Annotated in this window: 52 protein-coding genes and 1 riboswitch (1 of these 53 only partly in view); of the genes, 29 read left to right on the top strand and 23 right to left on the bottom strand. The window is 39.8% G+C overall.

Features of this window, described 5'->3' with window-relative positions; translation table 11 throughout:
• The 10 genes from ACUW85_RS00540 to xerC all read left to right on the top strand — a co-directional run.
• Positions 1-140, top strand: the 3' portion of a protein-coding gene (locus tag ACUW85_RS00540; RefSeq protein WP_048727384.1) for a dihydrofolate reductase. The gene continues 364 nt to the left of window position 1, outside the view; only the last 140 of its 504 coding nucleotides appear in the window; its start codon lies off the left edge, out of view; its stop codon occupies positions 138-140.
• Positions 141-157: 17 nt separating this feature from the next.
• Positions 158-811, top strand: coding sequence for a YpmS family protein (locus ACUW85_RS00535; RefSeq protein ID WP_048727382.1), 654 nt, complete (start codon positions 158-160; stop codon positions 809-811).
• A 24-nt stretch (positions 812-835) separates the two neighbouring features.
• A complete protein-coding gene (locus ACUW85_RS00530; protein ID WP_016897095.1) occupies positions 836-1069 on the top strand; it encodes a YozE family protein in 234 nt (77 codons plus the stop codon).
• A 58-nt stretch (positions 1070-1127) separates the two neighbouring features.
• Positions 1128-2699 (top strand): S41 family peptidase, encoded by a 1572-nt coding sequence (locus tag ACUW85_RS00525; protein ID WP_048727379.1) that lies wholly within the window; start codon positions 1128-1130, stop codon positions 2697-2699.
• Positions 2700-2793: 94 nt separating this feature from the next.
• The gene (gene lepB, locus ACUW85_RS00520; RefSeq protein ID WP_048727376.1) at positions 2794-3354 is read left to right on the top strand and encodes a signal peptidase I; all 561 of its coding nucleotides are present in this window, start codon (positions 2794-2796) and stop codon (positions 3352-3354) included.
• Between the two features lie 105 nt (positions 3355-3459).
• Complete coding sequence (gene ylqF, locus ACUW85_RS00515; RefSeq protein WP_026466079.1) at positions 3460-4335, top strand: ribosome biogenesis GTPase YlqF; 876 nt, start codon at positions 3460-3462, stop codon at positions 4333-4335.
• A complete protein-coding gene (locus ACUW85_RS00510; protein WP_149358450.1) occupies positions 4336-5145 on the top strand; it encodes a ribonuclease HII in 810 nt (269 codons plus the stop codon).
• Between the two features lie 67 nt (positions 5146-5212).
• Complete coding sequence (gene dprA, locus ACUW85_RS00505; RefSeq protein ID WP_259345322.1) at positions 5213-6133, top strand: DNA-processing protein DprA; 921 nt, start codon at positions 5213-5215, stop codon at positions 6131-6133.
• A 195-nt stretch (positions 6134-6328) separates the two neighbouring features.
• The gene (topA, locus tag ACUW85_RS00500; protein ID WP_149314589.1) at positions 6329-8407 is read left to right on the top strand and encodes a type I DNA topoisomerase; all 2079 of its coding nucleotides are present in this window, start codon (positions 6329-6331) and stop codon (positions 8405-8407) included.
• An 83-nt stretch (positions 8408-8490) separates the two neighbouring features.
• Complete coding sequence (gene xerC / locus ACUW85_RS00495; RefSeq protein ID WP_149314590.1) at positions 8491-9426, top strand: tyrosine recombinase XerC; 936 nt, start codon at positions 8491-8493, stop codon at positions 9424-9426.
• 53 nt (positions 9427-9479) lie between these two features.
• On the opposite strand, the gene plsY is transcribed toward xerC, so the two are convergent.
• The gene (gene plsY, locus ACUW85_RS00490) at positions 9480-10082 is read right to left on the bottom strand and encodes a glycerol-3-phosphate 1-O-acyltransferase PlsY (RefSeq protein ID WP_149314591.1); all 603 of its coding nucleotides are present in this window, start codon (positions 10080-10082) and stop codon (positions 9480-9482) included.
• 273 nt (positions 10083-10355) lie between these two features.
• On the opposite strand from plsY, the gene parE reads away from it, so the two are divergent.
• The 10 genes from parE (at position 10356) to ACUW85_RS00440 (ending at position 25661) form a co-directional block, all read left to right on the top strand.
• On the top strand, positions 10356-12446 hold the full coding sequence (gene parE, locus ACUW85_RS00485) for a DNA topoisomerase IV subunit B (protein WP_396027398.1): 2091 nt from the start codon (positions 10356-10358) through the stop codon (positions 12444-12446).
• Complete coding sequence (gene parC / locus ACUW85_RS00480; protein ID WP_048727356.1) at positions 12446-14908, top strand: DNA topoisomerase IV subunit A; 2463 nt, start codon at positions 12446-12448, stop codon at positions 14906-14908. Before parE ends, parC begins: the two co-directional genes overlap by 1 nt.
• A 206-nt stretch (positions 14909-15114) precedes the next feature.
• Positions 15115-16296 carry an acetyl-CoA C-acetyltransferase gene (locus ACUW85_RS00475; RefSeq protein WP_048727353.1) on the top strand — a complete coding sequence of 394 codons (1182 nt, stop codon included), beginning with the start codon at positions 15115-15117 and terminating at the stop codon, positions 16294-16296.
• A 120-nt stretch (positions 16297-16416) separates the two neighbouring features.
• Positions 16417-17268, top strand: a complete 852-nt coding sequence (locus ACUW85_RS00470) for an aldo/keto reductase (RefSeq protein ID WP_149358446.1) — start codon at positions 16417-16419, stop codon at positions 17266-17268.
• Positions 17269-17399: 131 nt separating this feature from the next.
• Positions 17400-18329, top strand: coding sequence for a manganese-dependent inorganic pyrophosphatase (locus ACUW85_RS00465; RefSeq protein WP_149358445.1), 930 nt, complete (start codon positions 17400-17402; stop codon positions 18327-18329).
• A 106-nt stretch (positions 18330-18435) separates the two neighbouring features.
• Positions 18436-19815 (top strand): Trk system potassium transporter TrkA, encoded by a 1380-nt coding sequence (gene trkA / locus ACUW85_RS00460; RefSeq protein WP_182022998.1) that lies wholly within the window; start codon positions 18436-18438, stop codon positions 19813-19815.
• Positions 19812-21263, top strand: coding sequence for a TrkH family potassium uptake protein (locus ACUW85_RS00455; protein ID WP_048727338.1), 1452 nt, complete (start codon positions 19812-19814; stop codon positions 21261-21263). The genes trkA and ACUW85_RS00455 overlap by 4 nt, the downstream gene beginning before the upstream one ends.
• A 238-nt stretch (positions 21264-21501) precedes the next feature.
• On the top strand, positions 21502-23028 hold the full coding sequence (gene glpK / locus ACUW85_RS00450; RefSeq protein WP_182022999.1) for a glycerol kinase GlpK: 1527 nt from the start codon (positions 21502-21504) through the stop codon (positions 23026-23028).
• A 21-nt stretch (positions 23029-23049) separates the two neighbouring features.
• On the top strand, positions 23050-24885 hold the full coding sequence (glpO, locus tag ACUW85_RS00445) for a type 1 glycerol-3-phosphate oxidase (protein WP_182023000.1): 1836 nt from the start codon (positions 23050-23052) through the stop codon (positions 24883-24885).
• A 71-nt stretch (positions 24886-24956) separates the two neighbouring features.
• A complete protein-coding gene (locus tag ACUW85_RS00440; protein WP_182023001.1) occupies positions 24957-25661 on the top strand; it encodes an MIP/aquaporin family protein in 705 nt (234 codons plus the stop codon).
• A 68-nt stretch (positions 25662-25729) separates the two neighbouring features.
• Here ACUW85_RS00440 and ACUW85_RS00435 read toward each other — a convergent pair whose 3' ends face one another.
• Complete coding sequence (locus ACUW85_RS00435; protein ID WP_182023002.1) at positions 25730-26290, bottom strand: GNAT family N-acetyltransferase; 561 nt, start codon at positions 26288-26290, stop codon at positions 25730-25732.
• A 497-nt stretch (positions 26291-26787) separates the two neighbouring features.
• Between ACUW85_RS00435 and ACUW85_RS00430 the strand changes: the two genes are divergently transcribed.
• The gene (locus ACUW85_RS00430) at positions 26788-27858 is read left to right on the top strand and encodes a tyrosine-type recombinase/integrase (protein ID WP_182023003.1); all 1071 of its coding nucleotides are present in this window, start codon (positions 26788-26790) and stop codon (positions 27856-27858) included.
• Between the two features lie 187 nt (positions 27859-28045).
• Here the strand turns inward: ACUW85_RS00430 and ACUW85_RS00425 are convergent, their stop codons facing one another.
• Positions 28046-28978, bottom strand: a complete 933-nt coding sequence (locus ACUW85_RS00425) for an ATP-grasp domain-containing protein (RefSeq protein ID WP_182023004.1) — start codon at positions 28976-28978, stop codon at positions 28046-28048.
• A complete protein-coding gene (locus tag ACUW85_RS00420) occupies positions 28975-30213 on the bottom strand; it encodes a dicarboxylate/amino acid:cation symporter (RefSeq protein WP_259345323.1) in 1239 nt (412 codons plus the stop codon). The genes ACUW85_RS00425 and ACUW85_RS00420 overlap by 4 nt, the downstream gene beginning before the upstream one ends.
• 306 nt (positions 30214-30519) lie before the next feature.
• Here ACUW85_RS00420 and ACUW85_RS00415 point away from each other — a divergent pair, with 306 nt between their 5' ends.
• The 6 genes from ACUW85_RS00415 (at position 30520) to ACUW85_RS00390 (ending at position 35747) form a co-directional block, all read left to right on the top strand.
• The gene (locus ACUW85_RS00415; protein ID WP_182023006.1) at positions 30520-31185 is read left to right on the top strand and encodes a SatD family protein; all 666 of its coding nucleotides are present in this window, start codon (positions 30520-30522) and stop codon (positions 31183-31185) included.
• On the top strand, positions 31169-31900 hold the full coding sequence (locus ACUW85_RS00410; RefSeq protein WP_059348880.1) for a DUF3307 domain-containing protein: 732 nt from the start codon (positions 31169-31171) through the stop codon (positions 31898-31900). Before ACUW85_RS00415 ends, ACUW85_RS00410 begins: the two co-directional genes overlap by 17 nt.
• 227 nt (positions 31901-32127) lie before the next feature.
• A complete protein-coding gene (locus ACUW85_RS00405) occupies positions 32128-33285 on the top strand; it encodes an acyl-CoA dehydrogenase family protein (RefSeq protein ID WP_182023007.1) in 1158 nt (385 codons plus the stop codon).
• Positions 33282-34076, top strand: a complete 795-nt coding sequence (locus ACUW85_RS00400) for an electron transfer flavoprotein subunit beta/FixA family protein (RefSeq protein WP_182023008.1) — start codon at positions 33282-33284, stop codon at positions 34074-34076. Before ACUW85_RS00405 ends, ACUW85_RS00400 begins: the two co-directional genes overlap by 4 nt.
• A gap of 12 nt (positions 34077-34088) precedes the next feature.
• Complete coding sequence (locus tag ACUW85_RS00395; protein ID WP_182023009.1) at positions 34089-35081, top strand: electron transfer flavoprotein subunit alpha/FixB family protein; 993 nt, start codon at positions 34089-34091, stop codon at positions 35079-35081.
• Between the two features lie 15 nt (positions 35082-35096).
• Entirely contained in the window at positions 35097-35747 is a 651-nt protein-coding gene (locus ACUW85_RS00390; RefSeq protein WP_065419854.1) for a Crp/Fnr family transcriptional regulator, read from the top strand.
• 142 nt (positions 35748-35889) lie between these two features.
• Here ACUW85_RS00390 and ACUW85_RS00385 read toward each other — a convergent pair whose 3' ends face one another.
• Complete coding sequence (locus ACUW85_RS00385; RefSeq protein ID WP_310649005.1) at positions 35890-36252, bottom strand: MFS transporter; 363 nt, start codon at positions 36250-36252, stop codon at positions 35890-35892.
• 95 nt (positions 36253-36347) lie between these two features.
• Entirely contained in the window at positions 36348-37700 is a 1353-nt protein-coding gene (locus tag ACUW85_RS00380) for a D-serine ammonia-lyase (protein ID WP_149358436.1), read from the bottom strand.
• Between the two features lie 325 nt (positions 37701-38025).
• On the opposite strand from ACUW85_RS00380, the gene ACUW85_RS00375 reads away from it, so the two are divergent.
• Positions 38026-38304, top strand: coding sequence for a chorismate mutase (locus tag ACUW85_RS00375; protein WP_026466052.1), 279 nt, complete (start codon positions 38026-38028; stop codon positions 38302-38304).
• An 81-nt stretch (positions 38305-38385) separates the two neighbouring features.
• On the opposite strand, the gene ACUW85_RS00370 is transcribed toward ACUW85_RS00375, so the two are convergent.
• From ACUW85_RS00370 to ACUW85_RS00335, 8 genes are all read right to left on the bottom strand, one after another.
• Entirely contained in the window at positions 38386-39558 is a 1173-nt protein-coding gene (locus tag ACUW85_RS00370; protein WP_149358435.1) for a M20 family metallopeptidase, read from the bottom strand.
• 18 nt (positions 39559-39576) lie between these two features.
• Entirely contained in the window at positions 39577-40992 is a 1416-nt protein-coding gene (locus tag ACUW85_RS00365) for a YfcC family protein (protein ID WP_149358434.1), read from the bottom strand.
• 95 nt (positions 40993-41087) lie between these two features.
• Positions 41088-41238, bottom strand: a riboswitch (Lysine riboswitch).
• A 120-nt stretch (positions 41239-41358) separates the two neighbouring features.
• The gene (locus ACUW85_RS00360) at positions 41359-42036 is read right to left on the bottom strand and encodes a YjjG family noncanonical pyrimidine nucleotidase (RefSeq protein WP_149358433.1); all 678 of its coding nucleotides are present in this window, start codon (positions 42034-42036) and stop codon (positions 41359-41361) included.
• 47 nt (positions 42037-42083) lie between these two features.
• Positions 42084-43013 (bottom strand): alpha/beta hydrolase, encoded by a 930-nt coding sequence (locus tag ACUW85_RS00355; protein WP_182023011.1) that lies wholly within the window; start codon positions 43011-43013, stop codon positions 42084-42086.
• 171 nt (positions 43014-43184) lie between these two features.
• A complete protein-coding gene (locus ACUW85_RS00350) occupies positions 43185-43781 on the bottom strand; it encodes a nitroreductase family protein (protein ID WP_182023012.1) in 597 nt (198 codons plus the stop codon).
• A gap of 179 nt (positions 43782-43960) precedes the next feature.
• A complete protein-coding gene (locus ACUW85_RS00345; RefSeq protein ID WP_149255634.1) occupies positions 43961-44713 on the bottom strand; it encodes an amino acid ABC transporter ATP-binding protein in 753 nt (250 codons plus the stop codon).
• Positions 44714-44728: 15 nt separating this feature from the next.
• Entirely contained in the window at positions 44729-45397 is a 669-nt protein-coding gene (locus tag ACUW85_RS00340; RefSeq protein ID WP_205692044.1) for an amino acid ABC transporter permease, read from the bottom strand.
• A gap of 81 nt (positions 45398-45478) precedes the next feature.
• Positions 45479-45859, bottom strand: coding sequence for an ABC transporter substrate-binding protein (locus ACUW85_RS00335; RefSeq protein WP_165696129.1), 381 nt, complete (start codon positions 45857-45859; stop codon positions 45479-45481).
• Positions 45860-45957: 98 nt separating this feature from the next.
• Between ACUW85_RS00335 and ACUW85_RS00330 the strand changes: the two genes are divergently transcribed.
• On the top strand, positions 45958-46719 hold the full coding sequence (locus ACUW85_RS00330; protein ID WP_182023013.1) for a CBS domain-containing protein: 762 nt from the start codon (positions 45958-45960) through the stop codon (positions 46717-46719).
• A 66-nt stretch (positions 46720-46785) separates the two neighbouring features.
• On the opposite strand, the gene ACUW85_RS00325 is transcribed toward ACUW85_RS00330, so the two are convergent.
• The 9 genes from ACUW85_RS00325 to ACUW85_RS00285 form a co-directional block, all read right to left on the bottom strand.
• A complete protein-coding gene (locus ACUW85_RS00325) occupies positions 46786-48525 on the bottom strand; it encodes an ABC transporter ATP-binding protein (RefSeq protein ID WP_182023014.1) in 1740 nt (579 codons plus the stop codon).
• A gap of 3 nt (positions 48526-48528) precedes the next feature.
• Positions 48529-50238 (bottom strand): ABC transporter ATP-binding protein, encoded by a 1710-nt coding sequence (locus ACUW85_RS00320; RefSeq protein WP_182023015.1) that lies wholly within the window; start codon positions 50236-50238, stop codon positions 48529-48531.
• 283 nt (positions 50239-50521) lie between these two features.
• Positions 50522-52435: a PTS fructose transporter subunit IIABC gene (locus ACUW85_RS00315; RefSeq protein ID WP_149314614.1), complete on the bottom strand. Its 1914-nt coding sequence runs from the start codon at positions 52433-52435 to the stop codon at positions 50522-50524.
• A 30-nt stretch (positions 52436-52465) separates the two neighbouring features.
• Positions 52466-53383: a 1-phosphofructokinase gene (pfkB, locus tag ACUW85_RS00310; protein ID WP_149314615.1), complete on the bottom strand. Its 918-nt coding sequence runs from the start codon at positions 53381-53383 to the stop codon at positions 52466-52468.
• The gene (locus ACUW85_RS00305; protein WP_149314616.1) at positions 53380-54150 is read right to left on the bottom strand and encodes a DeoR/GlpR family DNA-binding transcription regulator; all 771 of its coding nucleotides are present in this window, start codon (positions 54148-54150) and stop codon (positions 53380-53382) included. The genes pfkB and ACUW85_RS00305 overlap by 4 nt, the downstream gene beginning before the upstream one ends.
• 176 nt (positions 54151-54326) lie before the next feature.
• Positions 54327-54797 carry an NUDIX hydrolase gene (locus ACUW85_RS00300; RefSeq protein WP_034252652.1) on the bottom strand — a complete coding sequence of 157 codons (471 nt, stop codon included), beginning with the start codon at positions 54795-54797 and terminating at the stop codon, positions 54327-54329.
• A gap of 25 nt (positions 54798-54822) precedes the next feature.
• A complete protein-coding gene (locus tag ACUW85_RS00295; protein WP_048727250.1) occupies positions 54823-55713 on the bottom strand; it encodes an NAD(P)H-hydrate dehydratase in 891 nt (296 codons plus the stop codon).
• A 122-nt stretch (positions 55714-55835) separates the two neighbouring features.
• Entirely contained in the window at positions 55836-57179 is a 1344-nt protein-coding gene (gene gdhA / locus ACUW85_RS00290; protein ID WP_149255627.1) for an NADP-specific glutamate dehydrogenase, read from the bottom strand.
• A gap of 163 nt (positions 57180-57342) precedes the next feature.
• Positions 57343-57555, bottom strand: a complete 213-nt coding sequence (locus ACUW85_RS00285) for a hypothetical protein (protein ID WP_149314617.1) — start codon at positions 57553-57555, stop codon at positions 57343-57345.
• Positions 57556-57671 lie beyond the last annotated feature (116 nt).

Here is a 57671-nt window from a genome sequence, read left to right as displayed (position 1 = left end):
ACCATGAATTTGATGGGGATGTCCATTTTGACCCGAATCTAGATGACTTTGAAGCTTACGAGGTGATCGAAGGGGTGGTGGATGAGAAGAATGCCTACCCACACAAATTTGTATTCTACCGAAAAGAGGACGAGGACTAGAAGAAGGAGTAGGTTATTTGGCTAAACAAAATAACACTAAGACGAAGAGACCATTAAATCCTTGGAAGTGGGCTTTTTGGTTATTACTATTGGCAATTTTGGTACCTGTAATTGCTTTATACCTGTATATACAAACAGCTGATCAAGAAACTGCCAGCGTGGGTGAACCAGCAACGACAGAAGAAGTGAGTGATGAAACGATCATAGCAGAAGCCAACCTGTCGACTGTTTCCTTCAACCGACTAGTATCAGCAGTGATCGGTGGGGATGATGTGCCTTATCAGTTAACGGTGGATGAACAAGTGTCATTTGCTGGTACGATAGACGCTTTGGGGACTAAAGTGGCTTATACCATGCAAGGGCAGCCGTCAGTCATGGAAGATGGGAATATCGCCATTGATGTGACCAATATTGAATTAGCGGGCTTACAATTGCCAACTTCAACAGTATTGGCTATCTTCCAATTGACCTTACCTACAGATTTACCGCTACAAGTGTTATCCGGTGAAGAGCAAATTATTATCCGATTGGACCAAGTGTCTCAAGACATGGATTTCGCTATTCGAGCCAGCGACATTGACTTAGCTAACGATGAAATCAACATCTTACTGGATGTGCCATTGAACTATATCGAGGAACAAATCGAGACACAGACGGAAGGTAACCAGTAATATAGTCAACAATAAGAAAGAGTGATGATTACGCAGTCCTTTTATCATTATGTACAAATATTTAGAAATGCCGATTTACTAGATAGTGACCAGCAGGCGCAGTTTGCTGAGCTGGTCTTTTTAGATGGCGATTTTCCAAAATCAGCTAGCGATTTTGAAACAATTAGCAATTATATTGAATTAAACCAGCGCTATTCTGACTACGTATCGACATTTGATGAAGTTTGGCAATCCTACGCCGATAAATACCAAGTGTAGGAGGAAATATTGGGTAAATATTTGAAACCAACATGTCTATCAGAAAGTAGTGAATCATATGTCAGAAAATGAAGATTTAAAAAACAAAGAAAATAATAAAAATAGCAATGAAGAATCAGATAAAATAGCAGTTACTGAGGAAGAAGTCCATTCAAGTGGTCGAGACGGACATGAGCTGGGTAATGACCAAAAACCTAAAAAACGCGGGGTTTCTTGGCTAGTATATATCCTGACCATCCTTATCGTTGGTGGGGGAACTTTTGTTGGGACATCTTACGTCTTAACTGGCCGTTTACCTGGTCAAAGTGTTATTACAGGGTCCTCAGGTACGGCTCTAACCACCAGTGAAATCCAAAAAATCCAAGCTGCCTTCTCTACAATTGTGGGAGACTACGTAGAAGATGTGGACCGGGATGCGGTTGTTGACGGGGCTATTTCTGGGATGACGCAAATCCTTGAAGACCCATATTCTCAGTATTTAACCGATCAATCAGCTCAACAATTAGATGAGACCATCGAAGGGTCATTTGAAGGTATCGGGGCTGAGATCATGGAAAAAGACGACTACATTCAAATTGTCAGCCCAATTAAAGGGTCCCCTGCTGAGGAAGCCGGCTTAATGGCTAATGATATCATCACAGCTGTAAACGGTGAATCCATCCAAGGTTATACCGCCACAGAAGCAGTCGCTTTAATCCGCGGTGAAGCAGGCAGTGATGTTGTTTTAAAGATTCAACGTGGTGAAGATACTTTTGACGTAACAGTCACTAGAGATACCGTTCCAATTCAAACCGTTTATTATGAAATGTTAGAAGGGCAAGATAACACTGGTTATGTTCAAATTACTAGTTTTTCGACTCCAACATACGACGAATTGGTTGCAGCTATTGAAGATTTAAGATCACAAGGAGCTGAGAAATTTGTCCTAGACGTTCGCAGTAACCCAGGTGGTTTATTAACTTCTGCCCTACAAATCGCCAATATGTTCCTAAATGATGGGGATACCATTATGCAAGTCCAAGAAAAAGATGCGGATCCTTACGTATATGAAGCATCAGACGCTGATTACGGCGACTTCCAAGTTGATGAAGATGTGGTCTTATTAGTAGACGAAGGGTCTGCTTCAGCTTCAGAAATCCTAGCTGCAGCTCTACAAGAATCTGCAGGTGTACCAGTAGTTGGTAGCCAAACATTTGGTAAGGGGACCGTGCAAAATGTCTTCTCCCTTGAATCTGATTCAGAACTGAAAATTACTATTGCCAAATGGTTAACACCAAATGGTACTTGGATCAATGAAACAGGGGTAACGCCGGATGTTGAAGCTAGCTTACCGGATTATGCATCTCTAACCTTAATTGATACGAGCCAAACTTACCAAGAGGGCGATGTTTCAGAAGCGATTCAAAATATTGAAGCGATTCTAGTGGCTTTAGGATACCAAGATAGCCAAGTGGATGCTGTTTTTGCAGAGGATACAACTAGCGCTGTGCTAGCTTTCCAAGCGGACCAAGGACTCGCTGAAACAGGTGTGATTGATACGGAAACAGCAAGTGCCATGATTTCGGCTATCCAAGCATTAATCGCTTCTAATGACACCCAACTAGACAAAGCAGTAGAAGTTCTGGAATAATAAGGACAAAAGCGCTAAAATAGTAGGGTGCTATAGGTACAAATGACTATGCTAAAAGAATGGGTAATAGAACCCAGTGAAAAGGATTGACCTTATGAAAAAGTTTTTTGATGAAGTATTTTCAGTTGTGATTTCTGTTGTGATCGCGCTTGTTATCTTCTGGGTGGTTAAAACTTATTTTTTCTATCCCTTTAGAGTAGACGGCGATTCGATGGCTAACACAATGATAGATGGGGACCGGTTTGTCCTAAGTTTAACGGATGATATTGACCAGTCAGATATTGTCGTTTTCCCTGCACCAGATGGGTCTGGCGACGAGTATGTGAAACGGATTATTGGGGTTCCAGGTGACACGATTGAATACAAAGATGATGTTTTATATATCAACGACGAAGCAATCGATGAGCCTTATTTAGATTCTATTAAAGAAGACTACTTTGAACGATTCCCAGATGATTCTACTTTCACTAATGACTTCACGCTTGAAGAAATTACCGGTGAAACAACTGTCCCAGAAGGTATGTACTTCGTATTAGGAGACAACCGTGAAGTGTCTCATGACTCACGATACTTCGGCTTTATTGATGCTGATAGCGTGGAAGGAACTACCCACTTTAGATATTGGCCATTTTCCGACTTCGGTAGTGTACAATAAAGTAAATATAGAGTAAAAATAGATTTGAGATGTAAAAACAGTAGCAAATATGCATTAAAAAGTTGGCGCACTTAGCCAACTTTTTTACATGAAAGGAGCTTAACCATGGCACATATTCAATGGTATCCTGGCCATATGGCTAAGGCAAAAAAAGAGGTTCAAAGTCAACTGAGCGCTGTAGATATCGTCCTTGAAATTAGGGACGCTCGTATTCCAACAGCCAGCATGAACCCCATGTTAGATGAAATCATTAAAAATAAACGCCACATGATTGTTTTAAATAAACAAGATTTGGCCGACCCCCAACAAACCAAAGAGTGGGTCAAAGCTCTGAGCGGTGAAAACAAATTGGCCATTGCTTTGGATTCTAAAAAATTAGGGGACATGAAAATTTTCCGCCAAGCCCTAAAAGATTTCACCCAAGACATCCAAGACAAATGGCGCAACAAAGGTATTCTACACAAGTCGATCCGAGTAATGGTTATCGGGATTCCAAACGTTGGTAAATCAACCTTTATCAACCAGTTTACCAAGCAAAAGAAAGCCCAAGTAGGGAATAAACCAGGGGTTACTAAAGGCCAACAATGGATTAAAATAGATAAAGATTTTGAACTATTGGACACACCAGGTATTTTATGGCCGAAATTTGAAGACCAAGAAGTAGCTGACAAATTGGCCCTAACTGGTGGGATTAAAGACACCCATTTCTACAAGGATGATGTGGCTTTATTCGCCCTAGAATTCTTCCTACATCATTACCCGGATGCCATCAGCAACCACTACCCAATCAATGCCGAAGACGTCCATCCGCCTTATCCTGACCTACTGATGGCCTTAACCAAGCGTATGGGCATGTTAGAAGACTACGACCGCGCTTCAGACAAGATTATCCGTGACTATCGAGACGGTAAATTGGGCCGCATGACCCTAGACCGGATTGAAGAATACCAAATTTCAGAAAATATTGAGGTAAGTGATTAAATGACTGAGGAGAAAAAGACAGCCTTTGACCTCGCTGACTTAGGTAATTTAAAAATCGGCCAAATTCAAGCCTACTTGGCCTCAAGTGAGGTTGATCCAGTCTACGTACAGGCCTTACGAGAAGATAGCCGCAAAGGGGTGCAAAACGCTTTATTACGCTATGACAAGGCCATAGTTAAGCAACAAGCCATCTTAGACCAGATTGAACAGCTGAAAACACGAGAAAACGAATTGCATCAACAAGGCTACCAATTGATAGCTGGGGTAGATGAAGTTGGACGTGGTCCTTTAGCTGGCCCGGTTGTGACAAGTGCCGTTATTTTGCCTAGTGACATGCCTCCTGTCTACTTTAATGATTCCAAACAGTTATCCCATGCAAAACGCCAAGCCTTGGTGGCGGACATTGAAAAATATGCCATTGCTAAGACAATCGGGATCCAAACAGCCCAAGAAATTGATCAAACCAACATCTTAATTGCCACAAAGCAAGCCATGATGTCTGCTTTAGATCAATTGCATCCGGCACCTGATTATGTCTTAATCGATGCTGTTCATTTGAATGACTACAAGAAGACGCCTCAAGAAGCTATTATCAAGGGCGACGCGACGGTTTATGCCATTGCAGCAGCCTCCATTTATGCTAAGGAATACCGGGATAAATTGATGGCAGAATACGCAGACTTATATCCAGGTTACGGCTTTGAAGCCAATGCTGGGTACGGGACTAAACAACACTTAGATGGCCTAGAAAAATACGGTCCAAGTCCTATTCACCGCAAGACTTTTGCGCCAGTGAAAAATTATGTATAAAAATCAATCAATCTAAATGGTCAAATTCAACCACCTCCTACGTATATACATGTAAAGGGGTGGTTTTTTGTTATTTGAAATTGAAAATCCGTATATGGATATGATGCTCAAAAATGAGGAAGATGTTTTAGCTATGACAGAATCTATGCTGGTTTATGCCTTTGAATCTGGTGTATTTACCTACCGGGAATTGGCCGATATGATTCAAGCCCAAGTGACTACACTTGAAGAATTAGACAGGCATATCCAAGGGCTTCAAGATACACAGAAATTAAAGGCCTGGGGTCGATTTAAGCAAAAGTATTCACTTGCTTATTTTAGAAAATTGTACAAAAGGTACCATATTCATCCGGTGACCATCCTTAGTACGCAAACATATCCAAAGGCCTTACTGCAAACCTACCAACCTAATTTAGTTTTATTTTGTCAGGGTGATTTAGCTATTTTTCAAAAACCTGCTATGGCTGTTGTAGGATCAAGAAAGATGTCTGTCTACGGTAAAGCAGCTATTGACCAGCTAATCCCTGAATTAAGTGAAGCCGTGGTCATTGTCTCTGGTTTAGCCAAAGGGGTGGATGCCTATACCCACCAAGCAGCCATGTCTGGGGGCGAAACCATTGCGGTTATCGGGACGGGCTTGCTGACTTCATACCCAAGTGACCACCACAAGTTGCAGGCAGAAATTGCCCAAAATCATTTACTCGTTTCACCACTACCTAACCACGCTAAAATTCAACGCTGGCATTTCCCTTACCGAAATCTAGCTATTGCTGGACTCAGTCAAGCGACTATGGTTATTGAGGCGGCAGAAAAATCTGGTTCTTTAATTACGGCTAATTATGCCTTACAAGAAAATAGACTAGTTTTTGCAGTGCCAGGACCTATTTCGAACCCTTTATCTGTAGGAACCAACCAATTAATTTACTACGGTGCAACACCGGCATTACAGGCTTCAGAAATTTTGCGCGACTTATTTTTCAATGTATAGAAAAACTTAATTTTTGCCTGTGAATTTTCCAACAAACAACTTTCTTCTATATATAATGTGCATATATTGCTTGCTTATTTTATCTTTAGGTTATATATTCATTTGTAGCTATTAATTTTCATATTTGACAAAAGCTATTCTTCTAGCATAATATGTAAAGCGATTTAGAAATGGATATCAGAAAGGAGCTTGTCGTTGGCATATAAATATTTAGTAATCGTAGAATCTCCGACGAAAGCCAAAACTATAGATAAGTACTTAGGCAGAAATTATAGAGTTGTAGCCAGCAAAGGTCATCTACGTGATTTACCAAAATCGCGTATGGGAATTGATCTTGAAAATGACTATGAACCGGACTACATCAACATCCGTGGTAAAGGGCCTTTAATCAAAGAGTTACGTAAAGATGCAAAGAAAGCTGAAAAAGTCTTTCTTGCGAGTGACCCGGACCGTGAAGGGGAAGCAATTGCTTTCCATTTAGCCCACATTTTAGGCTTAAACCCTGAAGACCCAATCCGTGTAACCTATAATGAGGTAACCAAAGAAGCTGTTAAAGAGGCGATCGCAAACCCACGTCCGATTAATATGGATCTAGTAGACGCCCAACAAGCACGTCGTGTGTTAGACCGTTTAGTAGGTTACAATTTATCCCCGATGTTGTGGAAGAAAGTGAAGAAAGGTTTATCCGCTGGTCGGGTACAATCCGTTGCTTTACATATGATTATCAACCGGGAAAATGAAATCCGCGCCTTCAAACCTGAAGAGTACTGGACAGTTGAAGGGTCATTTATTAAAGACCGTAAGACCTTTAAAGCTAACGCTTCAAAATTCAAGGGTAAAAAACTTGATTTGAAAAATGAATCGGATGTTAAAGCGTTCATGGCGGAAATTAAAACCCAAGACTTCACAGTTGAAAACGTAACGGAAAAAGAACGTAAGCGGAACCCGCAAAAATCTTTTACCACGTCATCAATGCAACAAGAAGCGGCGAAAAAATTAAACTTCCGAACCCGTAAAACTATGATGGTGGCCCAACAACTATATGAAGGAATCAAACTAGGTAGCGGAGCGCCAGTAGGTTTGATTACTTATATGCGTACCGATTCAACCCGTATCTCTGATTCAGCTAAAGCCGGTGCAAAAGCATATATTACCAATACTTATGGTAAGGAATACTTAGGTTACCAAGCAGCAAGCAAGAAAGCCCAAGGGTCTCAAGATGCCCATGAAGCGATTCGTCCTTCATCAGCTGACCGAACACCGGATGCTGTTAAAGATTACTTATCTCGTGATCAATTCCGCTTATATTCATTGATTTGGTCTCGTTTTATGGCCAGTCAAATGGCACCAGCCATCTATGACACTGTATCTGCTGATTTGGTACAAAACCAAGCGACTTTTAGAGCAAATGGTTCTAAAATTAAGTTTGAAGGTTACCAAAAAGTTTATACAGAAGCCAACAACAAAGATAATATCTTACCGGAATTAGTTAACGGTGAAACAGTGAAGTCTAAAGACTTAGAACCAAGTCAACACTTCACCCAACCACCAGCTCGCTATACTGAGGCTTCTTTAATCAAGAAACTAGAAGAAGATGGCGTTGGCCGTCCGTCAACATACTCACCAACCATCGAAACACTGATCAAGCGCTACTACGTAAAATTAGAAGCCAAACGATTTGAACCAACTGAACTAGGTGAAATTGTTGATAAGATGATTGCTGAATTCTTCCCAGAAATCGTGGATACGTCATTTACAGCTGATCTTGAAAAAGAATTAGATGAAATCGAAACGGACCAAAAAGAATGGGTTGAAGTTATCGATGCCTTCTTTAAACCATTCCATAAAGAGCTGGAAAAAGCTGAAGTGGAAATGGAAAAAATTGAAATCAAAGATGAACCAGCTGGCTTTAAATGTCCTGTCGATGGCGGTGAAATGGTCATTAAAATGGGTCGTTTCGGGAAATTCTATGCCTGCGCCAACTTCCCAGACTGTCGCCACACCGAAGCTATTGTGAAAGAAATCGGTGTAACTTGTCCGAAATGTCATGAAGGTCAAGTAGTTGAACGTAAATCGAAGAAAAATCGTATCTTCTACGGTTGCTCTAGATACCCAGACTGTGACTTTACTGACTGGAACAAACCAGTCGCTCGTGCATGTCCAAAATGTGACCATTACTTGGTTGAAAAGAAAATCCGTGGTGGTAAACAAATCGTTTGTCCAAACGGTGACTATGAAGAAGACGTGCAAAAAGGTGAAGCAATAGAAGCTTAAGACTTCTAAAAATAGTGACAAAATTTGAAAACATCCTTTTCATTGTGGTATATTTTAGCCACTACTAGAGAGGGTGTTTTTTAATGCCAACAGATGACTTTAAAGGCTTATTCAGCGACTATTTAGCCCATGAAAGACAGTATTCACCGGAAACCATCAAGGCCTATATGTCTGATTTAGAGAACTTTCAAGCCTTTATGAAGGATGCGGGTATAGACCAATTAGACCAAGTGGCTTACAGGGATATCCGGATCTATTTAGGTAATTTGCAGCGAGACGGTCTGTCAAGGAAATCTATTTCCCGCCACCTATCCAGTTTGCGTTCTGCGTACAATTTGCTGCTTAACCGTGAATTAGTCAGTGAAAATCCCTTTAATTATGTGAAAACTGCTAAAACAGGCCTTAAATTGCCTGATTTTTTCTATGAATCAGAAATTCAGTCATTATTTGATTCGGTTCAAGGAAACGATCCGATTGCCCTTAGAAACCGCGCCTTATTAGAATTCTTATATGGAACAGGAGCCCGGGTTTCTGAAGTAAGAGACTTAGCCATCAATCAAGTCGACCTAACAGCAGATATGGTCCTCTTACGCGGGAAAGGCAACAAAGACCGTTATGTACCAATCGGGTCATTTTGCCACGATGCCTTAGTAGATTACCTGGAAAATGGCAGAAGCCAACTCATGGCTAAGGGCCATTTTGATGATACAGAACACGCGTTCGTATTCGTCAACTACAAGGGCGAACAGTTGACTAGCCAAGGGATTGCTTACATTTTAGACCAAATTGTCAAAAAGTCAGCCACTACTTTGTCCATCCATCCCCATAAATTGCGGCATTCATTTGCCACTCATTTACTCAACAATGGGGCGGATATAAGAACTGTTCAAGAACTACTAGGCCATGCTTCCTTATCCACGACACAAATCTACACCCATTTATCAAAAGAAAAATTACGGGATAACTACCTACAGTTTCACCCCCATGCCAAACAGAAAAAAGAGCATCCCAAAGATTAGCTTGTTGAAGTGCTAATCTGGGATCGCTCTTTATTTTATTGATTTTGATTCATTTATTTTTTCTTGGCTTTGTTTAAACCAAAGGGCACTTTTGACTCTGTCCCTTGACGAATCCGTTTAATGTTATCTTTATGACGGACAACAACCAGGATTAAGACTAAAACAGCCGCAATTGTTAAGCCCAAGTCTTGGTAGAATAAGCTTAAAATCGTTGCAAAAATCACCGCAAAGATAGAAGAGAAGCTTACCATACTCGTGATGAATAAGGATACAAAGAATGATGCGATTGAAAACAAGGCAAATACCGGATGATAGGCTAAAACTACACCAAATGAGGTTGCCACTGCTTTACCACCATTAAATTTAAGGAATAGTGGGAATGAGTGACCAACGATGGCCATACCGCCAAATAGTAAAGGGTGTAAGCCAGGATTCAACCAGATCGCCAGTAAGACGGGGATAGCCCCTTTTACCATATCACAGATGAAAACAAGAACGCCTCCAATGGTACCAAAAGCTCGGAAGGCATTTGTCGTACCGATATTTCCTGAGCCGAATTGGCGAATATCTTTTTTATAGATGAGTTTGCCAACAACTAAACCAAAGGGAATAGACCCCAATAGGTAAGCGACGATTAGTAATAGAATCGTTAACATGATTTAATTCCTTTCAATAAATCTATAGACTCCCTATATTATATCATTAATTCAAAGGAATACAGTTATATGAGACAAATTTAAATATTGCAAACTTAATTAGCTAGTTATGAAAATCAAAAATTTTCCCAAGAATATTTTCTTTCTTTCGAATATTTTTAGGCTATAATGGATGAGTTACCCGCAAATAAATGGGCCTATTGATATTGATTCTATTTGGCAAATCAGCGATTTTAATATATGATGAAAAAGATTGAAAGTGGGGTAAACGATTTGGCCAAACCAACAAACCAAAATAATAAATCAACTTATGATGAAAGTTCGATCCAGGTATTAGAAGGCCTGGAAGCAGTTAGAAAACGTCCTGGTATGTATATCGGGTCAACAGATGCACGTGGTTTACACCATTTAGTGTATGAGATTGTCGATAACTCAATTGACGAGGCCTTGAGTGGATATGCTGACCATATTACAGTAACAATTGCTAAAGACGGTTCAGCAATTGTTACCGATAATGGGCGTGGGATGCCGATTGGTAAACATACTAGCGGTAAGCCGACTGTTGAGGTCATCTTAACGGTCCTTCATGCGGGTGGTAAATTCGGTGGTTCAGGTTATAAAACTTCAGGGGGTCTACACGGTGTAGGTTCATCTGTAGTAAATGCCTTGTCCAGCAAATTTATTGCCACAGTTCACCGGGACGGCAAGGAATACCACCAGGAATTTACCAATGGTGGTAAACCAGGCAAACCCAAAACAAAAGCCTTTAAAACCAAAAACACCGGCACTAAAATCCAATTTTATCCGGATGCTGAGATCTTTGGCAATATTAAATTTGACCCGTCAACTATTCGGGAACACTTACGTGAATCAGCCTTTTTATTAAAAGACTTACGTATCGACTTTATTGATGAAATCAACGAGACTGAGGAAACCTTCCATTATGCAGAAGGGATCAAGGCTTTTGTCGATTACTTAAATGAAGACAAGGACGTTTTACATGATGTCGTCTTTTTCCAAGGGGTTGAAAACGGGATTGAAATCGAATTGGCCTTCCAATATAACGATGGTTATTCGGAAACAGTCTTATCATTCGTCAATAACGTAAGAACTGCAGACGGCGGGACCCATGAATCGGGGATGCGCACAGGTTTAACCAAGTCTTTCAATGAATACGCCCGTAAGGTGGACTTGTTGAAGACTAAAGAAAAGAACCTTGAAGGGTCTGACGTACGAGAAGGGTATACAGCTGTCTTATCGTTACGGGTTCCTGAAGAAATCTTGCAGTTTGAAGGGCAAACCAAGTCTAAATTAGGGACACCACAAGCTCGTTCAGCTTCTGATAAAATCGTATCTGAAAACTTAGCGGTTTACCTAATTGAAAACGGGGAAGCAGCACAAATGCTGGTCCGTAAAGCTTTAAAAGCACGTGAAGCGAGAGATGCTGCACGTAAAGCCCGTGAAGCGTCACGTGGCGCTAAGGGCAAACGTAAGGAAGTCCTATTATCTGGTAAATTAACCCCTGCACAGGGCCGTAACGCCAAAAAGAATGAACTTTTCCTAGTGGAGGGGGATTCTGCCGGTGGTTCTGCTAAACAAGGGCGGGACCGTAAATTCCAGGCTATCTTGCCATTACGTGGTAAGGTATTAAACACTGAAAAAGCCAGCATTCAAGATATTCTAAAAAATGAAGAGTTGAACACCATCATCTATACCATTGGTGCAGGTGTAGGGGCTGAATTTGAGGTTGAGGATGCCAACTACGATAAAGTCATCATCATGACCGATGCCGATACCGATGGGGCCCATATCCAGGTGCTACTGCTGACCTTCTTCTTCCGCTATATGAAACCTTTAGTAGAGGCGGGTAAAGTCTATCTTGCTATGCCACCATTGTATAAGGTGTCTAAGGGTAAGGGGAAAAATGAGGTCATTGAATATGCTTGGACGGATGACGAGTTAAAAACTGTGACTGATAAAGTCGGCAAAGGCTATATCTTGCAACGTTACAAAGGTTTGGGTGAGATGAATGCGGACCAATTATGGGAAACAACTATGGATCCTGAAACACGTACACTTGTCCGGGTAACAATTGACGATTTATCCCTAGCTGAAAAAAGGGTATCTGTTTTAATGGGGAACAAGGTTGAACCTAGACGGAAATGGATTGAAGACAATGTGGCCTTCACCATGGACGAAGATGATACCCTACTTGAAAATGCCTCAGATACTGATGCTGGCGATAAGGAAGAAGTTGTCGAAATTTTAGAAAACCAAAATCAAACCAGTGTCACTGCTAACGAAGCTGCGGATGACGTAACTGGTGGGCAAATTAATTTATTTGATGAAGATGGTGATTATTAATGGTTGAAATTCAAAAATTAACATTAGAAGAGGTAATGGGTGACCGTTTCGGACGCTATTCTAAATACATCATCCAAGACCGGGCGCTACCTGATATTCGCGATGGATTAAAACCAGTACAACGCCGGATTTTGTTCGCAATGTTTCAAGAGGGGAATACCTCTTCTTCAAACTTCCGTAAATCGGCCAAAACAGTCGGTAATGTAATTGGTAACTACCACCCCCACGGTGATTCATCAGTTTATGAAGCCATGGTCCGGATGTCTCAAGACTGGAAGAACCGTGAAGTTTTAGTAGAGATGCACGGGAATAACGGGTCTATGGACGGTGACTCTGCAGCTGCCATGCGGTATACAGAAGCCCGTTTATCGAAGATTGCCGATGAATTATTGCGTGATCTTGATAAAGACACGGTTGAAATGATCCTAAACTTTGATGACACGGCTGAAGAACCAACTGTTTTACCAGCAGGTTTCCCAAACCTATTGGTTAATGGGGCAACTGGTATTTCAGCGGGTTACGCGACTGAAATTCCGCCGCATAATCTAGGTGAAATTATTGATGCAACAACTTATCTAATCGACCATCCAAATGCCACAGTCAATAAGTTGATGGACTTTGTTCCTGGACCAGATTTCCCAACGGGGGCTATTATCCAAGGGCGAGAAGAGTTGAAGAAAGCTTATACTACTGGACGCGGGAAAGTCGTTGTTCGGTCTAAGCATCATATTGAAACAGACCGTGGTGGTAAAGAGAAAATCGTGATCACGGAAATTCCATATGAAGTGAATAAGGCTAACCTTGTGCGCCGGATGGATGAGTTACGGTTGAACCGGTCAATTGACGGGATTCAAGAAGTCCGCGATGAAACGGACCGTAACGGCCTACAAATCGTGATTGAATTGAAAAAGGATGCAAGTTCTGATGCTATCCTAAACTACTTCTACAAAAATTCTGATTTGCAAATTAACTATAACTTCAACATGGTGGCCATTAATGACCAACGTCCTGAATTAGTTGGGATTAGAGAAGCTTTAAACGCTTATATCGGCCACCGTTATGAAATTATTCGTCGTCGGACAACCTTTGATTTAAATAAGGCCCAACGTCGCTTACATATCGTAGATGGATTGGTCAAAGCCATGTCTATTCTAGACCAGGTGATTGCGACTATTAGAAATTCTAAAAACAAATCAGATTCTAAATACAATTTGATTGAAGCTTTTGATTTTTCGGAAGCCCAAGCAGAAGCCATCGTAAGCCTACAACTGTACCGTTTAACCAATACAGACGTTACTGCCTTAGAAAATGAACGCCTACAATTAAACGAGGATATTGCTTCATACCAAGCAGTCTTATCTGACGACAAAGTGCTATACGGTCGGATGAAGTCTGAACTCAAAGCGATTAAGAAAGCCTACGCTTCTGAACGTCGTACTGAGATTCAAGACGAAATCCAAGAAGTCATCGTGAAGAAACAATTATTAATTTCTGAAGAAGACGTTATCGTTGTAGTTACCCGCGGTGGTTATATCAAACGGTCTAGTCTGCGGTCATTTAAAGCTTCTGGTATTGAAGAAGTCGGTTTACGCGACGGAGACCATGTACAATTCCTTGAAAAAATGTCTACTTTGGATCAGTTAGTATTCATAACCAATAAAGGGAACTACATCTTCCAACCAGTTTATGAATTACAAGACATCCGTTGGAAAGACTTAGGGGAGCATGTTTCGCAAAGAATTGCCTTTGCTAGTGACGAATCAATTATCGGTGTCTTTAAATACGATGAAAATAGCAAAGATAACCTCTTGCTTGCATCAGCTGCGGGTATGATTAAACAAACGGCATTGTCAGAATTCAAAGAATTCCGCGGTTATAAAAACAAATCGTCATTAGCTATGAATTTATCTTCTGACACTGATCAAGTAATTGGTGTTTACCGCATTGACGGCGCAACTGACCAAAGCCAAGCCCAAGTCATCTTAGTGACGCATTTTGGTTTTACCTTAAGATACAGCATTGATGAAATTTCGATTATTGGTGCGCGTGCTAAAGGGGTTAAATCTATTAACCTGAAACAAGATGATTATGTGGTTGGATTGTCATACGCAGCCGTTCCAGATGATAACTTGCAATTGATGATGGTGACCCAACGAGGGCATATGAAACGCTTGAAATGGGCTGAAATTAACGTTCTTGGGCGAGCTAAACGTGGTTTAGTGGCCTTAAAAGAATTGAAAACAAACCCACATCGTTTTGTTGCTGCCTTTGAAGTCATTGACACTAAACAGGTATTTGAAGTGCTTACAAGCCAATCTCATCGTGAAAACTTTAGAACAGGTGACGTGGCAATTGCCAACCGTTACTCAAACGGGTCAATGCTTGTAGACGAGAAAGATCATGGTCAAATTAGCTTAGTAACGCCGTTAATTGACTTCACGTCTTTTAATCCTGAAAAATAAATTTTCAATTAAGAATCCGAACGTCTGCCAAATTTTTATTGTTTTGGTAGGCGTTTTGTTATAGGCTAAGTTTAGAGAAAAACGATAATTACTTATCTTAGTATTGATAACTAGATATTAACAGCATTCTTCGCTATAATTAAAGAGATGAACATTTATTCGCGGATTTAAATCAAGAAAATGAATGAATGATAAAGGAGAGTTTTATGGAAGAAGTAGTCATTGTTGCAGCGAAACGTTCTGCAATCGGAAAATTTGGTGGCCAATTTAAAAGCATTTCAGCAGTTGATTTAGGGGTAGAAGTATTAAAAGAAACACTCGCTTCAATTGATTTAGACCCAAAAAAAGTTGAACAAGTGATCTTGGGGAATGTATTAAGTGCTGGACTTGGCCAAAACGTTGCGCGCCAAGTCGCCCTAAAATCAGGTTTGTCTAACGAATCTACTGCCGTAACCATTAACCAAGTTTGTGGTTCAGGATTGCGTACTGTCATGATGGGCGCACAAGCTATCATGCTTGGCGACGCTGATATTGTGGTCGCAGGTGGTACGGAAAATATGACTCGTGCACCATATGTGGTTGATTCCGCTCGTTGGGGTCAGCGTATGGGCAATGGTCAAATGATTGACACTATGCAACACGATGGTCTAACTGATGCCTTCTCAAACGATGCGATGGGGATTACAGCAGAAAATATTGCGGACCAATACGGGATTTCCCGTGAAGCCCAAGATGAATTTGCAGCCGCTAGCCAAATCAAGGCTGTAGCAGCGAAAGAGGCTGATCGTTTTGCAGAAGAAATTGTCCCAGTGACCATCCCACAAAAAAATGGGGTGCAAGTAGTGACTGAAGATGAAGGGCCACGTTCGGGTATTACACCAAAACGTTTGGGTAAATTGCAACCAGCCTTTAAAGAAGATGGGACAGTTACAGCAGGTAACTCATCAGGTATCAATGATGGGGCAGCAATGCTTGTCTTAATGTCTAAGCGTAAGGCCGATGAACTAGGACTTAAACCCATGGTATCCATTGCATCTTACGCAACGGGTGGGGTAGATCCTTCAATTATGGGGACAGGTCCAATCCCAACAACGATCAAGGCCTTAGAAATGGCCAATATTACAGCAGGAGACCTAGATTTAATTGAGGCAAATGAAGCGTTTGCATCCCAAGCTTTATGTGTAACCACAAGCTTAGAATTGCCAGCTGACAAAGTTAACGTGAATGGTGGGGCAATTGCCCTTGGTCATCCAATCGGTGCTTCAGGCGCCCGTATTTTGGTTACCTTGATCCATGAAATGCTAAAACGTCAGTCAGTTTATGGTTTAGCGACCCTATGTGTGGGCGGCGGACAAGGGGTATCCGTCATAGTAAAACAGGCAGTTTAACAAGTAGGGTGCACTTGCGCTTTTTTCAATATTTAAAGTCCTGCACAAGCAAATGATTTGGTCTCAAATGGGTTCATGGTAAACTAAGATTATAACTTAGAATTTGAAGGGAGCTATTCGATGACAATACCAACTTATACAGCGCATGATGGGACCAAAGTCCCACAAATCGGTTTTGGTACATACAAACTTAAAGGATATGATGGGGTAGAATCTATCCAGTCAGCCATAGAAGCAGGTTACCGTTACCTAGATTCAGCCTACAACTATGAAAATGAAGCAACAGTAGGTGAAGCTATTCGTCGATCTGGAATTCCAAGAGACGAGATTCAAGTGGCTTCAAAATTACCTGGTCGTTACCACAAATACGATGATGCCTTAGTGACTATTCAAGAATCATTAATGCGAGCAAACTTAGACTACTATGATTTTTACTTGATTCACTGGCCAAATCCAAAAGAAGACCACTATGTTGAAGCTTGGCAAGCACTGATTGAAGCCCAAAGACGTGGCTACATCAAAAATCTAGGTGTCAGCAACTTCTTACCAGAACATATTGACCGCATTGAGCGTGAAACTGGCGTCTTACCAGTGGTAAACCAAGTAGAAATGCACCCTTACTTCCAACAAAAAACGCAACGCGCTTACCATGAGGAGAAGGGCATAATTACTCAATCTTGGTCACCTTTTGTTCGCGCAAATGAAAAAATTGATAAATCAGTTTTAGAGAATGAAGACATCAAAGCAGTAGGTGCTAAATATGGTAAGTCTGCTGGTCAAACAATTTTACGTTGGCAAACGCAATTAGGGGCTATGCCAATCCCTAAATCAAGCAAGAAAGCGCGTCAAATTGAAAACTTAGACTTCTTTGACTTCAAACTGGATGAAGAAGACTTGGCCGTATTTGACCGTTTAGATAAGCCAGATGGCCGCGCAGCCAACCAAGATCCAGCGGTGTACCAAGAATTTTAGGCAAATATATCTTGAAATAAAGTTAAAAATCAACTTAAAAGGAATCTTTCGGATTTTTCGAAAAGTTCCTTTTTTCGATTTAATCTATGTTAAAATGTGAATATCATTGAATTTAAAAAGGAGCAATAAACGTGAATAAAATTTTAGTTTTTGGACACCAAAATCCAGATACAGATGCCATTACATCTGCTATCTCATATGCCTACTTATTAAACCAACAAGGACTTGAAGCGGAAGCAGTGGCCTTAGGACAAGTTAACGAAGAAACTGCTTATGCCTTGAATGAATTTGGTCAAGAGGCACCACGTGTAATTGAATCTATTGGAACGCAAACAGATACAGTTGCTTTAGTAGACCACAACGAGTCGCAACAATCAGTCGCTGACTTAGCAGAAGTTGAAGTGCATTCGGTTGTTGACCACCACAAAATCGGTGATTTCACAAGTGCCGCACCATTAACTTTCATTGCAAAACCATACGGTTGTTCTCAAACAATTATTTTCGAATTGTTCCAAGAAAAAGGCATCGAAATCCCTAAAGAAATCGCTGGTTTAATGCTATCAGCTATCATCTCTGATACTTTATTATTCAAATCACCAACAACAACTGAAAAAGATCAAGAAGTTGGTTTAGCTTTAGCAGAGATCGCTGGCGTAGATGTTGAAGCTTACGGTTTAGCTTTATTGAAATCAGGTACAAACGTAGACGCTAAATCTGCAAGTGAAATTGCTGATGGCGACGCTAAATCATTTGAAATGGACGGCAAACCAGTACGTATTGGTCAAATCAATGTCGTAGATGTTGACGATGTCTTGAAACGTAAAGACGAAGTGATTGCAGCAATGAAAGACTTAGTAGCTGAAAACGAATATACCGCATTCTTATTAGTGGTAACAAACATTTTAACAAGTGATTCAGAAGGTCTGTTAGTGGGTTCTGAAGACTTTATGCAACATGCTGAACAAGCCTTTGGCGGTCAAGTGAATGACAACCACATTGCTTTACCAGGCGTTGTATCACGTAAAAAACAAGTTGTACCACCATTAGAAGCAACATTTTAAGTAAGATTTTTTTAGGTAAAATCGCGAAGTGCCTTCCAAACAAGTTGTTTAGGGGGCATTTTGTGCATTTTTACTATAACTTTTATTGCAAGTTTTAGGAGGATATATGGATATTGTCGTTGTAGGAGGGGGAAAACTCGGAGAGGACATCCTTCATGGGTTAATTAAAGAAGGTCACAACCTGACCTTAATTGATAACGATTCGCGGGTCATTGATGATTTAATTGATGAGGTAGATATCAAGGGGGTAGTGGGTAACGGTGTTGACGTTGAAGTGCACCGTGAAGCCAATGTTCAAAACGCCCAAGTCTTTATTGCGGCTTCTCCTCATGATGAGGTCAATATTATTTCTGCCATGATTGCCAAAACTTTGGGGGCAGAGTTTTTAATTGTCCGCGTGCGTAACCAGTCCTTTACAGCGCAACAAGGTTTTATCCAATCTAATCTTGGCATTGATTACCTGATTAACCAGGATAGGGTTGCAGCTAAAGACATTATTCAAGTCATCGATTACCCGTCAGCCACCTTTGTGGAGCCTTTTTACCATAACCGTATGCACCTTATTAAAGTGCGGATTATGGAGAAGTCACGGATCGTCAACCAGTATATTCGAGACATTCGTCGTAATATTCCAGAAGTGATTGTGGTGGCAGTTGAACGTAACGGGGAGACCCTTATTCCAGACGGAAATTCAATCTTGTTATCAGGGGACTTTGTGGAGATTTTCGCCAAACGTGAAGCTTTACAGGACTTTTTCGTTGCTGCTGGCCATAAGAAAGTAAAACGATATAGATCCGCCTTAATCGTTGGGGGAAGCCGGATTAACCACTATCTGATTCCACTCCTACATGCTAGGGGGATTCATACCCGTTTGATCGAGCTAGATAAGAACCGGGCTTCTGAATTGGCCAACCAATTTACTAATACAGAAGTCATCTATGATGATGGAACTGACCAGTATGTCTTAAATGAACAACGAGTAGAAAATTTTGACCTCTTGCTGACTTTAACCAACTCAGACGAAGAGAACTTGATGGTGTCTTTATACGGGAAAAATGCCGGCGTTCGCAAAACCATTACCAAGGTGAACCGACCAGGCTTAATCCGCTTGATTGATGATAGTAAACTAGACGTGATTTTATCTCCTAGAAAGGCTATTGTAGACGCGGTAACCCGTCATGTTAGCTCAATTGCCTCTAGTCAAACCGACAAATTACAAAACTATGCCCGTTTATCAGACAATAAAACAGCCGTCCTAGAATTTGTCTTGAGCCCAGATTGTAAAATTCTTGCCACACCGATCAAAGATATGACTTTTAGACCAGGTTTGATGATTGGTTTAATCGTCCGCAACAAGGAAATGATCATTCCAAGTGGGGACGACGCCTTTATTCCTGGTGACCATGTCCTAGTTATCGATACCGAAGATCAAATTCGGAACTTTAATGACATCGTGGTGAAGAAGAATAGGAGAGATGGCGAATGAATTGGTCCTACATCCAATATTTAATTGGCCGGCTACTCATGGTCTTGTCGCTACTGATGCTGCCATCATTATTAGTAGCCGTTATCTACCAAAACGAAGTCAAGGTTATTTTAGCCTTTGTCGTCTCCATGATAATTACCTTTATTGCCGGTAAAGTCATGTCCTTTAGACAACCAGAGAAAGACGTATTCTTTGCCCGAGAAGGTTTCGTCTTAGTCTCCTTATCCTGGTTTTTGATTTCCATTTTTGGGGCCTTACCATTCTATTTGTCAGGCGCTGTCAATTCCTACGTCGACGCCTTATTTGAAGCGGTATCCGGTTTTACTACCACTGGTGCCAGCGTCCTAGTCGACACACTTGATGTATTGCCCGAATCCTTGATGTTCTGGCGGTCCTTTACCTTACTGGTAGGGGGTATGGGGATGTTGATTTTCCTCCTTTATGTCGTCCCAAATATGGGGGCAAAAGGAGTATATGTCATGCGAGCGGAGTTACCAGGACCATCGACAGGTAAGCTTGAATCTAGGGTCTCTTCATCGATCTATATCTTGTACTTTATTTATCTATTTCTAACAGTCGTATTCGCGGTCTTACTTTGGGTCGCCGGTGTACCATGGTTTGAATCTATGCTACTCTCTATGGGAACGGCCGGGACAGGGGGCTTTAATATCTACCCCGCCTCCATCGCCCATTACAATTCAAGGGTGGTTGAGACGATTTTGATGATCGCCATGTTTACATTTGGTTTAAATTTCAACTTCTTCTACCTTGCTTACGAAAGACGCTGGAGGGAAATCTTTAAAGACGAAGAGTTGAAATGGTATATCTATATCATTTTAGGGGCCTTAGCCATTATTTCTTTGGCCTTAATCCCTTATTACGACAACTTCTTCCGTATGATACACGATGTGCTCTTTAATATCGTGTCCATCATGTCAACTACTGCTTATACCACAGTAGATATCTTGGAATGGCCGATAGCTGCCCATACCACCATTCTATTGTTGATGTTTGTCGGCGCTATGTCAGGGTCTACAGCGTCCGGTCTAAAAGTTATCCGGATAGGAATTTATTTGCGGTCTATTAAACATGAAATCCAGCATTTACTTGCACCAAATAGGGTGATTCCTATGACCTATAACGGCAAACGTATTGAGAAAAATGTCCACTACGGGATTGTTTACTATCTTATGACCTATCTAGCCGTATTCGTTTTAATCCTAGTAGTTCTGTCATTTGATGCACAGAACTTTTCATCCGCATTCTCAGCGACCATCGCCACTATTTCAAATATCGGTGGGTCCCTTGATTTACTAGGGCCGTCACAAGATTATGGGTCCCTGTCTAATTTTTCAAAAGTCGTCATGTCAGTAGGGATGATTATCGGCCGTCTAGAAATTTATCCAGTGATCATTTTATTATCCAGATCAACTTGGCGAAAAGTCTAACGACCACTTGTATATACAATTTTGTTTTAACCTGATTGAAAAAAGGGGATTACACTATGTAAGCGCATCCCTTTTTTCATAGGTTTATCAACACTTTTGGTATTTGGCGCCAATATTTTGCAATGCACATTTGTATTTTTATTGACCAATTTCTAGTATTTTTTATTTACGTAGCGTATACTCACTTTGTAATGGAAGCGCTTATTTAGCAATTTTTTATTAAGTAGGAGGAATTATAATGAGTGAACAAGAAAAATATATCATGGCGATCGACCAAGGAACAACTTCATCGCGGGCAGTGATATACAACCATAAAGCTGAACCTATTGCTTCTAGTCAGAAGGAGTTTGAGCAAGTTTTCCCTAAATCTGGTTGGGTAGAACACAATGCGATTGAAATTTGGAACTCAGTACAGGCAGTAATCGCTGGTGCATTTATTGATGGTGGTTTACGCCCTGACCAAATCGCTGGTATTGGGATTACCAACCAACGTGAAACTACAGTTGTTTGGGAAAAAGATACTGGTAGACCAATTTATAACGCAATTGTTTGGCAGTCACGTCAATCTGCTTCAATCAGTGATAACTTGATTGACCAAGGTTTAAAAGAAAAAATACAGCAACATACTGGTTTAGTAGTTGATGCTTATTTCTCTGCTACTAAGATTCGCTGGATTTTAGACCACGTTGAAGGTGCCCAAGAGCGTGCTGAAAAAGGTGAATTGCTATTTGGTACGATCGATACTTGGTTGCTTTGGAAATTAACTAATGGAGAAGTTCATGCTACTGACTACTCAAATGCTTCTCGTACAATGTTGATGAACATTGAGAAACTTGAGTGGGACGATGAAATGTTAGCCATGTTAAATATTCCAAAAGCCATTATGCCAGAAATTCGCTCAAACTCAGAGGTTTACGGTCATACTGTTGGCTTCCACTTCTATGGCTACGAAGTACCAATTTCTGGTATGGTAGGGGACCAACAAGGTGCTTTATTCGGTCAATTAGCTACAGAAGAAGGTACTGTAAAATCAACTTACGGTACTGGTGCCTTTATCGTAATGAATGCTGGAAGTGAGTTAAAATTATCTGAAAATAACCTATTAACGACAGTTGGTTTCGTGATTGGTGACAAGGTTACTTACGCCTTAGAAGGGTCTGTATTTGTTGCTGGTTCAGCTATCCAATGGATTCGAGATGGTTTAGAATTAATTGAAAACGCTGCTGAAACTGAAGCTTTAGCTAACCAATCAATAAATGAAGATGAAGTTTACTTAGTACCAGCCTTTACTGGTTTAGGTGCGCCATACTGGGACTCTGACGCTCGTGGTGCAGCATTTGGTATCACACGCGGGACAACAAAAGCTGACTTCGCCAAAGCAACTTTACAATCAATTGCATACCAAGTTCGCGACATTACTGATACAATGAATAAGGATACTGGTATCGATATTCCATTACTAAAAGTTGATGGTGGCGCAGCAATGAATGGTTACTTGATGCAGTTCCAATCAGACATTACTGGTATTGAGATTGCTCGTGCTGCTAATCTTGAGACAACAGCCTTAGGTGCTGCTTATCTAGCTGGTTTAGCTGTTGGTTACTGGAAAGACATTGATGAATTGAAATCATTTACCCAACCAGGACAAACTTTCGAACCTAAGATGAATGACTCACATAAAGAAGACCTATATGCGGGTTGGACTAACGCAGTCCGTGCAACACGTGCTTACTCACAATACTTTAAAGAAGAAGCAAACGACTAATACATAGGAGGTATAGTTTAAATGCCTAAATTATCATTTAAGTATAGAAAAGAAACAGTCGAACAATTAAAAGAAAACCAATATGATTTATTCATTATTGGAGGCGGTATCACAGGTGCAGGTGTAGCGATTCAAGCAGCTGCATCTGGCCTAAAAACGGCCTTAGTGGATATGCAAGACTTCTCTGAAGGGACTTCAAGCCGTTCAACTAAATTAGTACACGGTGGTATCCGTTACTTGAAAAACTTCGACCTAGAAGTGGTTTCAGATACAGTAACTGAGCGTGCAACTGTTCATAATATTGCACCACATATCCCACAACCAGATCCAATGTTAATGCCTTTATATGACGAACCAAAAGTAACTTTCAATCCATTACGCTTGCAAATCGCTATGGATATCTATGACTCACTAGCTGGTGTAAAAGATTCTCAATACGCCAACGAAATGTTGTCTAAAGATGAAGTTTTAAGTCGTCAACCAGGCTTAATGGCTGAAGGTTTAATCGGTGGTGGTAAATACCTAGATTTCAACAACAATGACTCACGCTTAGTTATTGAAAATATCAAACAAGCAAACGATGATGGTGCAGATTTATTAAGCCACGCAAAAGTTGTTGGTTTCGAATATGAAAATAACAAAATTGTGGCTGTTAAAGTTGAAGATTTACTTTCAGGAGAAACATTTACTGTTAAATCTCATGTAGTAATTAATACAACTGGTCCTTGGTCAGATACAATTCGCCAATTAGACGGTGCTGATGAGAAGCCTGCACAGATGCGTCCAACCAAAGGTGTGCATTTCGTCGTAGATAAATCAAAATTAACAGTGTCGCAACCAATTTACTTTGACACAGGCGAACAAGATGGCCGTATGGTCTTTGTTTTACCTCGTGAAAATAAAACTTACTTCGGTACTACTGATACGGACTACTCTGGTGACTTTGAACACCCAACAGTGACTCAAGAAGACGTTGATTACCTATTACGTGTTGTCAACCACCGCTTCCCGAATGCCAACTTGTCTATCAATGATATCGAAACTTCATGGGCAGGTTTACGACCTTTAATTGATTCAAATAACGCCTCTGACTACAATGGTGGTGACGCAGGTCGACTATCAGAACGTACATTTGATGAATTAGTGTCTTTATTCGATGGCTACAGCAAAGATAAAGTTGAACGTAGCGTGGTTGAAGATAAGTTACAAGATTTAGGCTCTAATACTTCTGAACGTGGCGATGGTGGCCCATCAAGCGTATCTCGTGGTTCAGACTTATCTGTTTCTGATTCAGGTTTATTTACCCTAGCTGGTGGTAAACTTACTGACTACCGGAAAATGGCTAAAGGTGCAATGGAAAGAATTATCCCTACTGTTATTGACATTACGGGTAAATCTTACGAATTAGTACAATCATCAACTTACCCTGTATCTGGTGGCCAGTTCGATCCTAATAGCTATGAAACGGCTATGGAAAAATTTGCAAATGTAGGTGTAGCTCGTGGTTTAACTTATGGACAATCACTTAAATTAGCTAAATTGTATGGTTCAAATATGAACCGTGTGATTTCATACCTACCAGTAGCCAAAGAATATGCAGCTAAATATGACTATCCAGTTGATATTGCTGTTAGCTTAATTTATGCCTTAGAGGAAGAAGGGGTATACACACCATTAGACTTCTTCGCTCGTCGTACAACCTTTATGCTGTTCCAACATGACAAGATGCTTGCAGTTAAAGATGCGGTTAGCCATACGATTGTCGATTACTTTGGTTTAGATCAAGCCACTGAGGATCAACAGAAAACAGCACTAGATGAAGAAATTGCTAAGGCTGAATTACAGTACTTAAAATAATTTATATTTTAGTATAAATATTCTATAAATAATATGTTATTATTATTTATAAAAACACAGGAGGATTTAATATGGATGGATTTATTGGTGAATTAATTGGTACTTTTTTACTGGTCTTATTAGGGTGTGGGGTTAATGCTGGTGTAAACTTAAGTAAATCAAATGCCAAAGAAGGTGGATGGATTGTTATTACTATGGGTTGGGCTTTAGCTGTAACTATTGGTGTATATGCCTCTGGTTTCTTGTCAGACGCCCACTTAAACCCAGCGGTTACTATAGCTTTCGCTGTAAACGGTTCATTTGCTTGGGCTGAAGTCGTGCCTTATATCGCTGGTCAAATGATTGGGGCGATTTTAGGAGCTGTGACAGTTTGGTTAGCTTACCACGAGCAATTTGAAGCAACTAACGAAGAAGGTTCAATCTTAGGTACTTTCGCTACTGGTCCGCAAGTTGAAAGTCCTGTATGGAACCTAATGACTGAAATCATCGGCACTGCAGTATTAGTGATCGGTGTTATGGCCTTAGGTGCAAACCAAATTTCAGACGGTTTAAACCCGATGATTGTTGGTATCATAGTAGGGGCGGTAGGTCTATCACTAGGTGGTCCTACAGGATACGCCATCAACCCAGCTCGTGACTTAGGTCCTCGTATTGCCCATGCCATCTTACCAATTTCAGGTAAGGGGAGTTCAAACTGGGGCTACGCTTGGGTTCCAATTGTAGGTCCTATCATTGGTGCAATCATTGCAGCCTTAGTATATAACTTGGTATTATAATAAAATTTCAAGTATAGAAAAAATCCAGAACAAACGTTCTGGATTTTTTGTTTGGTTATTTTTACATTTTAATCAAGAGGGCGAATGTCTTTTTCCAGGTAGACAACATCTAGCCATTGGTCGAATTTGTAACCCATGTTCTTACAGACACCGAATTGTTCAAAGCCATGTTTCTTGTGGAATTTTAACGATGATTCGTTGGTTCCTGTGACTTGTGACACGAGTTTGTAGATATCAGGGTAATTGTCGATGACTTCTTGTTCTAGCGCTTGATATAAGCGACTACCAATGCCTTTAGCCTTAACATGAGCATCTAGATAAATAGAAATCTCTTTAGAAGGTCGGTAGCCTTCATAGGCATCAGCGTCAGAGGTGTAAGCAAAACCGATGACTTGGCCATCATAATCAGCCACTAGAAAGGGATTGATCCCAATACGTTCAGTAATTTGTTGTTCCTTTAAGTAAACATCAGTTAGGGCGATTCTAAAAGAAATAGTAGTATTTTGAATGTAATAATTGTAGATAGCAGTTAACTGAGCTGCATCAGCAAGTTCAGCAGGACGGATGATTACTTGGTCAGTTTCTATAGTATCTATAGTCGTTTCAGTATAAGATAAAGGGTCTGTCATAAAAAATTCTTCCTAACTTTTTTAGTTTAATACCATCATATCACTAGAGATTAAAAGAGGCTAATACAAAATATTGTCAACGAATGATAGGTAGAGGGCATCATAAATTGGACATAGAGATTAGGTATTTAAAATGCATATCGCTTTAAATAATATATGTTATGTAAACTAATAGACATAGACAGATATATATAAAGATACTCATGACTATACAGACGGTTTCTAATGCATTTTGGCTTAGTTTATATGTATTAATGCTCATAGACTGTTTTAGATTTATCATAAGCTATCTTACAAAGTATGATTTTATTGTTTTGCTATTCACTTCAATTACTATACTTTATAGCGCTAACTTTCTACAATTATTTGATTCATCGACTTATTATTATAAATATCAGCAAATCCAGTCAGCTTCTTCATTTATTTCATACTATCAATCTATGATTTAGAACGTATGTTTGGTATAATTATTTTTAGTATTTGAAGGAGTTTTATATATGGACAATTACTTTGATAAGGAATCTTTCTACGAACTATACGCCGACTATCTATCACAGAAGCAATCCAGCACTAAGGAAAGCTATTTGAAGAACATCAAACCATTCTTTATTTATCTGGAAAAACAAGCTATTATACATCCAACTTATCATGACATTGAACGCTATTTTGACGATTTAATCAATCATCCAAGTAAGACCTACATCTTAATCAATGATATAGATTATGATGAGGTCTCTGAGGAGCAACGTCGTGCACTGGACCAGTTTCGCTACAAAGATCGGACCATTAAGTCATACCGCAACATGCTCAACCAGTTCTTTAAATGGTTAGAACGGGAAAATCTATATGAAAATATCGTTGCTAAAGCCAATAATAATATCCCTGTACCACACGGACACGCTAAGGATGCACTGGATATTGAGGACGTTGAAAAGTTGCTAGATTACCTTAAATCAACAACTGATACACTAATTGGTAAACGTAATTATGCACTTATATTACTTGCTGTCACTACTGGGTTAAGGACCATTGAACTCAGTAGAGCCAATTTTGAAGACGTGCAACGCCGCGGTTTGAACACTGTAATCTATGTACAAGGTAAAGGTCGCCGTGAAAAAGATGAATTCGTCATAATTCCCCGTAAAACCAAGGAAGTTGTGCGAGATTATACACGCTTCCGTGAAGACCAAGGTATCATGATTAACACCGACTTAGCGCCTTTATTTGCTTCACACGGTAATCGCAATAAAAGTGGTCGTATGTCAGCTCGGTCAATTTCTAGAGTGATCGCGAGTGCTTATGAAGCTGTTGGGATTCATTCATCTAAAATTACGCCACATTCACTGAGGCATACCGCTGCAACCTTAAGTTTAATTAACGGCGGTAACTTACGGGAAACGCAAAAAATGCTACGACATTCTAGTGTTCGAACGACCGAAATCTACGCCCAAGATTTAAATGAAGACTTGAATACTTCTAGTCAGTTGATTGAAGATCTTATTGACCAATCAAGAATTCTCAAAGATTTAGAAGATAAAGGCAAAGATAACAATTTGCACAATCCCTAATTAGTAATCACAAAAGCCCCCTCTCTTAATCATAAAGGTGGGGGCTATTACTGAAAAAATTGAATATATGATGGAATTGCTCTTTATGAAAAGCTAGGGTATTTGTTTGCTATTTTAAATCCCCTCCTATGTCCGCTAAGGGTAATTAGCGGACATAGAAAATAAATTCATTTGCTATACTCTTTGTTTATATTTTCGCTAATAAGTCACCGAGATATTTAGCTAGTGCTAACATGCCAAATTCTTGTGCAACTTCTTCTGCGTCTGCATTGTAATTTGTATTGGTGTTAACGTCGTAAGCCCACTTCTGTCCGTCTGCCGTTACAATAAATTCTACTGCTGCTACCTGAATGTTTTCAGCTTTTAAGAAGTTTTCAATCTTATGAATTTCTTCTTTGCTTAATACCCCGTCAACGATTTGGAATTTATCTGGTGTAGATTGGACCTGCCCTTCAATTGGAATTTGGCAGTTATCTGCTGGGCACAATTCAAAACCGTCTGAAGAATCGATGCTGACAACATAATGAAATTTACCACCAATAAATTCTGACCGGTACACCCTACCATTTACTGGCTTAACGTAGGCTTGAAGTAAGCTAATTCCATCGACTGAATCTTCAAAGAAATCACTATTAACATAGTCTTCTAGCTCTTCAATTCGGTCAAATAGGTTTACCCCAAGCCCTTTACCTGCCCGGTTGTGTTTAATAATAAATGGGAAAGTATCGAGTTTTTTAGCTGCTTGGATAATTTCTTCCTTACCAACTGCAGCAATTGTTTTAGGCGTTTGGATACCTGCTTTTTGTAAGGCTAAATACTGCTTAATCTTGCTGACTTCAAGTTCAATTGCGCGACTACCGTTCACTACAAGGGCCTGATGGCTTTCTAACCATGGTAAAACTTGGCTAGTTAATTCAGGTGCATAGCGGTGGTCTCTTGTGTGTGACGAAGCAGAAATCCGGTTATAGAAAATGCCTGCTGGTGGTGTATCTTGAATGTCTACTAGCCCTGTGTCTAGAAACCAAGTGTCATAAGGAATAGACAGTTGGTCTAGTCGTTCAATTAAATGTTTTGTCCAATCATCGTTTTCGTGGATGATATATACTTTCTTGTCGGTCAAATTGTTGCGCCTTCTTTCTTTTTAATTTTAGTGAATACTGGCAATTTTGCGCCTTCTGTTTTGGCAATAATAGTCGCTGCTAAAGCATTTCCAACCACATTTAAGGCTGTTCTACCTGCATTTGCGAAGAAATCAATGGATACCAGTAAAGCAACTGCTTCAGATGGTAAGCCTAATTGGTTTGCGGTGGCAAGAAGCACGACAATGGCCCCTGATGGTACTGTAGCGATTGTTTTGGTAATAAAAGTAAGAAATACTACTAAAACGACAAAATCAGAAATTGTTAATGAAGCATCAAATATGTTCATTATAAAGGAAATAGACAAAGATACATAGATAGCTGCACCACCTAGATTTAGTGTGTAGCCTAGGCACGTTACGCCAGATGAGATCACTTTTGGGACTTTATTTTCTTCTAAACGTTCGATAAGTGAAGGTAATACAACACTTGAACCGCCTGTAATAAAGGCGATAAAGCTCAAGTCAGAAATGGATTTAAACAATGAAATATAGGATACGCCAAAACTGTACGCAATGATGGGATAGATTACTAAGGCGACTGTTAGGTATGCGACGTATAGCCAGAATAGGAAACTGAATACAGAAGAAATACCTGAAACTCCATAAGTTGCAACGTCATAGGCTAGGAATCCGAAAACCCCGATTGGAGCAAATTGAATGGCATAGTCAACCATTTTGAAGATGGCCGTTTTCCAAGAATTAAAGAAAGAGATAACTGGCTTTGCATCATCACCAATTGCGATTAGGCCTATACCGAGGAAAATAGCAAAGAAAATGATTGGCAATAAGCTACCATCAGCTAAAGTTTGAAAGATATTGCTTGGAATAATACTCAAGATGAAATCTTGTAAGTTAATCCCAGTCGCAATACCATCAAGTGATTCGGTAGAGATTTCACCAAGTGCTACATCACCCCCAACATTCACTAGTCTACCAAATACCAAGGTCAAGCCGATCAAAAAGGTGGTTACGAGGAAAAAGTAGCCAATTGCCTTAAAGATGACCTTCCCTAGTTGATTCCCACCACCGATTTCTACCACTGATAAGACAATTAATGGAAAAACGAGTGGCACGACGAGCATTTGGATGAGGTTCATAAAGAGATCTCCCAGCATACCAAAATGACTACTGATGCCTGGGAAAAAGTACCCAACGACGATACCTAAAATGGCAACTATGAGTATCTGTACCAATAAATTAGGTTTTTTAAACATACATATTCCTCCAATCATTTATCAAGACCTACTTTAGTTTGTTAGCAATAGGTCTCTAATAGCTTGTCTCGTAGTATAGCACCCAGGATTTTATAGTAAATAATCGAATATCGGTCATTATTGGTCTAAAATTGAAACACATTAATTACCGAACAGATGTGATGTAGTGCATACATTGTGAAGTATGGCGGAAATAAAGACAATTTTTATAAATTTCCTAAATAACGGATATTTTAATCGTTCAGTTTCCGTAATATTGGCAATTAAATATAATTTCCGTTATAATGGATATCAAGGAGGTGCCTCATGTCTAAAAACTATATAGCGATTATCGGTGACTTAATTGATTCAAAAAAATCAGCTAACCGAGAAAACTTACAAGAAAACTTATTAGAAAGTTTTGCTACAATTAACCAAAACTACGGTGACATCATCGCGTCAAAATTAACGATAACCTTAGGTGATGAATTTCAAGTGTTGATTAAACCTCATCACCAAGTGTTTCAAATGATAGATGACATCCAACGACTCATTCCCCACCCCATTCGCTTTGGGATTGGTTACGGGTCAATAGCCACAGAGATTGATCCTGAAGTCAGTATAGGCGCAGATGGCCCTGCATACTGGCACGCTAGAAGCGCCATTGAATCAGTCAAGCAACACGATTACAGCGGTAATTTACGTCAAGTCTTTACTGGTCTAGAGGGAAAAGATGACACCATCAATACCCTGCTCTTACTGACGGATACTATCCGGTCAAGTTGGACTAAAACCCAGCTATATGTCTTCAATGGACTTTTAGAGACGGGGATTTACCAGCAATCATTTAATCAAAAAGCACTTGCTAAAAAATTAGAATTATCACCCTCAGCTTTAAGTAAACGACTAAATTCAGCCAATATTAAAATCTATCTAGCTGGAAAAGAACAGCTGGCACGTTTCATTCAGGAGGTCGATGATACTGATTCATAATGCCATCACACTCGTATTATTAATTGCCCACTTTCTAGGTGATTACCATTTTCAAAGTGAGAAACTGTCAGAAGCCAAGAGAAAGAGTCACGCCGCTCTTGCTAAACACCTAGCTATCCATGGATTACTTTTGTTTATATCATGGTTACTCACTTGGCAGTCGAATATGATTCTCTTATTTTCAGCTGTATGGCTAGGACATATCATCATTGATTTACTGAAGGTGACCCTACAGCGGAAGTGGATATTCCAGGCAGAACAGATTCCTTATATTTATCTGATTGACCAATTGCTACATATTTCATTGATTGTCGTCTTAAGTCAGGTTGTTTTCCCGGCATCCGGTGACGTCTCCGTATCCATACCTACATTGGTCTTGAAATGGACCTTACTGACGGTATTAATAACCAAACCCGCGAACGTTACCTTTAAAGTGCTTTTCAATCAATATCAAAATTACACCGACGATACAGTTGACCAAACTGAAATAGTCACTGTTCCTGGTGCAGGCGCTATGATTGGGAATTTAGAACGAATTTTATCAGCTATATTCCTGTCATTAAATGCCCTATCTTCCATCGGCTTAATCTATACTGCGAAGTCTATTGCCCGCTTTAAACTGATTGAGGAGAACCAAGGATTCGCCGAATACTATTTAATCGGTACCTTATTTTCCATTCTATTTGTCGTCGTATCATACTTTTTTATATTTTAAGAGACATCTTACTTAGCGATTTAGGCGATTGTTAAGTAAGATGTTTTTTGTGACGCTCTTCACTTAAACTTATAAGATATATTTGGAGTCCTACAAATATATGTAAGCACTTTAATTTTAATCTTTTTTCGTCAAAAGTTTGATATTAGTCAAGGAAAACGACAATCTGACTAGCGTATACTTGGGTGGTGAAATAGTACACAATATACTGAAAGTGGTGAAAATACATGGATTTTAAATTCACTGATGAACAAGAACTACTCCGTAAGATGATTCAAAAGTTTGCGGAAAAAGAAATTGCCCCAAGATACGAAGAAATTGAAAAGGAAGGATACCAACAAGACCTAACGAATAAGATGGCGGATGTTGGTATTGTTGGGATTGCTGTCCCTGAGGCTTATGGTGGCGCTGGCTACGACTTTGTAACCCAGACTATGGTGATTGCTGAACTGGCAAAAGTTAACCCCGGTGTTGCCTTTACCCTTGAAGCCCACTGGAAAGCAATCGACCAGCTTGTCATTTATGGTAGTGAAGAAATCAAGGCCCGTTGGTTACCTAGGGCTAATCGGGAGTTATTTACCTTTGGACAGACTGAGCCAGCTAGTGGGTCTGATGCCTCTACCCAACAAACAACAGCTGTTCAGACTCCAGATGGTTGGTTATTGAACGGGAATAAGGCTTTCTTAACCAACGGTGTCAAAGCCGCATCTATGTACCTTATTTTAGCCATTACCAGTCCTGAAAAAGATACCGAACATAGTCGGACTGTCTTTATCTTAGATAATCAAAATCCTGGTTTTGAAAACGGTCGTGTTGAAGACTTTGTGGGGATGCGCGGATGTCCAGTCGGTGATATTTACTTGTCAGATGCCCTTGTACCGGATATTGACCGCTTAGGTGATATTGATCAAGGGATGGAAATTGGACACAATGCCCACCATACAGCCCGGTTTTTAATGGGTGCACTAGCGGCTGGTATTCAAGATGCCGCCTTGAAAGCTTCTATCAACTATATTCAAGAGCGTGAACTATTTGGCGGTAAGATGTCTCACCTTGATGGGATTAAATTTAGAATCTCTGATATTGCCATGGGCTTACATGCAACAAAACTAATCATCTACCAAGCTGCCTGGTTAAGAGATCAAGAAGTTGACCATAAGATGGAGACAACAACCGCTAAATTATTTGGCTCAGACCAAGCCTTGAAAGCGGCTAACCACGCTATGCAGATTTTTGGGGCTTATGGTTACTCTAAAGAATATCCAGTTGAGCACTTATGGCGTGACGCTAAGGCCTTGCAATATGCTGAAGGTGCATATGAAAAACTCCAATTAGACATCGCAAATTCAGTCTTATTTGAATCTAGAGAGGAATTTATGCTATGAAAATCGTCGTGTTTATAAAAGAAATCCCTATCAGTAACCACGTTAAAATTGACCCAGAAACGAATAACCTTATTCGGAGTGGTGTTCGCGGCCGTATTAACCCCTTTGATGAACATGCCATTGAGACTGCTGTTAAGTTAAAAGAAAAATTTGGTGGTACAGTATCTGTTGTCAGCATGGGCCCTGATTCTTTTAAATTGAGCTTGCATGAAGCCCTAGCCACGGGTTGTGACGAGGCTTATCTACTATCTTCACGTGCCTTTGCTGGGTCAGATACCTTAGCAACTGCTTATACCCTAGCTCAAGCTGTACGTAAGATTGGGAACGTGGATCTTATTTTGACAGGTTTAAAGGCAATTGATGCGGATACGGGACAAGTTGGCCCACTAATTGCTGAAGAGTTGGATCTACCACAAATCACCAACGCATCCGGTATAGTAGACCTTGATACAGTTAATCAAACCATTGATGTCAAAAGACATTTGGAAGTGGACCAAGAAGTCATCCGTGTTTCTTACCCCTTAGTTATGAGTGTTGGTGATGAAATCAATAAACCGCGGTATCTATCGCCTCTTTTGATTAAACAATCTATGCAAAAAGAGATTACGGTATGGAACGAGGGTGACCTACATTGTGACCTCGATAGAATCGGTATCAAAGGGTCCCCTACTATTGTGACTGAAAGCTTTGTGCCGGAAGAATCAGTCCGTCAGATGACCATGCTTGAAGGGTCGCCGATGGAAGCGGCCGAAGCATTGTTAGCCATTTTGTCAGACAAACATATCATCTAAGGAGGTAAGTCCATGAATCAAGGAAAATCATCAGGTATATGGGTGGTTGCTGAAATTTCAGAAGAAACCATCCACCCTTCAACGCTAGAATTATTGGGTAAAGCCCATGAAATGAGTCAAAATAGCCAAGATAGTGTAACAGCCATCCTCTTAGAAACAAGTCAAACTAATCACGCAGCAAGTCTTATTGGCCACGGCGCTGACCAGGTGTTTGTTGTGAAAAATGACTTATTCGCTGACTTTGACCCTGTATTATCAAAAACAGCTATCAAGCAATTAGCTGACGATTACCAACCAAATATTATTTTATTCGCAGCCACACTTAAAGGGAGAGCTTTAGCGCCAAGACTACAAGGTGCCCTGCAAACTGGTCTAACCGCAGACTGCCTAGACCTATCTATCAATGATAAGGGGCAGTTGCTACAGATTAAACCCTCATACGGGGACAACTTGATGTGTACAATTCTAACACCAACCCGTCGTCCACAAATGGCCACAGTACGGCCAAATGTCTTTAACACTCTCCCCTTTGACAATACCCGTCAAGGTGCTATTATAGACATAACAATTGCCTTAGAACGGCCTTATACCTACCAAGTATTGGAACGAATTCCAGGCCAACCACAAACGAATCAAATCACTGAGGCAGATAAGGTTGTTGCTGTTGGCCGCGGGATGAAGATGCAAGACAATTTAGTCTATACTGAAAAAGTAGCCGACCTACTTGGCGCAAAAGTTGGTGCTACCCGCCCCCTAGCAGAGAACGGCTGGTACACACATGACGAGCAAATAGGTCAAAGTGGGGTCACTATCCAACCGCAATTACTCTTGAATTTCGGGATTGCGGGCGCCATCCAATATACTGTCGGGATGAATCAGGCAAAATTTGTATTTTCTGTAAATAAGGACCCGAAAGCCGCTATCTTTAAAGAATCAGATGTCGGGTATGTCGGCGATGCGGTTGCTTTTGCCAAAGCTTTAGCTAAACAAGTAGAAAGTAAATAACAATGAGGTGAAAATATGTTAGCCCAGGATAAAATCAATGATCTAAGACAATTTGACCTATTCAAGGAGCTTGATTGTCAAACGCTCGAACAAATTGTCCCTTATTTTACTAAACGCTTGTACAAACGAAATGAAGTGGTCTACGCAACCAATACAGAAGCCCGCTATTTTCTCTTTGTATTAACTGGTAAAGTAAAGATCTTTAGATTATCAGAGTTGGGAAACGAACAAATCATCCGGATGATTGCACCGATGGAATTTACTGGTGAACTAGCCCTATTTGAAGGTATCCGCAAGGCGCATGCCGTAGCCATGGTAAAAAGTGAAATTTACCTGATTGAAAACCAACAATTTAAACAACTGCTGGTGGACTACCCGCAATTATCCCTTAAGATGATTGAAGCTCTGTCTCAGCGCCTACACGCTTCAGAAGAGCAATCCATGTTGTTATCTACTTGCACCGCAAAAGACCGGTTATTCAATTTCATTTGTAAGGAAGCCGAGTTGGTGAATGGCCACCAAATCTTCTATCACGAGGAAACGAAGCGGTTTTTAGCAGGATTTTTAGGCATGTCATCTGAAACACTTAGCCGGTCCCTGCATCAATTAGCTGATGAAGGCAAGATTAAAGAACGGCATAACCATCAGATTGAAGTCTTTTGTTGAGAAGTATTGAGTTAAATTCAACTTCATAAACGTCTATAAGCATCGAACCTTCACTTTAGTTGGAAAGGTTCGATGCTTTTTGCAAGTAGATACTATTCGCTACTTCAGCAGTTTGTTGTTCAGCACCTGAAACATAACCAATTTATGTTAGTAAAACATCGGCTAAGAGACCAGCAATCGCTTGACCTACTTTGCGTGTAAATGAGTAAACTGAGTAGATTGTACCATCTCTACGTGTACCACGTTTGATGTAGAAGTCATCAATAACGTCTGTTACGTAAGCGTACATTGATATAGTGTAGTAACCCATAACTATACCCGCAACGATAAGTAAGATGGCAAATACTAATGGATTTTGAATGCTTAATACGAAAGCAAGGACATAGATGAAGCCTGCACCGATTAGTGCGAATGATCCAGCTTCTTTTTTACCAAATTTTTTCGTAATTGAACTTACAAATGATGCGATTAATAAGGCACTTAAAGTCATACCTGCAGTGGCAATTGTTGCTAAAAATAGGGCAAAATAAAAAAGAGTAAGTGAGCTGTGACACTCAATTACCCTTTTCTTCTATAGTGATTTCGATTTATCGTTTCACATTATTGATTGGCTTTACCATTTTCGTAGAATAACACTTGCTCATCTGCTGGTACCATTGACCCACCAGTTGCCCATGCAATATGGGTCATGTTAGCTACTTTATCTGTTAAGTTCTTGTGACGCAGATAGTTTTGCCCCGCTTCAGTAGTGAAGAGTCTTTGTGGACCAACTAATCCTGCTGTGGCTGCTGGCTCTACAAAAATATCTTCTACATCTTTCAGTGCTGTTAACAGACGATTTGACTCTTTGTCAGTCAATGTATAACCACCATCAAAGATACCTGACATTAATTTAGCCACGATTTGAGAGGTTCTAGGTACTGCTAGACCGTCCATAACGGTTAAGCCATCAATCCCAAAGTCATAGACTGAAATATCTGCAAATTTCTTAGAGATTAACCCTAGTAACATAGATGGTACATGAGTTGGTTGAGCAAAGAAGCAGTGAACATGATCCCCGTAAATTTGTTTCAAACCATAAGTAATACCACCTGGACTACCACCCACACCACATGGTAGATACACCATAAGTGGATGGTCTTCATCGACAACGATTCCTTGATCAGCTAACTGTTTTTCTAGTCTTGACGCTGCAGTTGTATAACCTAAGAACAATTGAATTGAATGTTCGTCATCAATAAAGTAAGCATAGGGATCTGATTGAGCTGATTGACGCCCTTGGTCTACGGCTTCTGTGAAGTTGGTCTTATGTTCGATCACTTGGACACCGTGGCTTCTTAGGTAGTCTTTCTTCCATTGCTTGGCTTCGTGGGACATATGAACTTGGACATTGAAACCAATTTTGGCAGACATCACACCTGAAGAAATCCCCAAGTTACCTGTAGTTCCAACAACTACAGTGTACTGTTTAAAGAAATCTTGGAATGTCTTAGTCGCAAATTTCGAATAGTCATCGTCATAACCTGATAATAATTTCTCTTCAAAGGCTAATGCTTCAGCATGATGCAAGACTTCATAAATAGCCCCTCGAGCCTTAATAGTACCGGCAATCGGTAATAAGTCATCCCGTTTTAGGAACATTTGGCCAGGAAATGAAAAATCATAAGTGGTTTCTAACGCAGTCTTGAATTTGTCAATGTCAGAGATTGGCGATTCAATCAGACCATCTAAAGCCACCGTATCTTCGAAGACTGCTTTGATAAATGGTGCAAATCGTTTTAATCGTGCCTCTGCGTCTTTAATCTCTAGGACTGACACATCCAGCTGCCCTTTTAGGTTCTTGAAAGGTACATGGCTATCATTCTCCCAAAAAACGGGCTTACGGTCACGAATATCACCTAATGTTCTTTGATTCACCTGTTCTCTTGTTTCAGATATAGATTCTGTTGACATATCTATCCACCCTTCATATTATTTATTTTTTATAATGCACATTTTTCAACTCAAAAATTATAACGATTTTTTCCGCGTTCGTCAATAAATTCAGATAGTGTAGACAATCCCCATTTGCAATTGCTTTTGATTTGGTCCTTACTTATAATGGATTAGACGAAGTAGTAATGTTTAAATCAATATTATGAAAAATAAATATCTTAGATAAAGTGGATTGTTCGGACAAACTAGCCAGTATATTGACCTAGTCGTCATCCGCCTCCCGATATAAAATTCTAGACTTACAAAAATTACAAAATTAAATGACCCATTAAAGGAGAAAGACATGTTAGAAAAAGAACGTACAGAGATTGACCGCCTTGACCGAGAAATCGTGAAATTATTTGAGGAAAGAACGAAAATGGTTGAGCAGGTAGCTGAAGTTAAGCTAGCCAACAATAAAGACATTTTAGATGCTGGTCGTGAAGCGTTAGTCATTGAGAAAGTTCAAGGCTACTTAGAAAACCCTGAACTAAAAGAAGAATTAGCTGATTTATATACTGAAATCATGCGTATATCTCGCGGTCATCAGGAGCATTGGATGGCTCAACAAGAAGAAAAATAACCGCTATGAATCAATAAAGCAAATATAAATGTTTGCATTGAAAAAATCGTCCGGGTTTCCCCAGGTGATTTTTTCTATTTCCTATACTTTTCGATTGGCAAATTCTGTTCGGATCTCAGCTAGTAGTTCTGGTTTGCTAATAACATCAATACCAGTACGCGCCAATGTTTCAACAACTTTCATCATCATGTCATAGGCAAATGGTGTTTGGGTACAGTCTCTAAATTCAGGTGTGTGCCCGATAACACGCTTGCCATTTGTGATTGAATAGTAAGAATGGATTGAAGGGACTACATGACTGACGTCACCCATATCAATTGACCCATTTTCCCCTAATTTCTCGGGAACCATTTCAATACCTAATTCACTTGCATTTTCGTTGTAAACTGCAGATAAAGTCTCGTTAGTAATCATATCCCTGTAGATATTTTCAAAGTCTGTGTGCTTCATAGTACAACCACTTGCAAGTGCTGCGGCCTTAGCACAGTTGATGATTTTCTCCGATAAAACTTCCATATAAGGCGTATCCAAGGCGCGGACATAGAATTCAGCGCGTGTGTATTCAGGGATCACGTTGGCTGCGTCTCCACCGTGGGTAATAATCCCATGTACACGAGCAGATGACCGCATTTCTTGGCGGAGACTATTGATATTATTAAATAGGTTTAACATAGCGTCTAGGGCGTTAATCCCTTCTTCTGGCGCTTCTGCAGCATGGGCCGGTTTACCGAAAAATTCAAAAGCAATTGGGTGGATAGCCATTGAAGTGCCAGACATAGTATTTTCATCTGAAGGATGGGTACACATAGCCACATCTACGTCGTCAAATACGCCTGAATTAGCCATATCTACCTTAGTTCCAGTTGTTTCTTCAGCGGGCGTTCCTAAAACAATCACTCGGCCGCCAGTCTGGTTGATTACCTTAGATAAGGCGATACCAGCACCAGTGTCTACAGTCCCAAGCATATTATGGCCACAGCCATGCCCAATTGACGGTAAGGCGTCGTACTCAGACAAGTAAGCAATTGTTGGGCCAGGTTGACCTGAATCAAAAGTCGCTCTAAAGGCCGTATCAAAGCCAGCATACGGGGTTTCAACAGTAAAACCATGTTTTTCAAGCAATGCAATATGGGCTTTTGACGATTTAAATTCTTGATGGCCTAGTTCTGGATTAGCAAAAATATAATCGCTCAATCCTCTTAAGTCTGTTTCTAGGGCGTTAACTTCTTGATGTAATGTTTCTTTTACAGTCATAAAATTTACTCTTCCTTTCTAGAATGGCCCGTAGCCTACAAAATGGGCGAAGATTAAAAATGCCAATCCAATTAAAATATAAATGGTTAGTAATGGCATAAACCATTTAAACCATTTGTTATATGGAATTTTAGCCAGTGATAATTCAGCCATCAGGACACCGGATGTTGGAATAATGGCATCCATGAAACCTGAACCTAATTGGAAAGCAAGTACAGCTGTTTGTCTTGTGACATCTAGTGAGTCTGCAATTGGTAACATGATTGGCATCGTTGCTGCTGCTTGTCCTGAACCAGATGGGATAAAGAAGTTGATCAAGATTTGAATCACGTACATACCAACTGAACCTAGAATAGCTGGGAAAATGTTCACTACTTGTACAAGATAGTAAATAATTGTATCTAAAATCATCCCATTTTCCATGACTACTAAAATACCGCGGGCAAATACAATAGCAAGTACTGAGAACATCATTTCACCGGCCCCAGCAACGAAGGTGTCGGCTATTTTGCCAGTTGAAAGACCCCCAATTAAGGCGGAAACAACTGCCATTGTAAAGAACATCGCGCCTAATTCATCAATAAACCAGCCAATTTGGAATACACCATAAATCATTATAGAAAAACCAACAAGTAAAGCTATTGAAATCCATTTGTGGCGTGATGAAAATGCTGGTAGTTCCTGTTCATTTAAATCGATATAGTCAGCTTGCGCTTTATCCGCAGCTTCTAAATCAGCAACGTCGCTTTTGCTTGGATCAGCTTTGACTTTTTTCGCATAACGCATAATAAAAATCGTTGTCACTGCCCAAAGAACAATGAATAAGGCGATACGTAAGCCAACACCTGAGAATAATGGTAATTCGGCTAAGGCTTGGGCAACACCTACTGAGAATGGGTTCATAAAACCGGCATTAAAGCCCACTGCAGCCCCAAGAATTAAAACGGCAATCCCTGTCATGGCGTCGTAGCCTAAAGCTCTAGCTAGTGCTATACCGATTGGGATGAAGAGGATAATTTCCTCTGATAAACCTAAAGTGGCACCACCTAAACCAGTCACAAAAACAAGAATAGGAATGAAGACTTCCTCGCGTCCTTTTAAGGCACGGACTAAACGACCCATTAAGGCTTCCAGAATGCCTGTTTCGTTAATTAATTTGAATGATCCACCTGTGATAAAGAGGAAGAATACGATAGATCCTACCTCAATAAAAGCTTGCGGTAAGGCCAGAATCAACTGGAAGGGATTTTGTGGGCTAGAATCAATAAAATGGAAAGAATCTGGTACTAAAACAGTTCGATCATCAACCAGCATTCGTTCAAACTCCCCTGCTGGAATAACCCAGGTTAAGACCATCATGATGACCATGATTGAAAATAAAAGTACTAATGCATTCGGCATTTGTAACTTTTTTGGAAAAAGTTTTGACTTCATAAAAAAGCTCCTTTTAAAAATTTGAATAAAAAAATACCAAGGCAAGCAAAAGCTCGACTTGGTATTGGTTGAATACAGAAATCACTTTTGCCCGCAAAATAGAAAGCGCTCCTGGAAGGAATTGGGCATTCCTTTTTGGCAGTGATGCATTTTTTTAATACACCCCCAACAGTAAGTTATACTGTTTCGGCTAATAACCCTTTCTCCAAATGGATACTGATGTGATTAGCGGCCTCTTTCTATTTCGCATTTATTCATTTAAGTCTAATCTTATGAAATAAAAGGTACAATGTCAAGAAATTTTACAATCGATGTTATATGCTATTGTGCGTTCATGAGAAAAATTGGTTAAACTAAGTCAAAAAACTATAAATCGTATATTTCATTTAATTGCGCAATATCATAGGTTGGCATTACTGGATCTTTTACTTCTTTCCTTTTTGGGTTATACCAAATGGTGTCGATTCCAGCATTAATACCTCCTTGAATATCTGACGTAAGCGAATCCCCAATAATGGCTGTTTCTTCTTTATTAAAACACGGTATTCTTGAAAATACTGTATTAAAGAAATTTATACTAGGCTTTTGCGCATTCAGTTCCTCAGATATGAACACATCTTTAAAGTACGGGATCAAACCAGATTTTTGTAAACGATAAGATTGCGTTTCAGCAATACCATTTGTAACGATATATAAATTTGCCTGTTTAGAAAGTGAATTCACTAGTTCCAAACTATTTTCAATAGGTTTTATACCTTCTTTTAGATACTGCCGATAATTTCTTTCCATTTCAACACTATCCACTTCAATGCCTAGTTGATTGAAGAAAATACCAAATCTACCATTTACAACTTGTTCTGAGGTTAAAATCCCTTGTTCGAATTGGCGCCAGCGACTTTGATTCATGGTATTATACATTTTCTCAGTTTCCTCATTATAAGGAATATCCATAGCCTCAAATAAAGATTTCAATGCACCCTTTTGCGCATCTTGGAAATCTAATAAGGTATCATCTACATCAAATAATAAGTTTTTATACTTCATATTTACCTCTTTTTATTATCCTAAAACCAAAGTATCATCCTGAGCACTCAGGAATAAGTGCCTTTTAAGATGATTTGTTTCAACCAATTTTCAGCTAGCGGTAGCCATTGTGCGGCAGTTTTATTGATTTGAACTGGATATAAAGCTGAAGATTCGTTAGCTACTGACAAACCATGTGGCCCTTTTTGAAAGATATGCATTTCAAAAGGTATTTCATTTTCTTCTAAAGCCAAGGCAAATGAAATTGAGTCGCGCACATTCACCACTTGATCTTCTCTTGTTGCCCAGATGAAAGTTGGTGGTGTATCAGCGTTCACTGTTGAAGGAATAGAATATTTTACAACTTCTTCAGCAGTTGGTTGCGGTTTACCGAAGCAAGCTAGAGAAATAGCAGTCGCATATGCTTGCACATTTGGATCAGGGTTCTGTACATTTTTACCAAAATAGTAGGCAATATCTGTTAAGGCATATGAAGAAATATTAAAGGCTGGCTTCAATTGGTCGCCTGTTAAACTGGTAGCGTCTTGGATAACTGGTTGGCTCCACAAGTTGCCGTACATACCTGTATTATGCCCACCTGCAGAGAAACCGATTAACCCAATTTGGTCTGTATTGACTTGCCATTCGCTTGCATGTTTGTGGATGATTTCAAATGTTTTGGCTGTTTCTTGTAAAGCATGTGGGAAAACCACATCTTCTTTCACTGGAAATTGGCCCTCAGCAAGGGTTTGGTCGGTCGTTTTGCCTTGACCATAAACAGAATACCGTAGGACAAAAGCGTTAAATCCCATTGAATTAAAGGCCATCGCTACTGGCTCAGCCTCACGGTCAGAACAATACATGTATGAACCACCTGGGCAAATAATAATAGCTGGTCTCGTTCTCGTATCATCACTGGTCGTGAAAGGATCTAACAGATAAGTCGTTAACGTCACATCGTCTCGGTCTTCGTATAATTTAATTACTTCACTCCGCATATTGGGCCTCCTAGTATTTTATTTATACCATTATAACATTGTGTATTAAGGTGTGACAAAAGTCGTGTAGGATCGACTTTTGGGAAGTGTCAGAAAATCCTGACTTTTGGAACCTGATATGATAAAAAGGGTTGTGACAATACCGTCACAACCCCCTCATTAAAATATTGATTAACGTTCTGTAACTAATTCAGAAACAGCGATTGATTCTTTGTCAGCTGCAGGTGCTTCAATTGAACCGAATGGCATTTCAGCAACTAGTTCCCAAGCTTCAGGTAAATCTAACAATTCACGAATTGCTGCGTCAAATCCTTGCTCGTAGCCAATGTTGAAATGTTGTAAGTTTGCACCTAAACCTAATTCAGTTAATACTAACCAAGCTGTTAATTGCGCATTTGCTGATTCGTGGTTTTTGTAAACTGAACGACGTTCTGGGTTACCAGGGATACCTGCTTCAACAGCGTCACGGTCTTCGAAGAATAAGATTGTACCAACTGCTTCACGCGCACCATCCATGATTGGTTTCATGTAGTTTAATGTACCTGCGTCTAATACTTCTGTTTGTACACCTTTAATCAAGTCCCAAAGTTGTTGGTTTTTTTCACCAGAAACGACAACAACACGTACACCTTGTGAGTTAAATGCACTTGGTACAGTTGGAATCACTTCGTTTAAAGCAGCAGTTACATCTGAAGCAGTCACATCAGTGTTAGCACCGATAGCGTAGTGAGAACGACGTTTAGTTAATAAATCTTTAAAAGCTGACATAAATTAAATACTCCTCTTAATTTCAAATTTTTTAAATAACAAGTTCCAATTAGAACTATTTATAGTCTACATGCTTACTTTTTAAAAGTCAATTATCAAGTTCATCAATGTGCAATCTTCTACTTTTAAGTTATCAAAAGACTATATTCGGTACGCTTTTGGTACCATATCAGAACAATTTAGATAACGTACTCATTGGCCCCAATGTATTCTTTTAGGAATTGTTTGGTTCTCTCTTCTTTTGGATTAGTGAAGATTTCATCCGGCCGTCCTGATTCAACGACCACCCCATCGTTCATAAAGACAACCCGGTCCGCCACTTTGCGGGCAAAATTCATTTCGTGCGTCACGATAACTAGTGTTGTGTGCCCTTTTGCCAGGTGTTCGATGGTTTCAAGCACCTCATTCACTAATTCTGGGTCTAAGGCAGACGTTGGCTCATCTAGTAGAATTGCTTTAGGTTGTACAGCAAGTGCCCGGGCGATACTTACCCGTTGTTGTTGCCCACCTGATAAAGTCACAGGGTATTGGTTTTTTTGTTTCGACAAGCCCACTTGTTTCAATAATTTTTCACCAAATTCAGCAGCTTCGTCTTTTTTCATGACCTTATTTGAAATTAAAGATAAAGTAACGTTCTCTAAAACTGTCTTATTTCTGAACAAATTATAGTGTTGGAATACCATGGCAGTTTGCTGTCTTAAGGCAAAGGCATCTTGCTTCTTGATATCCGGTGCTATGACTTTAACCCCGTTAATTTCAATGGTTCCTGATTCTGGTGATTCCAGTAAGTTTAAACTCCGCAAAAAGGTCGATTTTCCTGAACCTGACGGCCCGATAATTGCGACAACTTCTCCTTCGTTCACTTGAAAGTCAATCCCCTTCAATACAGTGTTATCGCCAAATTTTTTCACTAATTTTTCAACTGTAATCATATTGGTACTCCTTTCCTAGCTGCGTTTGTAAGGTACAGCTATCTTGCGTTCTAGTTTGCCTTGTAACCATGAAATGATCACGATGATTACCCAGTAAATGAAACCAACTACAACATAGGTTTCAAAATACAGCATTGATGATGAAGCAATCAATTTCGCTGAAGCAAAGACTTCGGTTACCCCTAAGGTAAAGACAATTGACGATCCTTTAACTAGAGAAATAAAGACATTTAAAGTACCCGGTACAGCATTCACAACTGCTTGTGGGATGACTACAGTTTGGTAAATTTTCCAAGGTTTCATCCCTACTGATAAGCCAGCTTCAATTTGTCCGCTATCTACAGAATCTAGGGCTGCACGGAAGATTTCCGCTAAATAAGAAGCTTCTTTAAAAGATAAACCGATAATCGCTGCACTCATTGCAGACAAGTTAGACATAGATGGGAATAATTGTGGGAGTCCAAAGTAGATAATAAATAATTGCACAACTGTTGGTACCCCGCGGAATACAGAAATATATGCCGCTGACATACTTGAGATAATTTTATTTTTGCTACGGCGGCCAAAGGCTACGATTAAACCAATCACCACAGCGAAAAACATAGAGACAAACGCTAGAACAAGCGTTGTAGGTATATAGCTAGCAACTTCTGGTAAGATTTCTAGCATGTATAGAAAATCCATATTCATTCACTTCCTTTTTGTAAATCCTTTTCATTCTTGTTGCCTATATCAGGCACTATCCTGTTTTCCAAATATGGAGAATTATATAAGGTTTTTTTGCAAATAAACAGTGATGTGCTTTTTATTGCTCAATCGTTTTCGGTCGAATTCAACAAAACCCCACCGTTCATACATGGCAACTAACCAGGGCAAACGGTCAGCAGTCCCTAGCGTACGGAATGGTTTGTCCTTCAATTGGATGCTCGCTTGAATTATCGTATAATCCTGAGCATAGGCATCGATCTGACCTTTTTCAACATTTAACTCAGGTCCTTCACGATTTTCATAAGTACGGATTTCAATATCTAAACTCTTATCTTCTATATATTGCGTCATGATATCCACCTTATGTGACCCTGCAACACCACCAATTGTTTTCCCTTCCAAGTCTTCAATCTCTTGGATGTCAGAATCAGCTAGCACACCTAAGATTGTAATTTATTTGCTCAAGACTATTGCTATTCATTATTCCATCATCTTTTTGTTATAATTAAAGTAGTAGATAGAAGGAGGTTGCCAAGATGACCAGTCATTATTCTGAAGAATTTACCAGGGATAAACCCTATTCAGTAACAGTCGCTTTTATTAGCCACTTTAACACCCTACACCAAACCATGAAGGGATTATTAGTCAATGATGATGCTACTTTCTTCCAGTGTGTAGAAGAATTAGCCAAAACGAACCAAGTAATCAAACGTAACCATCAATTTTTAGACCAGATTCGCCAGTTACGCAACTTGTTGACCCACCACAAGACAGATGTTGAAGTAAACCTGGCTTATCCTTCTGAAGAAACCAATCAACAACTCTTTGAAATCAACCAATTACTGACAGAAATTCCGTCAACTAGAAAATTTATTAAACCAGTTTTTGCCATTAATATGGATGATAGTCTAGAAAAAGCCTTGACTGATTTACACCACCATCAAGTATCCCAATTACCCGTCTTTAATAAGGAACGTTTGGTATCCGTTATTTCTGCAGAATTGATCACTAAATTTATTGCGGATGAAATTACTAAAAATTCTTGGTTCTATATGGACTTCTCCAAATATAAAGTAAAGCAAATCATCAATCATAGTCAACATAAGAAAATTACCCGTAAACAAATCATTTCACCTGATACCCCAATTTTTGAATTAGATGATTTAATGGTCGACTTGATGCGCAACAACCGAAATGAAGTCTTATTGATTTCGGAAAAAGACGATGTCCGTAAACCTGAAGACATTATTGGAATTGTCACTCAACGGGATATTACGACGATTCTAAATTATTTATAAGATGAGGGTAGACAAAAAAGCTAGCGAAAATTGCCGCTAGCTTTTTTGTTCGCCTTCAATAAGGCCTTATTCAGCTTGGTGGTCAAATTGCGATTGGTATAGATTGAAGTACTTACCTTCTTTTTCTAATAAACTTTGATGGCTGCCTTGTTCTAAGACATGGCCGTTTTCCATATATAAGATTTGGTCGGCATTTTCAATCGTTGATAATCGGTGGGCTACGATAAAGGTTGTATGGTTGACCATCATTGCATCAAAGGTTTCTTGAATCGCCTTCTCCGTCATCGTATCAATTGAAGAAGTGGCCTCATCCAATATCAACATATCTGGGTCAGTGAGCATAATTCGCGCAATACAAATTAATTGTTGTTGCCCTTTAGAAATGTTGGCCCCATTCTCACTTAATTTAAACTGATAATCTTGGTCCATCTGCATGATCATGTCATGGATCTGGGCTTTTTTAGCCACAGCAACCACTTCTTCCATGGTTGAGCCCGACTTACCGTATGCAATATTGTCGAAAATGGTTCCTTCAAAAATCCAAGAATCCTGTAAAACCATCCCAAAGTTTTGTCGTAGATAGCTACGTTGCATATCTAAGGTGTTGACACCATCAATATAAATCCCGCCGGCTACTGGGTCATAAAATCGCATCAGTAGGTTGATAAGGGTCGTTTTCCCAGCTCCAGTAGGACCTACAATGGCTACCGTATCCCCAGCCTTGACATGGACGTTTAAGTCTTCAATTAAAGGTCGTTGGCTATCATAATGGAAGGTTAAGTCTTTAAAATCAACTGCACCTTCAACCGCTACAAGTTCAGCTTGGTCACGTGAAGGGGTCTCTTCTTTAGCACCCATCAGCTCATGGACGCGAGCAGCCGCAGCTAAAGATGTTTGCATTTCATTGATAATAGAAGAAATATCATTAAATGGCTTGTTGTATTGGTTGGCGTAAGTTAAGAATGAAGAGAAAATCCCCACACTCAATTGGCCAGATAATACAGTAAAAGCACCAACTACACCCACAGCAGCATACACAATGGAGTTTAAAACACGCGACGTTGGGTTAATTAAGGCCCCATAAAATTGTGACCACAGACCTGACTCATGCACTTTTTGGTTAATACTGGTAAATTGTTCAATGGCGTCGTCTTCAAAGGTAAAGGCACGGACAATCATTTGCCCTTGGGCCATTTCATCCACGTATCCACCGAGTTCCCCACGTAAATTGACCTGTTCAGTAAAGCGATGATAGGTTCTACTGGCAATAATATAAGAAACAACCACAGAAATTGGGGTCAAAATAATGACAATTAGCCCAATTTTAACATCTAGGGATAACATCATCACGATAACCCCGACAATTAAGATCACTCCAGAGAATAAGTTATTAAAACTCTGTAATAAACCATTACCGACTAAATCGACATCATTAATGACGCGAGAAACGAGGTCCCCTAAAGAATGGTTATCCACGTATGATAAAGGTAGCTTTTGGATCTTATTAAAGGCGTCTCTATGTAAGTCCGCAATAATATGGTAGGTTAGTCGGTTAGACATCTGGTTTTGTAAATACTGAGCTAGGGCTGCAATTAAGGCGAATATACCCAGCCAGATAATGGCTTGCCACAGAACTTTAAAATCCACTTGGTCCAGGCCAACGATTTCATTCACTGCCTGTCCGATTTGAATGGGTATTAAAACTTGGAAAAGGACAGTAATTGTCGAAAATAGGAATAGGCCGATTGTAGTCCAACGGTAACGTTTGATGTAATCCATCAGCCACGAGAATGTTGTTTTATCCATCTGCTAGTCCTCCTTTTCTTCTTGCATCTGTGAAGCAACAATCGCTTGATATATGCCACTGGTTGCTAATAATTCATCGTGACTACCAACTCCAGCACTGCGTCCATTATTCATGACTAAAATTTGATCAGCCTGTTGTACTGAAGATACTCGCTGTGAAATCATGATAATAGTGGTATTTAATTTGCTTAATGCTTGGCGTAATTTCGATTCAGTGGCGAAGTCTAAGGCACTTGACGAATCGTCTAGTATTAAAACTTGCGGGTGGCCAACCAAGGCCCGGGCAATCGTTAGCCTTTGCTTTTGTCCACCTGAAAAGTTTTTACCACCTTGTCGAACGAGCATGTCTAAGCCCTGGTCATTTTGAGCGACAAAGTCTTTGGCTTGTGCAATTTCTAAAGCTTGCCACAAGTCTTGGTCACTGATGTCCTTTTTGCCCATCAATAGATTATCTCTAAGGGTCCCTGTAAATAAAGAGGCTGATTGAGGGACTAGACCTATTTTTTGACGATAGGCATTCAGGTCTAAGTTCTGAATCAAGCTATCGTTAATGGTAATTTGCCCCTGGTTGACATCGTCATTACGTAACAACAAGTTAACTAAGGTCGATTTACCGGATGCCGTCCCCCCGATAATCCCAAAAAAAGAACCAGGTTTGATATCAGCTGTGATATTTTCAATGGTATTACGCTCTCCGTATCCAAAAGTTACATCATCAAATTGGATGGCCAAGGGTTCATGGCCAGAAAGTTTGTCCTGCCCACCTAAGATTTCTGGTTTAATGGCTAAAACCTCATCAATTCGGTTAATTCCTGCAATACCGCGACTAAATACAAGCAAGATATTCACAAGTACATTTAAAGCCAAGAGAATATTATTCATATACTGAACTAAGGCAACGACATCCCCTTGCATAAACTGGCCATTATTTACCAATCTTCCTCCGAAGAACAAGATAAAGGCAATGGCTAAGTTGACTAAGAAAAGACTTGACGGGTTAGCTAGCGCTTGGAAGGCGCCCATGGTTAATTGCTCGCCTCTTAAAGTCAGGTTTTGTTTTTCGAAACGATCGACTTCATGTTTTTCGTTGGCGAAAGCACGAATGTCCCGGATGCCTGAAAAGTTTTCACGCACGATACGTGATAATTGATCCATACGACGTTGGATTTGGCCATTTTGTTTATTGGTGAAAATATTAATGTATATCAAAATAGCACCAATGACCAATCCACCGATGATAAATATAGGCGCCAGAGTTGGACTCACATAAAAGGCCATCACAATTGAACCGATTAATAAGACTGGCACACGAGAACCCAAACGAATCATTAAAGCAATAGCCAATTGTAAGTTTTGTGTATCGTTTTCGATTCTTAGAACCACTGACGAAGCTGTAATAGTATCCAATTGCTTTCTATCCATACGGTTTAATGTTTTAAACATTTCTAACCGCACTTCAGTCCCAATATCCTGGGCAACTTTAGAAGCCAAATATTGACAAACCAAGGCCGTTAAATAACCTAGTAAAGGCAATACCGCTAACAAGATCCCTTGTCTTATGATGACTGATGGATTGTCTTGATTAATCCCTATGTTAATCAATCTAGCCATCACGATAGGCACTAATAACTCTAAGACGGCTTCGACTACTTTAGCCATAAATGCCAAAAAGGCTTGGCCTTTATTTTTAAGTAATATATCTTTAACCCGCATACACTCTCTCCTAGTACGATTATTTTCATTCTAAAATATCATACCACTAATTTTTGATTAGTTGGCGTTATTAAGCCTTTATCAACTTTCTTAAACAATTTTTTACTGATTTATTTTACAAACATACAAAAATAGGACAATCACTAGGGCCGCTTTATAAAATATGTGCTATTTCTCGTATAGCAGATTCGTTTCCTAATTTTGCAATACATGATATTATTAACCAAAAAAATGCACGAAACTCACCTTTCGGCAATTTCGTGCATTTTTTTATTTTAAATGATTATCTGTCTTCTTCAGCTACTGGTTTTTTCCAGAAACCTAAAACTAAGGCTGAGATAATTGAACCGATAATGACCGCTAAGATTAGCAGTAATGGTTGGTTACCTAACGCCACCATAGTGATGATACCACCATGTGGTGCAGGTACATTAGTTGTCCAGAATTGTGTTAAACCACCAGCAGCAGCGGCACCTAGCACGCTAGAAGTAATCACGCGTAATGGATCAGCAGCAGCAAATGGGATAGCACCTTCTGTAATGAATGTTAGACCCATAATGAAGTTTGTTAAACCTGATTGCTTTTCTGTCTTAGTAAATTTATTTTTAAATAAAACTGACGCCAAAGCGATTGCTAATGGTGGCACCATACCACCGGCCATAACTGCCGCCATGAATTTACCATCACCTGTATCTGTAAAGATACCGATAGAGAAGGCATAAGCTGCTTTATTGAATGGACCACCCATGTCGATTGCCATCATACCACCAAGTAAGGCACCTAGTAATACTAAGTTAGCAGTACCTAAACTTTCAAGGAAGTTCAACATACCGGTATTGATACCAGCAAAAATTGGCCCTAATATAAAGTACATGATAACACCAGTAATTAATAACGTAAGTACTGGGTAGAATAAGATCGTTCTAGTACCTGCAAGTGATTTTGGTAACCCTTTAAGCATTTCAATGACTAAGATTGTCACATAACCAGCAAGGAAACCACCAACTAAACCACCTAGGAATCCGGCACCAGCAGTATTTGCTAAGGCACCTGCAGAGAATCCGGCCACTAAGGCTGGTTGACCACCGATAGATTTAGCGATATTACCAGCAAATACTGGAATTAGGAAAGCAAAGGCTGCAGAACCGATACCATTGAAACCTAAGAATAAGGCAGATTCGCTACCGGCAAATCGTTCAATTAAGAATGAAATGGCAATAATAATACCACCAGCGATAACGAATGGTAACATTGCTGAGATACCGTTCATTAAGTCTTTGTATAATGACTTGAAGTTGAAACGACCTGAACCTGCACCGTCTTCACTTGAAGCATCATCTTCGTCTTGACGGTTAGTTGTGTAAACTGGTGCGTCGCCAGATAAAGCTAAATTAATCAATTCTTCAGTTTTGTTGATACCGTCAGCAACTGGACGTTCAACCACTTTTTTACCGTTGAAACGACCCATTGGGACATTTTTACTTACCGCAACAATGATTCCGTCAGCTTTGTCGATGTCTTCTTTAGTTAAACCATGTTTAACGCCTTCAGATCCACGTGTTTCAACTTTAATTTGTACGCCTAGTTCTTTTGCTTTTTTCTTCAAAGCATCTTCAGCCATATAAGTGTGGGCAATACCAGTTGGACAAGCAGTTACCGCAATGATATATGGTTGCTTTTCGTCAACGTCAGCTGCAGAAACATCAGTAGAAGATTCTTCTTCTTTGTTTTCTGCGTCTAATTGTGCTTGTGCTAAGTTTAAAATTCCTGTAACAGCTGCAGTATCTTGGGCACCTTTTAAAGCAGCAATGAAGTCTTCGTTCATTAGTAACTTAGAAAGTTCAGCAAGTACTTGTAAATGCGTGTCCGCAGAGCCACCTTCAGCAGCGATCATAAAGAACAATTCAGCTGGTTGGCCATCTAAAGATTCGAAGTCTAAACCGCCTTGTTTTTTAGCAAATACAACTGAAGTTTTGGTAACTGCTTCATTTTTCGCGTGAGGCATAGCGATACCATTACCTAAACCAGTACTCATAGTATCTTCACGTTTTTGGATGTCTGAACGGAAACTATCAAAGTCGCTCACTGCCCCAGTATCCACTAATTTCTGCGCCATCTCGTCTAAAATAGCGGCTTTGTTATCTGCCTTTACATCAAGAATCATTAACTCTTCACGTAAAATATCCGTAATTTTCATATCTATCTCCTTCATTTACGATTGTATACCTTATTTATGTAAAAATGATAGACCCACTGCTCCGTTTAAAGCATCAATGTCTTGCTTCTCTGCCAAGTCTTCTTTAAATGCTGTGGCACTCCCACTTTGTACCGCTAGCACAAAGGCTTGAGAAGCTGGTAAACCTTGTTGTAATCCAGCAACAAATCCGGCAATCATTGAGTCACCAGACCCAACTGTATTGATGACTTTACCTTGAGGTGCATCAGCCTTAACAATACGCTCTTTGTCAATAAATAAGGCACCGTCACCACCTAGTGATACAACGACGTTTTCTGCACCTAATTCTTGTAACTTCTTACCATATAAAACAACGTCATCTAGTGAATTGATTTCAACACCAAATAAGTCACCTAACTCATCCTGGTTTGGTTTGACTAAAAGTGGTGCCATTGGTAAGGCTTCGATTAATTCTTGGCTTGCTGTGTCAAAGATGAATGGAATACCGCGTTCTTTCAATAAGCTAATTAAGCTTAAATAGAAATCTTCTGGTAACCCTTGTGCTTTACTACCTGAAAGGACTATCAAGTCTTCTGAAGTCATCATCTGAATTTGTTGGCGCAATTGGTTAATCGCCTCTTCATCAATGACAGGGCCTGCACCGTTAATTTCTGTTTCATTTTTTCCTTTAGTCTTCACATTGATACGCGTTGGACTAGAAATTTCGATAAATTGAGTAGATGACCCTTCTTTTTCCAACCATTCGCGTATAAAGTCCCCTGAGAAACCACCTACAAAACCTAAGGCAATATTGGGTACTTCAAATTGGTTTAGGATTCGGGATACATTAATCCCTTTCCCACCTGGTAACATCTGTTCACGCGTTGATCTATTCGTCTTCCCTGTTTGGATCTCATCAATGTACATTAAGTAATCGATTGATGGATTTAACGTTAGTGTATAAATCAATTGTTTACCTCCTTTATTTTATATACTTGAGTAAAATCTTCTTTTGCATGTCGGTCTTTAAAAATATTTGTAACGACTTGAAATTCACAATTTAAGGTTACCGTGATTGGATAAGTTTTCTCAAACTTACTTTGGTCAATCATGACATGAACGTCTATACTTTGATAGGCTGCTTGCTCTTTCAAAAAGGCTTCCGCTTCGTCAGTTGTCGTCAGTCCATCATTTAAATCGATCCCATTCATTCCTAAAAACACATGGTGAAAATGGTATTTCTTTAATTGCTTATGAGCGCTTTGACCAACAATTGCTTGGGTATTACCCCGTAAGGTGCCCCCTAATAATTGGATATTCAAGCCTTTACCAGCTGCAACAATCGCTTGATTGACACCATTCGTGATGATATTTAATTGCATGTCTGGTGTGATGAAATCAAGCATTAGTAAAGAAGTTGTACCGGCATCTAGATAAATAGTTTCGCCTTTATCTATCAGACTCACTGCATATTGGGCAATCATTCGCTTCTCATTTGCATTATCGAGTACCTTGTCACTAAATCGGGGTTCTTCTCCAATTACAGGATTAGCACCCTTCTTCAACTTGGCACCACCATGAACGCGAATTAAGAGTCCTTCATCTTCCAGACTATCTAAATCACGACGCAAGGTTGACTCGCTGGCACCAGTCATGGTGACTAAGGTCTGCAAATCGACCATATGGTGCTGGTTTAAGTAATCTAAGATGATGGTTTTTCGTTCTTCTAATAACACCTTTTTCGAACTCCTTTCATGTAAATATTTTGTAAAGGAGATGCAAACGCTTACTCGATACCACAACCATTATACACGCAAAAACATTCAGAATCAATCATTTTCTTTCAAAATAAAAAAGAGAATAGCAAAATTCATGTCCTCTTCCATAAAAAATGCTTTTTTATGACCGCCTTTTACGCAAATCCTTCTTCTGAATAAAATGGTGGCTGCCCCAAATGTTGGATGGCGTGGTAACGATTTTGGACGATTTCATCCGCCATAGCCGGTAAATCGGACAAGTTCACCCATTTTAAATCATCATGTTTATCGGTTTCCATAATTTGCGGGGTACCCACAAATCGATTGCTCGTCAGATAAATATTATAGTAAGTAGTTTCATCATCTACACGTAGGTGGGTTAGACCCACAAATTCTAAATCGTCTGCCTGAATTTGAATGCCCAATTCTTCATAGACTTCTCGAACCATGGCTTGGCGTACCGTTTCCTGCGCTTCAACATGTCCAGATATACAATCCCACACATTCGCTAACATTTCCGTTTGCCCTCTGTGTTGTAACAGGACTTGCTTTTTTCCATCCAATTCCCGGGTTAAAATTAATATGCCCGCTGAAGGGTTATTATATCGCGATTTCCTACTTGCCATTTCATCACACTTTCTAACTGTACTTTTAAATTTCTTTCTTTGAGATTTCTTTCATTGCATATGGAATTTGTTTGCTAATTTGACTAGGTAGGACGACGTAATGGTATTCATACTGCTGGTCACCAATGTAGGAATGTAAGAAAACCGCCAGCTTAACTGCATCTGCAGTTTTGTTTAATTGACCTGCTAAACCAGCAATCATCCCCGCTAGCGTGTCACCCATACCGCCAGTTGCCATGCCAGGATTACCACCAGGATTTCGGTAACTTACCGGCTCATTTGGCACATAAATTTCCGTTGATGACCCTTTTAATACTAGGATAGTACCCGCTTGGTCTACCCAATTTTGAATACCCTCTTGGTCGTCGGCCCGGACTTTTCCTGCAGTTAGTCTACGCCATTCTCCTTGATGGGGTGTCAAAATGATTTCATGTTGATTATCAGGGGAAAGTAATTCTTGGATTTTCTTATCCTCATCTTCTGCCAAATCTGCCGCCAGTAAATTTAAAGCATCTGCGTCCAAGATGATCTTCAATGAGCGTTTAGAGGATGCAATTGTGGTTTTGATTAGCTTCCATAAGTCCAGATTATCCATCCCAAATCCGGGTCCAACCAACAATATATCCACTTTCTCAATCATCTTCTTGACAGCAAACACATCCGTCCAATCGATAATCATGGCTTCCGGCAAAACAGTATGGATAGCGGGCAAGTTAGCTGAATCAGTTGCAATCGTGGTTAAACCTGCCCCCGAATTGACTGTAGCCATGGTCGCCAATTGGGCAGCTCCACCCATGGCATGGTTCCCCGCAATAATCAGGACATGACCAAACAGGTTTTTATAGGCGTCCTCGTCACGAACTGGTATAAGTCTTTTAACAGCCGTTAAATTCAAATCAACCTTTGATAATGTCACAAACTTCACCCCTTTTCTTTCATTCTAGCACTAGTAAAAGAATATGCCTAACCCTTTACACGCAAAAAGGTTGACCATATTAGCCAACCTCTCGCTTACACATCGTGTGTAATGTATTTGAATTATACTAAACCTTGAGAAATCATTGCGTCTGCAACTTTTTTGAAACCAGCAATATTTGCACCGGCAATTAAGTTATCTTCTTTACCGTATGTGCTTGCAGCTTCTTTCGATTCGCTGAAAATATTTTTCATGATATCTTGTAACATGCCGTCAACTTCTTCAAATGTCCAACTTTGACGTTGGCTATTTTGTGCCATTTCTAGTGCTGAAACTGCTACACCACCGGCATTGGCAGCTTTCGCTGGTCCAACGTAAACATCATTTGCTAATAACGTTTCTGTTGCTGGTGCATCTAAAGGCATGTTAGCACCTTCAGAAATGAATTTCACGCCATTTTTAACTAATTGATCAGCTTGTGGTTTTTTCACTTCATTTTGTGTTGCTGCCGGGATTGCTAAGTCAGCTGCAATTTCGTGGTCCCAAACAGAACCTTCAAAGTAGCTTGCTGTAGATTTAGCTTCTGCATATGCAGTTAAACGTTCACGGCGAACTTCTTTTACATCACGTAAAAGGGCTACGTCGATACCAGTCTCATCGATGATGTAACCTGTTGAATCTGATACTGAAATCGCTGTACCGCCAAGTTCTTGAAGTTTTTCAGCAGCGTAGATAGCTACGTTACCCGCACCAGAAATAATCGCGCGTTTACCTTCAATTGTATCGTTTTTAGCTTTTAACATCTCGTTTAAGAAGTATACAGCACCGTATCCAGTTGCTTCAGTACGTGCTAATGATCCACCATATAATAATGGTTTACCAGTTAAGACACCATTTTCAAAGCCACGTAATTTTTTGTATTGGCCGAATAAAAAGCCAATCTCACGTCCACCAACACCGATATCACCGGCTGGTACATCTTTATCTGGACCGATATATTTTTGTAATTCCGTCATAAAGCTTTGGCAGAATCGCATAATCTCGTTGTCTGACTTACCTTTTGGATCAAAGTCAGCACCACCTTTACCACCACCGATTGGTTGGCCGGTAAGTGAATTTTTAAAGATTTGTTCAAAACCTAAGAATTTTAAGATACTTTGGTTTACTGTAGGATGGAAACGAAGCCCACCTTTATAAGGTCCTAGCGCTGAGTTAAATTGTACTCGGTAACCAGTATTTACTTGAGCATTTCCTTGATCGTCTGTCCAAGGAACACGGAAAGAAATGATTCTTTCTGGAATCGCTAGAACTTGTAGAATGTTTTTTTCTACATATTCAGGATGCTCTTCAATTACTGGCGCAACAGAATCTAAGAATTCGTCTAAAACTTGGATGAATTCTGGTTCAGCTTCGTATTGCTTGTGCCATTTTTCTTGAGTGACCTTAATATATTCTTGTGCATTCATGTTAATTCCTACTTTCTGTTCTTAATTATTACAATATAATGAGAACAGTACTTATTATATACAAAATCGCCAAAGAAGAAAAGTTTTTTATGACAAAATGATAAACAGTTTTACACGGAATTTTGAAAGTACCGTCTATTACGTTAGATTATCTGTCATTACCCTACTCCGCTGTCTGAATATCGGCCCATCTATAGTTGATATATGATTGACCTGGTCGGTTGATATCAGATACTTGTGGATTTTCTAAAATTGCTTGATAGGACTGATACACTGGAATTTGAACAGCATGGTCATCTAAACCAGTTTTTTCAAGGTTAATCGGTGTTTCCCATCTAGCACTTGCGTCACGGGCTTGCGCGCGGCTTTGGGCCACCAATTCATCCAATTGGTCATATTGGTAATTTCCTCGAGTTATAGTAGAATCAAACCGTTCTAAATAGTTGATTTTGATTCATTATAAAATCGTCCCCCTTGTTTTCAAGTTACAAG

Source organism: Aerococcus sp. 150760013-2, from assembly GCF_053627715.1.
Note: the sequence above shows the minus strand (reverse complement) of the source record. Positions and strands in the feature narration are given on the sequence as shown.

Excerpts from the sequence above, each read along its gene's own strand:
- ACUW85_RS00530 (WP_016897095.1), top strand. The coding sequence starts at position 836 with ATGATTACGCAGTCCTTTTATCATTATGTACAAATATTTAGAAATGCC.
- ACUW85_RS00525 (WP_048727379.1), top strand. The coding sequence starts at position 1,128 with ATGTCAGAAAATGAAGATTTAAAAAACAAAGAAAATAATAAAAATAGC.
- lepB (WP_048727376.1), top strand. The coding sequence starts at position 2,794 with ATGAAAAAGTTTTTTGATGAAGTATTTTCAGTTGTGATTTCTGTTGTG.
- ylqF (WP_026466079.1), top strand. The coding sequence starts at position 3,460 with ATGGCACATATTCAATGGTATCCTGGCCATATGGCTAAGGCAAAAAAA.
- ACUW85_RS00510 (WP_149358450.1), top strand. The coding sequence starts at position 4,336 with ATGACTGAGGAGAAAAAGACAGCCTTTGACCTCGCTGACTTAGGTAAT.
- xerC (WP_149314590.1), top strand. The coding sequence starts at position 8,491 with ATGCCAACAGATGACTTTAAAGGCTTATTCAGCGACTATTTAGCCCAT.
- plsY (WP_149314591.1), bottom strand. The coding sequence starts at position 10,082 with ATGTTAACGATTCTATTACTAATCGTCGCTTACCTATTGGGGTCTATT.
- parC (WP_048727356.1), top strand. The coding sequence starts at position 12,446 with ATGGTTGAAATTCAAAAATTAACATTAGAAGAGGTAATGGGTGACCGT.
- ACUW85_RS00475 (WP_048727353.1), top strand. The coding sequence starts at position 15,115 with ATGGAAGAAGTAGTCATTGTTGCAGCGAAACGTTCTGCAATCGGAAAA.
- ACUW85_RS00470 (WP_149358446.1), top strand. The coding sequence starts at position 16,417 with ATGACAATACCAACTTATACAGCGCATGATGGGACCAAAGTCCCACAA.
- trkA (WP_182022998.1), top strand. The coding sequence starts at position 18,436 with ATGGATATTGTCGTTGTAGGAGGGGGAAAACTCGGAGAGGACATCCTT.
- ACUW85_RS00455 (WP_048727338.1), top strand. The coding sequence starts at position 19,812 with ATGAATTGGTCCTACATCCAATATTTAATTGGCCGGCTACTCATGGTC.
- glpK (WP_182022999.1), top strand. The coding sequence starts at position 21,502 with ATGAGTGAACAAGAAAAATATATCATGGCGATCGACCAAGGAACAACT.
- glpO (WP_182023000.1), top strand. The coding sequence starts at position 23,050 with ATGCCTAAATTATCATTTAAGTATAGAAAAGAAACAGTCGAACAATTA.
- ACUW85_RS00440 (WP_182023001.1), top strand. The coding sequence starts at position 24,957 with ATGGATGGATTTATTGGTGAATTAATTGGTACTTTTTTACTGGTCTTA.
- ACUW85_RS00435 (WP_182023002.1), bottom strand. The coding sequence starts at position 26,290 with ATGACAGACCCTTTATCTTATACTGAAACGACTATAGATACTATAGAA.
- ACUW85_RS00430 (WP_182023003.1), top strand. The coding sequence starts at position 26,788 with ATGGACAATTACTTTGATAAGGAATCTTTCTACGAACTATACGCCGAC.
- ACUW85_RS00420 (WP_259345323.1), bottom strand. The coding sequence starts at position 30,213 with ATGTTTAAAAAACCTAATTTATTGGTACAGATACTCATAGTTGCCATT.
- ACUW85_RS00415 (WP_182023006.1), top strand. The coding sequence starts at position 30,520 with ATGTCTAAAAACTATATAGCGATTATCGGTGACTTAATTGATTCAAAA.
- ACUW85_RS00410 (WP_059348880.1), top strand. The coding sequence starts at position 31,169 with ATGATACTGATTCATAATGCCATCACACTCGTATTATTAATTGCCCAC.
- ACUW85_RS00405 (WP_182023007.1), top strand. The coding sequence starts at position 32,128 with ATGGATTTTAAATTCACTGATGAACAAGAACTACTCCGTAAGATGATT.
- ACUW85_RS00400 (WP_182023008.1), top strand. The coding sequence starts at position 33,282 with ATGAAAATCGTCGTGTTTATAAAAGAAATCCCTATCAGTAACCACGTT.
- ACUW85_RS00395 (WP_182023009.1), top strand. The coding sequence starts at position 34,089 with ATGAATCAAGGAAAATCATCAGGTATATGGGTGGTTGCTGAAATTTCA.
- ACUW85_RS00390 (WP_065419854.1), top strand. The coding sequence starts at position 35,097 with ATGTTAGCCCAGGATAAAATCAATGATCTAAGACAATTTGACCTATTC.
- ACUW85_RS00380 (WP_149358436.1), bottom strand. The coding sequence starts at position 37,700 with ATGTCAACAGAATCTATATCTGAAACAAGAGAACAGGTGAATCAAAGA.
- ACUW85_RS00375 (WP_026466052.1), top strand. The coding sequence starts at position 38,026 with ATGTTAGAAAAAGAACGTACAGAGATTGACCGCCTTGACCGAGAAATC.
- ACUW85_RS00370 (WP_149358435.1), bottom strand. The coding sequence starts at position 39,558 with ATGACTGTAAAAGAAACATTACATCAAGAAGTTAACGCCCTAGAAACA.
- ACUW85_RS00365 (WP_149358434.1), bottom strand. The coding sequence starts at position 40,992 with ATGAAGTCAAAACTTTTTCCAAAAAAGTTACAAATGCCGAATGCATTA.
- ACUW85_RS00360 (WP_149358433.1), bottom strand. The coding sequence starts at position 42,036 with ATGAAGTATAAAAACTTATTATTTGATGTAGATGATACCTTATTAGAT.
- ACUW85_RS00355 (WP_182023011.1), bottom strand. The coding sequence starts at position 43,013 with ATGCGGAGTGAAGTAATTAAATTATACGAAGACCGAGACGATGTGACG.
- ACUW85_RS00350 (WP_182023012.1), bottom strand. The coding sequence starts at position 43,781 with ATGTCAGCTTTTAAAGATTTATTAACTAAACGTCGTTCTCACTACGCT.
- ACUW85_RS00345 (WP_149255634.1), bottom strand. The coding sequence starts at position 44,713 with ATGATTACAGTTGAAAAATTAGTGAAAAAATTTGGCGATAACACTGTA.
- ACUW85_RS00340 (WP_205692044.1), bottom strand. The coding sequence starts at position 45,397 with ATGGATTTTCTATACATGCTAGAAATCTTACCAGAAGTTGCTAGCTAT.
- ACUW85_RS00330 (WP_182023013.1), top strand. The coding sequence starts at position 45,958 with ATGACCAGTCATTATTCTGAAGAATTTACCAGGGATAAACCCTATTCA.
- ACUW85_RS00325 (WP_182023014.1), bottom strand. The coding sequence starts at position 48,525 with ATGGATAAAACAACATTCTCGTGGCTGATGGATTACATCAAACGTTAC.
- ACUW85_RS00320 (WP_182023015.1), bottom strand. The coding sequence starts at position 50,238 with ATGCGGGTTAAAGATATATTACTTAAAAATAAAGGCCAAGCCTTTTTG.
- ACUW85_RS00315 (WP_149314614.1), bottom strand. The coding sequence starts at position 52,435 with ATGAAAATTACGGATATTTTACGTGAAGAGTTAATGATTCTTGATGTA.
- ACUW85_RS00300 (WP_034252652.1), bottom strand. The coding sequence starts at position 54,797 with ATGGCAAGTAGGAAATCGCGATATAATAACCCTTCAGCGGGCATATTA.
- gdhA (WP_149255627.1), bottom strand. The coding sequence starts at position 57,179 with ATGAATGCACAAGAATATATTAAGGTCACTCAAGAAAAATGGCACAAG.